Below are 57,671 nucleotides of genomic sequence, written 5' to 3'. Positions count from 1 at the left end.
CCGCGCCACCCGGACGACCTCCTGCTCGCCGTCCGGACCGGCGTCCAGCAGGGCCGACGCGGTGAGCACCATGTGGTCGACGTACAGCCCGCCCAGCATCAGCAGGTCCTCCCGGTCCCAGCCCTCCGACTCGGGCTCGGCGGACAGGACTTCGGCGACCTCCTCGGCGAAGCCGCGCAGCTGGGCGGCGATGGCCTCGCGCACCTGTCCCACACCGCCGTGCTGTTCGCGGGCGATGAACCGGAAGTGGGCCGGCTGGGCGGTGACATGACGCGCTATCAGTCCGACGCTGCGGTCGAGTCGCTCCTCGCTGTCCCCCGTGTCCGCGAGGATCGCGCCGATCATGCCGTGCAGACTGCCCAGGGTCTCCTCGACGAGGGCGACGCCCAGTGCGGCGGTGTCGTCGAAGTGGCGGTAGAAGGCGGTCGGGGTCACTCCGACGGCGCGCGTCACCTCACGCAGGCCCAGGCTGCTCAGGCTCTGATGCTCCAGCAGTTCCAGTGACGCGTCGAGCAACGCCTGACGCGTCTTCAGCTTCTGGGCCTGGCGGATGCCGATGGTGTGACTCATGCCATTCAGTAAACAACCGTTCTCCGGGCCTCGGAAGGGCCAAAGGGTTTAGACTTGCGAGTCAGTGAACAGTCGTACTCTCAAAGCTCGCAGAAAGGCCGGACATGTTGGTCCTCGTCGCCGCCCTGCTCCTGCTGGGGGTCGTCCTCGGAGCGGTCGCACACCTTCCGCTCCCCGTGGCCCTGGCCGCCGCGGCCGTGATCGGCCTCTGGCTGGCGGTCTTCGGCCTACGTGAACGCCTCGCCCGCCGCACCCGCTGACGCGAAGGAGCCCACACCATGGCACTCACCACCGCACGCACCGCGCCGCGCGACGCCCGCGCCGCCGACGCCTCCCCGGCCCCGTCCGACGGCAGCCGCCCGGCCGCGACCCGTGAGCCCGGGCGTGAGGCCGACGGGCTCGCCGTCGCCTCGTTCGTCCTCGGGCTGCTCGGTCTCCTGGTGATGAACATCCTGCTCGGGCCGGTCGCCGTCGTCATGGCGGTCATCGCGCTCGCCCGCCGCACCTCCCGCCGTGGCCGCGCCCTGCTCGGACTGGCCCTCGGCATCGCAGACCTGGTGGTCCTGGCCGTGCTGGTCACGGTCAACGGCACCGTCTCCTGGGGCCTTGCGGGCTGACCCCGCCCCCCTTCCGGCGCGGCACTCGCCGGCCGATCCCCCCGGTCCTACGCGCGGACCGACCGCCAGATCTGCTCGGGCAGGAGGCGCGCGGCCTCGTCGAGATCGACGTCGTCGATGCCCGACAACGACCGGCGGGCGACCGCGACGACCGGGCCCAGCACCAGCGACTCGATCAACGGGAGCGGAAGCGGCGCCAGTTCGCCTGAGTCCACGCCCTGCCGTATCCAGAGCGCCACTTCGGAGACCCTCGCCTCCTGGGCGTCCCGGAACTCCCTGCCCCGCGCCATGCCCTTGCGGTCGGCCAGGGGGGAATGCAGGAGCAGTGCGGGTCCCCGGTGCTCCTGGACGAAGGCCAGATAGGCCTCCACGGCGCCGGCGATGCCCGCACGCGCCGTGCCGGCGTTCCGGAGGGCCTTGGTCAACTCGCCCAGCAGCCTGTCCAGCCAGCGGTGGCTGAGCGCGCCTATCAGCCCGTCGAGGCTGCCGAAGTGGTGGTAGAGGCTGCCCAGGCTGACGCCGCTGGTGCGGACGACCGCGCTGACCGTGAGGCCCTGCTCGCCCGACTCGACGAACACGCGCAGTGCGGCGTCCAGGAGCAGATCGGAAGTGACCTCGCCGCGGTGCTGCTTGGGGCTCATCGAGTGGCCGTCCCTGTGGTTCGTGAGGCGGGTCTCTTCCGCGGTGAATTTCTGGAGTGATTTTCTAGAAGACGCTTCCGCTTCCAGTATCCACTGGTCAGACTTCCCGAGGAACGCATGTGACGTGTCACGGGGGAGAGTGTGGGCGTGCCGGACCTGAAGGGCAGCGGAGCCAGGCCGCTGGAGGCGGATGATCCCGGGCAGATCGGCGGGATTCCGCTCGCAGGCCGGCTCGGCGCCGGCGGGATGGGCCGTGTCTACCTCGGCGTCCACGAGGGGCGGTGGGTCGCGGTCAAGCAGGTGCTGCCCTCGATCGCGGGTGAGGACCAGGACTTCGTCCGCCGCTTCGGGCACGAGCTGGACAACCTCGCCCGGCTTCCCGCGGAGGCCACCGCCCCGCTGATCGCCAGCGACCGCGACGCGAGGCCGCCGTGGCTCGCCACGGCGTACGTCCCCGGGCTCACCCTGAGCGAGGCGCTCGCGCGGCACAAGAGGCCGCTGCCCGCGGAAGCCGTGTGGCTGCTGTTGCGTGAGGCCGCCAAGGGACTGGTCCCGGTGCACGGCCTCGGCATGGTGCACCGGGATCTCAAGCCGTCGAACGTCATGCTGACGGTCGAGGGCGCCACGGTCATCGACTTCGGTGTGGCCCGTGCCACGGACCAGAGCCAGCTGACCAGAAGCGGCATGGTGGTCGGTACCCCCGCCTACATGGCTCCCGAACAGGCCACGACGAAGCGTGACCTGACCGGCGCCGCCGACGTGTTCGCCCTGGGTTCGGTCATCGCCTACGCGGCCGGCGGCAGCCCGCCCTTCGGCGAGGAGTCCGGGCCCGCGGTGCTCTACCGCATCGTGCACGAGCAGCCCGACCTCGAAGCGGTGCGCACGCTCGACCCCGCGCTCGCCGATGTCGTCGCCGCCTGTCTCGACAAGGACGCCGAGGCACGTCCCACGGCGTCCGAACTGGTGCGGCGGGCCACGGAGCACGGGCCCTTCGCGGCCCCTTTGTGGCCGGACTCCATCAGGGGCGACCTCGTGGCGAAGGCCGCCTTCGCGGCCCACGTCCAGGAGATCGAGCTGCCCCCGCCCCCGTCCGTGGAGACTCTGCGGCTGGGGCGGAAGGCCGAGGCCCGCCCGACGTCCGAGCGGAGGCGGCGCACCCGCGTCCTCTTCGCCGTCGTACCGGTCGTCGTGGCCGTGGGCGGAGCGACGCTCGCCTTCCAGCTGCTGCCCTACACCTTCGGCGCGGACGACCACATGGCCGGCGGGCCGTCGGCCGGTTCCTCCGCCCCGGCCGTTCCCGGAGTCTCCTCCTCGGGTGCGAGTCCGTCCGGCTCCGCGTCACCGGGGAAGTCGCCGACGGACGGGGAGAAGGGCGACGAGGACGAGGACGCGGGGAGGGCGGACGAGCCCGCCGGCCGCGCTTCCGCTCCGGCCCCGGGAACCGGCGGCACGGCGGGCGGTCCCCAGGACGGCTCCGGTGGATCCGGTGCGGCGGGCGGCTCGGGTACGTCGGGCGGCTCCGGCTCCTCGGGCGGGTCCGGCTCCGCCGCCTCCGGCGGGTCCGGCTCCTCGGGCGGGTTCACCGCGTCCGGCGGGGCCGGCTCCGGGGGCACCGCACCCGCCGGGAACCACCGCTATCGCAACGGCGGCAACGGCAAGTGTCTCGTCGGCGCGTTCAACGGCTACCCGACCACCGGGGACTGCGACGGGTCCGGTTCCGTCTGGGGCGTCCGGGCCGTGTCCGGCGGGGCCTTCCAGCTCGTCCACGAGTCGGGTAGGACGTGCCTCACCGCGGGCGCCGGGGGGATCCTGCTGCTCTCGTGCAACGAGGACGCCTCACGCCGCTGGCGCGCGGGGGCGGGAGGCACGCTGGTGAGCGTCGGCACCGGCGGCTGCCTCGGAGTGGGGAACGGCGGCCTCGCGGCGAGCGGCTGCTCCGGAGCGGCGTCGCAGCGCTGGACGGCCCTCTGAGCGCCGCGAGGAGCCGCGGGTGTGACCGGGGCCGGTGCTCCCCCCCCCCCGGCCGTGACGGACCGGAGCCGGGGGCGCCGGGCGCCGCCCACGGCACACCCCGCGCCACGGACTCGTAGAATCGTCACCACCATGGCCTACCTCGACCACGCCGCGACCACGCCGATGCTTCCGGAGGCGATCGCGGCGATGACCGCGCAGCTCGCCGTCACCGGTAACGCGTCCTCCCTGCACGCTGCCGGGCGCCGGGCCCGCCGTACCGTCGAGGAGTCCAGAGAGACCCTTGCCGAAGCGCTCGGCGCACGCCCCAGCGAGGTGGTCCTGACCTCGGGCGGCACCGAGGCCGACAACCTCGCCGTGAAGGGCCTCTACTGGTCCCGGCGCGACGCCGACCCCCGGCGCACCCGGGTCCTGGCCAGTCCCGTGGAGCACCACGCCGTCCTCGACGCCGTGGACTGGCTGGCGGAACACGAGGGCGCCACGGTCGACTACCTCCCCGTCGACGCGTACGGGCGGGTGCACCCGGACGCCCTGCGGGAGGCGCTCCTCCGCAACCCGGACGACGTCGCGCTCATCACCGTGATGTGGGCCAACAACGAAATCGGCACCATCATGCCGATACGTGAACTCGCCGAGGTCGCCGACGAGTTCGGTGTCCCCATGCACGCCGACGCGGTGCAGGCGTTCGGCCAGCTGGAGGTCGACTTCGCCCGTTCCGGGCTCGCCGCGATGACGGTCAGCGCGCACAAGATCGGCGGCCCGTTCGGTATCGGCGCGCTGCTGCTCGGGCGCGACCAGACACCCGTACCCGTCCTGCACGGCGGCGGACAGGAGCGGCACGTGCGCTCCGGCACGCTCGACGTGCCCGCCGTGGCCGCGTTCGCCGTGGCCGGACGGCACGCCGCCGAGGGACGCGAGGCCTTCGCCCGCGAGGTCGGCGCACTCCGGGACGAGCTGGCCGCCGCCGTCCTGGAGGCCGTCCCCGACGCCCTCCTCGGAGGCGACCCGGCTCCGGGCGGCCGGCTCCCCGCCAACGCCCACTTCACCTTCCCGGGCTGCGAGGGCGACTCCCTCCTGCTGCTGCTCGACGCCCAGGGCATCGCCTGCTCCACGGGGTCCGCGTGCACCGCGGGCATCGCGCAGCCCAGCCATGTGCTGCTGGCCACCGGCACCGACCCCGACCTGGCGCGCGGCACGCTGCGCTTCTCGCTCGGCCACACCTCGACCGTCCAGGACGTGCACGACCTGGCCCGGGCGATCGGCCCCGCCGTCGACCGGGCCAGGACCGCCGGGCTCAGCTAGCCCGCGTCCCGCCGCCCGTGGACGCCGCGCGCACCAGCTTCATGTAGCGGGGCCAGTCCCAGTGCGGCCCGGGGTCGGTGTGGTCCGTGCCGGGGACCTCGACGTGGCCGATGATGTGCTCGCGGTCCATCGGGATGCCGTACCGCTTGCATATCGCCGCCGTCAGCTCCGCGGAGGCCGTGTACATCGCCTTCGTGAAGTCCTGCGGGCGGTCCACGAAGCCCTCGTGCTCGATACCCACGCTGCGTTCGTTGAACGAGCGGTTGCCCGCGTGGTACGCCACGTCCAGCTCGCGGATCATCTGGGTCACGCGGCCGTTCTGCCCGACGATGTAGTGCGTCGCCGCCTGGTGCGCCGGGTCCTGGAAGACCTTGACCGCGCTGGCGTAGCTGCCCTGCGTGACATGGACGATCACCCGGTCCACGCCGTAGTCGTCGGGGCGGTCGGCCCGCCGCCAGTTCGCCTCGGAGGCCGCGATCCACCGCGCCGGGGCGTAGTCCAGCTCACCCTCCTTGCGGGGCTTCTCGACGCCCGGCACCCGCCACCAGAGGTGCCGCACCTCGTCGGCCGCCAGAGCTGCCGTGCCCGCGGCCGCGACCGCGCCGCCGCCGATCAGCAGCGTGCGGCGACTGATGCCGTGACCAGGGCCTTTGCCCCGTGATCCGGCACTCCGATTGTTCCCCATGTGCTCCACAACGCTTATCCGAGAGCATTCGGTTCCCGGGGCCCCGTACTCTGGACGGGCTATGACTCAGACCTCCCAGCGCCCCCTCCGCGTGCTCGCCGCCATGTCGGGCGGAGTCGACTCCGCCGTCGCGGCGGCCCGAGCCGCCGAGGCAGGCCACGACGTGACCGGTGTGCACCTCGCCCTCTCCGCGAACCCGCAGTCCTTCCGTACGGGCGCGCGCGGCTGTTGCACCATCGAGGACTCCCGGGACGCCCGCCGTGCGGCGGACGTCATCGGCATCCCGTTCTACGTCTGGGACCTGGCGGAACGCTTCCGTGAGGACGTCGTGGACGACTTCGTCGCGGAGTACGAGGCCGGGCGCACGCCCAACCCCTGCCTGCGCTGCAACGAGAAGATCAAGTTCGCGGCCCTGCTCGACAAGGCGCTGGCCCTCGGCTTCGACGCGGTCTGCACCGGCCACTACGCCACGGTCGTGCTGAAGGACGACGGCACCCGCGAGATGCACCGCGCCTCGGACATGGCCAAGGACCAGAGCTACGTCCTCGGCGTCCTGGACGAGAAGCAGCTCGCCCACGCGATGTTCCCGCTGGGCGACACCCTCACCACCAAGGACGAGATCCGGGCCGAGGCCGAGCGACGCGGTCTGGCGGTCGCGAAGAAGCCCGACAGCCACGACATCTGCTTCATCGCGGACGGTGACACCCAGGGCTTCCTGGCAGGGCGCCTCGGCGGCCCGGCGGAGGGCGACATCCTCGACGAGTCCGGTGCGAAGGTGGGCACGCACGAGGGCGCGTTCGGCTTCACCATCGGCCAGCGCAAGGGCCTGCGCATCGGCCACCCGGCCCCCGACGGCAAGCCGCGCTACGTCCTGGACATCTCCCCGGTGAACAACACGGTGACGGTCGGCCCGGTGGAGGCCCTGGACGTCACGGCGCTGACCGCGATCAAGCCCCGCTGGTGCGGCACGGCCCCCTCCGGCCCCGGCACGTACACCGCGCAGCTCCGCGCCCACGGGGGCGAGACCGAGGTGACGGCGGAGCTGACCGACGGCACCCTGCACGTCACGTTCACCGAGCCGGTGCGCGGTGTGGCGCCCGGCCAGGCGGTCGTGCTGTACGACGGGACGCGGGTCGTCGGCTCGGCGACGATCGCGACGACGGTGCGGCGCGAGACGGCCGCCGCGGCCGGCTGAGGGCCGCCCGGCCGTCCGCGCGGGCCGGGTCCGACCCCTGTACGGACCTGGCCCGCGCGAAGTCATCGGGCCGCCCGGCCCGCGAACACCTCCCGGGCGAAGAACTCCGCCAGGACCGGCGCGATCGCGTGCGGCGCGACCTCACGGGTCTGACCGGTCAGGGTGCGCTGCCTGGCACGCGGGACCGCCGCCGCGAGAGCCAGGCTCGTCCTCCGCGCCTCCTCGGTGCTGAAGCCGCCCGTCATGACCAGCGTGCGCGCGGTGACGGAGGCGAGGCGTGCCGCCGGCACCGAGCCGTCACCCAGCAGGGCGTCGTCGTACGCGAGGGTGTGGGCCACCGCTTCGAGGCCCGCCCACAGCGGGGCCCGGCGCATGCGCGCGACCGTCTCCTCCGGGATCCCGGTCTGTGACAGGTACAGCTCGACCGCCCCGGCCCGGTCGCCCTCCGCGAGCAGCCGGTGCAGCAGCGCCGTGCAGCGTGACTTGTACAGCAGGCCGTCCGGCCCAGGGGTGTACGGCGGCTGGTAGACCGCGAGCAGGTCCACGGGCAGCCCCGCGGCCTGTGCCTCCAGGGCCAGCGCGCCACCCGACAGCATGCCGAACAGCGAGACGCGGCCGCCCGCCGCCGCCGCGATCGCCGCCAGGTCCTCGATCTCGCGGCGCGGCGACCACGGACCGCCATCTCCGCTCGCCCCGCGCCCCCGCCTGTCGTACGTGAGGACCGTGAAGCGAGGGGCCAGCAGGGCGGCCAGAGGCCCTTCGTCGGCCGCCGTGCTCAGGGCCCCGCCGACCAGGATGACCGGTGGTCCGTCGCCGTGGCGGCGGTACGCGATCGACGTGCCGTCACGGGAGAGAGTCTTGTCCATGTGAGGGTGGACCGCCGGGCCGCCCGGAACTCATCGCCGGTGCGAGAAAATGTTTCTGACGGTCAGTCGGGCACGACGTCCGTGGCGTAGAAGCAGAAGTGGTCCCTGATCGCCGCGACCTCCTCCTTCGGCTCCGGGTAGGCCCAGACGAGGTCCGCGGCTCCGGGCCGTGACCAGTACGATGCGTCCCCCTTGAACGGACAGTGCGTACGGGTGTCCGAGGGTGACAACAGCTCCGTACGGACATCCTCGGGCGGCAGGTAGTAGCGGTCGGGACAGCCCGTCTCGCGCAGCACCAGCGGGCGGCGGCTCTCGGCGAGCACCTGCCCGTCGTGCACCGCGCGCACGTGTGCAGTGGAGGGTTCGACGGTGATGGTGTGTCCGGTGAGGGAGGTCATACCCGGTTCAGCCCCGCGGAAGGCCGGTTTCTTCCCGTGCCGGTCACTTCCCGTACCGGTTCCTCCCCGCACCAGGGAGCGGTCGTACGGTGTCCGTATGAACATCTGCGTCTTCCTCTCCGCCGCCGACCTCGACGACCGCTACACCGTGCCCGCCCGCGAGTTCGCCGAGCTGCTGGGCAGGGGCGGGCACACCCTGGTCTGGGGCGGGTCGGAGAGCGGGCTGATGAAGGTCGTCGCCGACGGCGTCCAGGAGTCCGGCGGCCGGCTCGTGGGGGTGTCGGTGGACTTCCTGGCGGCCAAGGCGCGCACGAACGCCGACGAGATGGTGATCGCCAAGGACCTGGCCGAGCGCAAGGCGCTGCTCCTGGAGAAGTCCGACGCGATCGTGATCATGGTGGGTGGCACGGGCACGCTCGACGAGGCCACGGAGATCCTGGAACTGAAGAAGCACGGCAAGCACACCAAGCCGGTCGTGCTGCTGAACACGGCGGGGTTCTACGACGGCCTGCGCCAGCAGTTCCAGCGCATGGAGGACGAGGGCTTCCTGCCACTGCCCCTCACCGAGCTGGTCTTCTTCGCCAAGGACGCTGTCGGCGCGCTGGCCTACCTGGAGGAGTCGGCAGGCCTGCTCTGACCGGGATGCCCCCGGCCCCGGGGCGACCGGCAGGCCTGCTCCGATGCCGGGACGCCCTGGTGCGAGCATGAGGGCATGCCTACACACCTCATCACCGGTGCCGGCTCCGGCATCGGCGCCGCCGTCGCCCGCCGCCTCCTGGAGCGCGGCGACGACCTCGTGCTGCTGGCCCGCGACGCCGGACGTGCCAAGGAACTGGCCGCACTCCACCCCGGGGCCCGCACGCTCGTCGGCGACCTCGGCAACCCCGACCGGCTCTCCTGGGCTTTCGGCCACCAGCCGATGCCCGAGCACCTCGACTCGCTGCTGCACATCGCGGGGGTCGTCGAACTCGGCACGGTCGGTGACCTGACCCCCAAGGCCTGGCACCACCAGCTCAACGCCAATCTGGTCTCCCCGGCCGAGCTGACGCGTCTGATGCTGCCGCAGCTGCGCGTCGCGCAGGGCCACGTCGTCTTCGTGAACTCCGGGGCGGGGCTCGCGGCCCACGCCCAGTGGGGCGCGTACGCCGCCAGCAAGCACGGGCTCAAGGCACTCGCCGACTCCCTGCGCCACGAGGAGCACGGCAACGGCGTCAGGGTCACCTCCGTCTACCCGGGCCGCACCGCCAGCCCCATGCAGGCCAAGGTCCACCAGCAGGAGGGCAAGGAGTACGACGCCTCGCGCTGGATCGACCCGGAGTCCGTCGCCACCACGATCCTGCTGGCACTCGATCTGCCGCGCGACGCCGAGATCAACGACCTGACGGTCCGCCCCGGCCGCTGAGAGGCCGTGCCCCCGGGCCCGTAGGCTTTCCGCGTGAGCGAGAAGAGCGGGTTCAGCACGAGTGCGGCCACCGGGATCGGTTCCATGCCGGGGGGAGACGCCCGGGAGGCGGCCAGGACCGTCACCGGGTCCTTCGCGGACGGACAGGGCATGCCGTACCTGGCGGAGCTGCCGGCGCGAGGCCCCGGCGCGGACATGATCGGGCGGACCGTCGGTCTGCTCGTCGAGATGTACGGCCACGTCGAGCCCAGCGGCTGGCGGATCAGCGACCGCCCCGGCCGCGACACCCGCCGGGCCCGCTCCTGGCTGGGCGAGGACCTCGACGCCCTTGAGGAGTTCACCCAGGGCTACGAGGGGCTGCTGAAGGTCCAGGCCGTCGGCCCCTGGACGCTGGCCGCCGGGCTGGAGCTGCGGGGCGGCGAGGCCATGCTCGGCGACCCGGGGGCCTGCCGTGACCTGGCCGGCTCGCTGGCCGAGGGCCTGCGCACCCACCTGGCGGAGGTACGGCGCAGGATCCCCGGCGCGGAGGTCGTGCTCCAGCTCGACGAACCGTCCCTGACCGCCGTGTTGCGAGGGCGGGTCAGGTCGGCGAGCGGCTACCGCACCTACCGCGCCGTGGACCGCCAGGTCGTCGAGGGAACGCTGCGCGACGTGCTCGCGGTGAACGGTGAGGGACTCACTGCCGTCCACTCCTGCGCGCCGGAGGTGCCGTTCGCGCTGCTGCGCCGGGCGGGAGCGGGCGCGGTGTCCTTCGACTTCTCGCTGCTCACCGAGCGTGAGGAGGAGGCGATCGGGGAAGCCGTCGAAGGCGGCACCCAGCTCTTCCTCGGCGTGGTTCCCGGCCTCGACGGCGCCTCGGCCGCATTGTCGGACCCGGGCGGTAGCGTCAAGGAGGTCAGGACGTTGTGGAGCAGGCTGGGGCTGAATCCGGGGACTCTCGGCGAGTCCGTCGTGATCACCCCGTCCTGCGGTCTGGCGGGGGCGTCGCCCGCGTACGCGCGCGCCGCGCTCGCCCACTGCGCCCGGGCCGCGAAGTCGCTCGCGGACAACCCTGAGTGACGGGACGTCGAGGTCGGAAGTCAACGGGGCAACGGAGGAACAGACGATGGCCGGCGAACAGCAGGCGCAGCAGCTGACCGGTGTGCCGGCGGAGGTGCGCGAACGGCACGCGCTTCTCGCCGAGCAGATCGAGGAGCACCGCTTCCGGTACTACGTGAAGGACCAGCCGGTCGTCGACGACGCCGAGTTCGACCGGCAGATGCGCGCGCTGGAGGCCATCGAGCACGAACACCCCGAGCTGCGCACACCGGACTCCCCGACCCAGAAGGTAGCTGGCCCCTACACCACGGAGTTCACCTCCGTCGAACACCGTGAACGCCTGCTCTCCCTGGACAACGCCTTCGACGACGGGGAGCTCGCCGCCTGGGCCGAGCGCGTGGCCAAGGACGTGGGCGGGGGCGGATACCACTTCCTGTGCGAGCTCAAGGTGGACGGTCTCGCCGTCAACCTGACCTACGAGCACGGCAGGCTCACGCGCGCGGCGACCCGCGGTGACGGCCGGACGGGGGAGGACATCACCCCCAACGTCCGTACGATCGCCGAGATCCCCCTGCGCCTCAAGGGCGACGACATCCCCGCGCTCGTCGAGATCCGGGGCGAGGTCTTCTTCCCGATGGAGGCCTTCGAAGGGCTCAACGCCCGGCTGGTCGAGGCCGGCGACAAGCCCTTCGCCAACCCGCGCAACGCGGCGGCCGGATCACTGCGGCAGAAGGACCCGAAGGTCACCGCCACCCGCCCGCTGCACATGGTGGTCCACGGCATCGGCGCCCGCGACGGCTTCGGCATCGACCGGCTCTCCCAGGCCTACGACCTGCTCCGGGAATGGGGCCTGCCCACCGCCAGACACAACAAGGTGGTGGAGTCGCTCGACGAGGTCCGGGAGTTCATCGCCTGGTTCGGCGAGAACCGCCAGTCCGTCGAGCACGAGATCGACGGCGTCGTCGTCAAGCTCGACGAGATCCCCCTGCAGGGCAGGCTGGGCTCCACCTCGCGCGCGCCGCGCTGGGCGATCGCCTGGAAGTACGCCCCGCAGGAGGTCAACACCAAGCTGGTCAACATCCGCGTCGGCGTCGGACGCACCGGCCGGGTCACGCCGTACGCCCAGGTCGAGCCGGTCGAGGTGGCGGGCTCCGAGGTCGAGTTCGCCACCCTGCACAACCAGAACGTGGTGAAGGCCAAGGGCGTCCTCATCGGTGACACGGTGGTGCTCCGCAAGGCGGGCGACGTCATCCCGGAGATCCTCGGCCCGGTCGTCGACCTGCGGGACGGCAGCGAGCACGCGTTCGTCATGCCGTCCGAGTGCCCGGAGTGCGGGACGCCGCTGCGCCCGATGAAGGAGGCCGACATCGACCTCCGCTGCCCCAACGCACGCTCTTGCCCTGCCCAGTTGCGGGAGCGCGTGGCCTATCTGGCGGGCCGTAAGTGCCTGGACATCGACCACTTCGGCTATGTGGCCGCCGCCGCCCTGACCCGACCGCTGGAGCCCGAGGAGCCACCGCTGCTGGACGAGGGGGACCTCTTCGGCCTGACGGTGGAGCAACTGCTGCCCATCCGGGCGTACGTCCTGGACCCGGACAGCGGACTGCCCAAGCGTGACCCGAAGACGGGCGAGGAGAAGATCGCCACGGTCTTCGCCAACCAGCAGGGCGAGCCGAAGAAGAACGCCCTCGGCATGCTGGAGGGCATCGCGGCGGCCAGGCAGGCCCCGCTCGCCCGGATCCTCACCGGGCTGTCGATCCGGCACGTGGGGCCGGTGGCCGCCGTCGAACTGGCCCGGCAGTTCCGGTCCATCGAGCGGATCGACGAGGCCTCCGAGGCGGAACTCGCCGCGGCGGACGGGGTGGGGCCCATCATCGCCGCCTCGGTCAAACAGTGGTTCGCCGAGGACTGGCACCGCGAGATCCTGCGCAAGTGGCGGGAGGCCGGGGTCCGCATGGAGGACGAGGGTGCGGGCGAGGACGAGGGGCCCCGGCCCCTGGAGGGCCTCACCGTCGTGGTCACCGGCACGCTGGCCGCGCACACCCGGGACGGCGCCAAGGACGCCCTCCAGAGCCTCGGGGCGAAGGTCACCGGCTCCGTCTCGAAGAAGACCTCCTTCGTCGTGGTCGGCGACAACCCGGGGTCGAAGTACGACAAGGCGATGCAGCTGAAGGTGCCCGTGCTCGACGAGGAGGGCTTCGCCGTCCTCCTCGAACAGGGGCCGGACGCCGCCCGGGAGGCCGCGGTCCCCGCCGAGGAGTGATCGAGGCGGGATCGAGACCTGGCCGGTCGCGTGGTCATGGGCCAGGGGGGAAGTATGCCGACGAGGCGGGCGGCAGGGATCCGGGAGGCCCGGTCCCGTCCCCCGGCACCACCTGTTCGGCGCATATCAGACAGTCGGTGGTACCAGGGCCCCATTCGGGCAAGACCCGCAGAGCGCTGCCCGTGGGGGCCCTCGTCGGCCTACTGTTGAACGAGCACCTGCCGTGCCCGGCCGCGTGGTGGGATTCGGTTCGTGGTGGCATGGGGGCGGGGGCCACCGTGGGACATCGGTACCGCCGGCTGTGAGAGGGACGGAATGAAACCGACCGAGAGCGCCGCACCGGTGTCGCGGCTGCAAGGTTTCGTGGGCCTCACGTCCGGCGTGGGCGCCGCCGTCGTGGCGGTCGCCGCGCTGCAGCTCGCGATCGGGTTCTACCGGACGGTCGACGACGGCCACGCGCTCTTCCCGTCCGGCACCGCGGGCTGGTCGCTCGCCGTGCTCACCGGCATCATCGTGGGCCATCTCGTCGCCCTGGGGCGCGACCGCTGGTGGGGCGGCACCGGTTCCGGCGCGGCCCTCACCCTCGCCGTCCTGCTGCTCTACGGCTGGGTGGCCGCCGGGCTGGTCAGCCTCGTCGTCGTGGTGCTCGTCGGTACGGCCAGGCGCCACCGGTGGTCGCAGGGGCTGCTGCACGGAGCCGTGGACATACTCGGGATCGGGGCGGCGGCGCTCGTCCTGGCCGTCTTCGGCGAGGTGCCGACCGTCGAGTCGCCCTGGCTGCCGCTCCACTGGGGCATCGCCGCCGTACCGGAAGTGCTCCTCGCCGCCGGCACGTACCTGCTCGTCACCCGCGTCCTGCTCTGGTACGCCAGGGCGTCGCAGACCGGCGGGCTCCCGACGATCGCCCGCACGGCCCTGCTGCGCCAGGGACTCGTCGCGGTCGCCCTGCTCGGCATCGCCCCGCTGATCTGCGTGGTCGCATCGGCCACACCGGTGCTGCTGCCGCTCTTCGCCGTCCCGCTGATCGCCCTGGACTCCACGCTCTGGATAGCCCGCGCGCGTGCCGAGGAACAACTGCGTGACCCGCTCACCGGCCTGCCCAACCGTCAGTGGCTCCTGGAGAGGACCTGGACGGCGCTCGAGGAGGCCGGTGCCACGGGCGAGCGGTCCGCCCTCGTCCTCATCGACCTCGACCGGTTCCGCGCGGTGAACGACACCCTCGGCCATCTCGCCGGTGACCGGCTCCTGCTCCAGATCGCGGAGAGGCTGCGGCTCGCCCTCCCGCGCGGTGCGGAGGCCGCGCGGCTCGGGGGCGACGAGTTCGCCGTGCTGCTGCCGACCGCGGACTCGATCACCAGCGCCCAGCGCATCGCCCGCCATCTGGTCGCCGAGCTCTCCTCCCCCCTCGACCTCGACGGACTGACCCTCGTGCTGGAGGCCAGCGCGGGGGTCGCCGTCCACCCCGACCACGCGCTGGACGCCGAGGGCCTGCTCAGACGGGCGGACGTGGCGATGTACCAGGCCAAGCGGGACCGGACGGGCGTGGAGGTCTACGAGTCCAAGCGCGACAGCAACACCCCGGACCGGCTCGGGCTGCTGGGCGATCTGCGCCGCGCCCTGGACGCCCGCGAGGTGGAACTCCACTACCAGCCCAAGGTCCGCTTCGACGGGCAGGTGGCCGGCCTCGAAGCGCTGGTGCGCTGGGTGCATCCGGAGCGCGGACGGGTCCCCCCGGACGAGTTCATCGCGATCGCCGAGTCCTCCGGGCTGATGCCCCACCTCACCGAGTACGTGCTGGAGACCGCGCTCGCCCAGGTGGCGCGGTGGCGGGCGCAGGGCCTGTTCGTCCCCGTCGCCGTCAACGTCTCGCCGCGCGACGTCCACACCCCGGGGTTCGCGGGCAGCGTCGCCGCGCGGCTCGCCCGCCACGGCGTCCCGGCCGGCGCGCTCCAGCTGGAGATCACCGAGCACGTCCTGCTGGAGGACCCCCAGCGGGCCGCCGACACGCTGGCGGGACTCACCGGGCACGGGGTGAAGATGTCCCTCGACGACTTCGGTACCGGCTACTCCTCCCTCGTACATCTGCGCAAACTGCCGGTGAGCGAACTCAAGATCGACCGGTCGTTCGTGGCGCGGCTGGCCGTGGACAACGAGGACGCCGAGATCGTCCGCTGCACCATCGACCTGGCCCACTCGCTCGGGCTGATCGTCGTCGCCGAGGGCGTCGAGGACGACGAGACCTGGGAGCGGCTGCGCGACCTGCGCTGCGACGCGGTGCAGGGGTGGCTCGTCGCGGCGGCCATGCCGCCGCAGGAGACGACGGCCTGGCTGCGGGCGCGGGGCGAGCACGGCTGGCGCAGGCCGTCGGAGCTGGAGGCCGCGGCGGCGCAGGCGGCGCCACCCGAGCCGGCGCCCAGGTCCGCGGGGCACGCGCTCAACCCCGGCCCGGCCACGGCCTGAGCCCCCGCCGGGCCGGGACCGTGAGGGGCAGGACGGCCCTCGACGGCCGTTTTGTCCTCAATCGACGGCCGGGCTCGATCCGCCCGCCGCAGAGGTGTCCGCCGACCCCATAGGATTGGGCCAAAACCACACACCAAACCCTGAGGATCGCTGCATGCCTGGCATCACGCGCGAGGAGGTCGCCCACCTCGCCCGGCTGGCGCGTCTGGAGCTGAAGGGCGAAGAGCTCGAGCACTTCGCCGGTCAGCTCGACGACATCATCGGCGCGGTCGCCCGCGTCTCCGAGGTCGCCGACCAAGACGTACCGCCGACCTCCCACCCGCTGCCGCTGACCAACGTCATGCGGGCGGACGAGGTCCGTCCGTCGCTCACCCCCGAGCAGGCGCTCTCCGGCGCCCCTGCCCAGGAGCAGCAGCGTTTCAAGGTGCCGCAGATCCTGGGGGAGGACTAACAGCCATGACGGACATCAGCACCATCATCAAGCTCACCGCGGCGGAGATCGCCGCGAGGATCGCCTCCGGCGAGCTGACGGCCGTCGAGGTCACCGAGGCCCACCTGGCCCGGATCGACGCCATCGACGAGAAGGTCCACGCCTTCCTGCACATCGACCGCGAGGGCGCGCTCGCGCAGGCCCGCGCCGTCGACGCCAAGCGTGAGGCGGGCGAGAAGCTCGGCCCGCTGGCCGGCGTCCCGCTCGCGCTCAAGGACATCTTCACCACGCAGGACATGCCGACCACCGTCGGTTCGAAGATCCTCGAGGGCTGGGTACCGCCGTACGACGCGACCCTCACCAAGAAGCTGAAGGCCGCCGACGTCGTCATCCTCGGCAAGACCAACATGGACGAGTTCGCCATGGGGTCCTCCACCGAGAACAGCGCGTACGGCCCGACCGGGAACCCCTGGGACCTCACCCGCATCCCGGGCGGCTCCGGCGGCGGTTCCTCGGCCGCGCTGGCCTCCTTCGAGGCGCCGCTCGCCATCGGCACGGACACCGGCGGCTCCATCCGCCAGCCCGCCGCCGTCACCGGCACCGTCGGCGTCAAGCCCACCTACGGCGGCGTCTCCCGCTACGGCATGGTCGCCTTCTCGTCCTCCCTCGACCAGGGCGGGCCCTGTGCCCGCACGGTCCTGGACGCGGCCCTGCTGCACGAGGTCATCGCCGGCCACGACCCGCTCGACTCGACGTCCATCGACGCACCGGTCCCGCCGGTCGTCGAGGCCGCGCGCAACGGCTCCGTGCAGGGCATGCGCGTCGGTGTGGTCAAGCAGTTCTCTGGCGAGGGCTACCAGGCCGGTGTCGTCCAGCGCTTCGAGGAGTCCGTCGAACTGCTGAAGTCCCTCGGCGCCACGGTCGTCGAGCTGGACTGTCCGTCCTTCGACCTCGCTCTCTCGGCGTACTACCTGATCGCGCCGTCCGAGTGCTCCTCGAACCTGGCACGCTTCGACGCCATGCGCTACGGACTCCGGGTCGGCGACGACGGCACGCGCTCCGCCGAGGACGTCACCGCCCTCACCCGCGAGGCCGGCTTCGGCGACGAGGTCAAGCGCCGCATCATCCTCGGTACGTACGCGCTCAGCTCCGGCTACTACGACGCGTACTACGGCTCGGCGCAGAAGGTCCGCACCCTCATCACGCAGGACTTCGAGAAGGCGTTCGAGCAGGTGGACGTGATCGTCTCGCCGACGACGCCCACCACCGCCTTCCCGATCGGCGAGCGCGCCGACGACCCGATGGCGATGTACCTCGCGGACCTGTGCACCATTCCGACCAACCTCGCCGGCAACTCCGCCATGTCGCTCCCCTGCGGCCTGGCCCCGGAGGACGGGCTGCCGGTCGGGCTGCAGATCATCGCCCCCGCCATGAAGGACGACCGGCTGTACAAGGTCGGAGCCGCCGTCGAGGCCGCCTTCGTGGAAAGGTGGGGGCACCCGCTGCTCGAGGAGGCTCCGTCACTGTGAGTGCCATGGCAAAGAAGGCCAAGAACTTCAAGAAGTCCAAGACCGGCGCATACGTGTCCATGGGCACCACCGCCTTCGGTGCGCTCAGTGTCTACAAGCAGGTGAAGATGGCCCGCCAGGACAACGACACCCTGCGGCTGATCGACGCCGCCGTATCCGCCGCCGCGATCGTGACCGGACTCGCGATCCTCTACCGCGAGCTCAAGCGTCTCGGCGACGACGACGTCCTGCTGGGCTGAGAGGGAAAGTTTCAGTGACTGTCATCGACCTGGAGTCGTACGAGGACGCCCTCGCGACGTACGACCCCGTCATGGGCCTCGAGGTCCATGTGGAGCTCGGCACCCGGACCAAGATGTTCTGCGGGTGCTCCACCGAGCTCAAGCAGGACGCGAACTCGCAGACCTGCCCGGTCTGCCTCGGACTGCCGGGCGCGCTTCCGGTCGTCAACGAGATCGGCGTCGAGTCCGCCATCAAGATCGGGCTCGCGCTGAACTGCGAGATCGCCGAGTGGTGCCGCTTCGCCCGGAAGAACTACTTCTATCCGGACATGCCGAAGAACTTCCAGACCTCCCAGTACGACGAGCCGATCGCCTTCGACGGCTATCTGGACGTCCAGCTGGAGGACGGCGAGATCTTCCGCGTGCAGATCGAGCGCGCGCACATGGAGGAGGACACCGGCAAGTCGACGCACGTCGGCGGTGCCACGGGCCGCATCCACGGCGCCTCCCACTCGCTGCTCGACTACAACCGCGCCGGTATCCCGCTCATCGAGATCGTCACCAAGCCGATCGAGGGGGCCGGAGCACGCGCCCCCGAGGTCGCCAAGGCGTACGTCGCCGAGCTCCGCGAGCTCATCAAGGCGCTCGGCGTCTCGGAGGCCCGTATGGAGATGGGCCAGATGCGCTGCGACGTGAACCTGTCGCTGCGCCCCAACGGCACCGAGACGTTCGGTACGCGTTCCGAGACGAAGAACGTGAACTCGCTGCGTTCCGTCGAGCGCGCCGCCCGCTTCGAGATCCAGCGCCACGCCGCGGTGCTGAACTCGGGCGGCACGATCGTGCAGGAGACCCGGCACTTCCACGAGGAGGACGGCTCCACCACGGCCGGCCGCATCAAGGACAACGCCGAGGACTACCGCTACTTCCCCGAGCCGGACCTGGTGCCGGTCGCCCCGTCCCGCGACTGGGTCGAGGAGCTCCGCAAGGGGCTTCCCGAGCTGCCCCGGCTGCGTCGCAAGCGGCTGAAGGAGGAGTGGGGTGTCAACGAGCACGACATGCAGTCCATCCTCAACGCGGGCGCGGTCGACCTGATCGTCGCCACGACCGACGCGGGCGCACCCTCCGACCAGGCCCGCAAGTGGTGGATGGGCGAGCTGGCCCGCAACGCCAACGAGACGGGCCGCAGCCTGGACGAGCTGCCGGTCACCCCGGCGCAGGTCGCCCGGGTGGCGGAACTCGTGGCCGCGGGCGATCTCAACGACAAGCTGGCCCGCCAGGTCCTCGAGGGCGTCCTCGCCGGCGAGGGGGACCCGGACACCGTCGTCGAGAAGCGCGGTCTGAAGGTCGTCTCCGACGAGGGTGCCCTGGGCACCGCCGTCGACGAGGCGATCGCGGCCAACGCGGCGATCGCGGACAAGATCCGCGGCGGCAAGGTCGCGGCGGCCGGAGCGCTCGTGGGAGCGGTCATGAAGGCCACCCGCGGCCAGGCGGACGCCGCCCGTGTGCGTGAGCTGATCCTGGAGAAGCTCGGCGTCGAGGGCTGACACCCGGCGCGCCCGAGGGGTGGTGCTCCCGTCACGGGAGCACCACCCTTCTTTTCTCTGCCGCCTGCCGCCTGCCGCCCCTCGGCCACCGTCACCGCCCGCCCCGCGACGTGGCTCGTGGGCGGGGCCTCTCGGACGTTCACCGCCGGGCCGTACGGCCGTCTTCCCGTCGCCACCCGGCGTGACTAGCTTCCCAGGCGTAGACACGGAACCGGGAGGCTCACTTGACGACGGACATGTCACGGCGGCGGCTCTTCGCCCTCGGGGGCGGCGCACTCGGCGCCGCGGCGGCGGGATCGTTCCTGCCACCGTCGCTCCAGGCGGCGATCGCCGCGGGACCCGCGGCCGGCCGGCCCGGTCGCGCGGGCCTGGACGCCATCGAGCACGTGGTGATCCTGATGCAGGAGAACCGTTCCTTCGATCACTACTTCGGGACCCTGCGCGGAGTGCGCGGCTTCGGCGACCGGAACGCGATCGAACTCCCCTCGGGCAGGACGGTCTTCGAACAGCCGGGACCGGCGGGTTCCACCGTGCTTCCGTTCCCGGTGCGCGAGGCGGCGGAAGCGCAGAAGAAGGACCTCCAGTACATCGGCGCCCTCGACCACTCGTGGAGCGGCGGCGCCAAGGCCTGGTCCGAAGGCTGGATGGACGGCTGGGTCACCGCGAAGACCGCAGCGACCATGGCGTACTACGACCGCGCCGACATCCCGCTGCACCACGAACTCGCCGACACCTTCACGGTCTGCGACGCCTACCACTCCTCGATCCACAGCTCCACCAGCCCGAACCGCAACCACCTGTGGAGCGGCAGAACGGGCGACGAGGCCGACGGCAGGCGGGCCGTGGGCAACGACGCGTACGACGAGGGCACCCACCCGGGATACGACTGGGGCACGTACGCCGAGAGGCTGGAGAAGGCCGGGCGGAGCTGGAAGACCTACACCGAGTGGGAGAACTTCACCGACAACCAGATCGAGTTCTTCGCCACCTTCAAGGCCGTCGCCCGCAAGGCGCTGGTCAGGACCGGCGGGCACACGTACATGGAGTCCTTCTACGCCACCGTGCGGGACGCGGACGGGGAGGAGGAGCGGGAGCGGCTGCTCGGCCTGCTCGACGAGGGCGTCGCCGCACTGACCCCTGCGGAGCGCAGCCTGTTCGAGCGGGGGCTGCGCCGGGTCCCGACGGGCACGCTGGCCGACGAGTTCGCCCGGGACGTGGCGGCCGGAACCCTGCCCGAGGTCTCCTACCTGGTTCCCTCCGCGGTGGACTCCGAGCACCCGAGCGTCTCCTCGCCGGTGCACAGCGCGACGATCGTCTACAAGATCCTGGACGCCCTCGGCAAGCACCCCGACGTATGGCGTCGCACCGTCGTCCTCATCAACTACGACGAGAACGACGGCTTCTTCGACCACGTGCCGCCGCCGGTCGCCCCTCCCGAGGTGACCGAGGAGCACTGGGAGGGCCGGCCCACCGGACTGGGGGTACGGGTGCCCCTGCTGGTCGTCTCCCCCTGGTCGGTCGGCGGATACGTCTGCTCCGAGGTCTTCGACCACACCTCCGTGATCCGTCTCCTGGAGCGCTGGACGGGGGTGGAGGAACCCAACATCGGCGCCTGGCGGCGCCAGGTCACCGGTGACCTCACCTCCGCCTTCGACTTCACCCGCGCCCGGCGGCAGCCGGCGACGGAACCGCCGGCCGCGATACCGCCGTTCGGCGGCCGCTGGCAGCCCAGGCCGCCGGCCGTCCAGCACATGCCCGTCCAGGAGCCGGGCACCCGCCCGGCACGGCCCCTGCCGTACCAGCCCGACGCCCGGGCGACGCTCGTGGACGGGGGACTGCGGGTGGACCTCGGCAACACCGGCCGGTCCTCGGCCCACTTCGTCCTCTACCCCTACGCCCAGGAGTTCCCCGCCCCGCAGCACCGGGACGTCACGGGCGCGGCACGGTGGACGGTGCCCCTGAGGGGTCACGGGTACCGGTTCACGGTCACCGGCCCGAACGGCTTCCGGCGGGAGTTCGAAGGAGCGGCCGACGGCGGCGCAGAGGTCTCCTCCCGCATCGACGCCCACGAGCGGGACCTGCACCTCACGCTGCGCAACACCGGCAGGCGCACGGTGACCTTCACCGTGCGGCCCCTCGGATACGTCGACGAGGACGACCTGCGGGACTGGAGCCGGACGGTCAAGGTCAAGCCGGGACGCAGCCGCACGGTCGTGCACTCGGCGGCCGACGCCCACGGCTGGTACGACCTCGTGGTGACGGCGGACGAGGCGGGATCCTTCCGTCGCCGGCTGATGGGCCACATCGAGAACGGCAGGGCGAGCGTCTCCGGCTGAGGGGCGGGGGACGCAGGGCGACGGGGGAGGGCGCCGGTAGCGGGACGGGCGGTGGCGGGGCGGATCATGCGGGGGAGACGGAAGTCGAGCCGTGTGACGATGCCCACGAAAGCGGCAAAAGGTCAGGATCGGCTGACAGAGTGAGGTCCCCAGGTCAGGTGACTTCGTGGGATGTCCCCGCATATCCCCCTCCGGTCCACGAACCCCAGGAGCTCGTCCGTTGGCCGCCATCGCACGCTGGTGCCTCAGGCACCGCCTCGCCGCAGTCCTCCTCTGGCTGGTCGCCCTCGGAGGCGTGGCCACGGCCGCGGGGTTCGCGGGGCCGGCGTACTCCAACGACTACGAGGTGCCGGGCACCGAGTCGGGCCGCGCCGGTGAGCTCCTGCAGGCGGGGTTCGAGGACCTCGGCGGTGACACCGCCACCGTCGTCTGGCACACCCCGGACTCCAGCGTCCGCGACGGGGGCGTCGAGCGGACGATGACCAGGACGCTGCACGCGATCGGCGCGCTGCCCGGGGTCGGCGACGTCGCCGGCCCTTACGGAGCGGCGTCCCCGGGGCAGATCAGCGCCGACGGACGCACCGCCTACGCCACGGTGACCTTCGACCACCGGGCGGGTGACATCCCGGCCGGGCAGGCACGGGCGGTCGCCGACACCGCGCAGAAGGCCGCGGGGGAGGGGCTCCAGGTCGAGCTCGGCGGCACCGCCGTCGCGACCGGAGCGCCCGCCCTCCATCTGAGCGAGGCCGTGGGGGTGGCCGTCGCCGCGGTCGTCCTCTTCCTCGCCTTCGGTTCGCTCGCGGCCAGCCTGCTGCCCATCGCCACCGCTCTCGTCTCCGTCGGCACGGCCTACGCGGGCACCGTGCTGCTCGGCCACGTCATGACCGTCGCCGACTTCGCGCCGATGCTCGGCATGCTCATCGGTCTGGGCGTCGGGATCGACTACGCCCTCTTCATCGTCACCCGGCACCGCAGAGGGCTGCGGCGCGGACTGTCCGTGCACGACGCGGCGCGGAACGCCGTCGCGACGACGGGCCGCGCCGTCGTGTTCGCCGGAGCCACCGTCTGCGTCGCGCTGCTCGGCATGCTGGTCCTGCGGCTCGGCTTCCTCAACGGCGTGGCGATCGCCGCGTCCCTCACGGTGGTGCTGACCGTCGGGGCCTCCGTGACGCTGCTGCCCGCGCTGCTCTCGCTCATCGGCATGCGCGCCCTGAGCCGGCGTGAGCGCGCGCGGCTGGCCGAGGAGGGCCCGCTGAGCGAGCGGGCCACCGGTTTCGCCGCCCGGTGGTCGGCCTTCGTCGAGCGGCGGCCCCGGCTGCTGGGAGCCGTGGCCACCGTGGTCATGGCGGTACTCGCGGTGCCCACCCTTTTCCTGCACCTGGGCACCTCCGACCAGGGCAACAACCCCGCCTCGGCCACCACCCGGCAGGCCTACGACCTGCTGGCCGAGGGGTTCGGCCCCGGCGTCAACGGGCCGCTGACCATTGCCGCGCACCTCGACGGAGCCGACGACCGGCTCGCCCTCGACGGCCTGCCCGCCGTGCTGCGCGGCACCGACGGAGTCGCCTCGGTGAGCCCGATCACGTTCAACGGCAGCGGCGACACCGCGTTCGTCACCGTCGTACCCGAGACATCGCCGCAGTCCCAGCGGACCAGCGAACTCGTCGACCGGCTGCGGGACGAGGTCCTGCCGCCCGTCGGGGACACGACCTCGCTCCGGATGCACGTGGGAGGGGTGACGGCCGGCTACGACGACTTCGCGGAGATCATCGTCGGCAAGCTCCCGCTCTTCGTCGGGGTGGTCGTCGGGCTCGGCTGTCTGCTCCTGCTCCTGGCGTTCCGGTCCCTCGCCGTGCCCCTCAAGGCCGCCGTGATGAACGTGGCCGCTGTGGCCGCCTCCTTCGGTGTCGTCGTCGCGGTCTTCCAGTGGGGGTGGGGGAGCGAACTGCTCGGACTCGGCAGCGCCGGCCCCATCGAGCCCTTCCTCCCCGTGATCATGGTCTCGGTGCTCTTCGGGCTGTCGATGGACTACCAGGTCTTCCTGGTCGGCCGCATGTACGAGGAGTGGCTCGAGACCGGGGACAACCGCCGGTCGGTGCGGGTCGGGCTGGCCGAGACCGGCAGGGTGATCAACTCCGCCGCGGTGATCATGATCTCGGTCTTCCTGGCCTTCGTCCTCAGCGGCGACCGCGTCATCGCGATGTTCGGCATCGCGCTGGCCGCCGCCGTCGCGCTCGACGCCTTCGTCCTGCGCACCCTCCTGGTGCCCGCCCTGATGCACATGCTCGGGAGCGCGAACTGGTGGCTGCCCGCCCGGCTCGACCGGCTGCTTCCACGCATCAGCATCGAGCCGCCGGACCTTCCCGTACCGCATGCGAAAATCCCGGAAGGGCGCACCGGCGAGGCCGGCCGGCCCGTCGCGCAACGCGCGCGCTGAGCCGCACGCAGAACGAGGGGAGCCGCTGTGTTCACGGTGTCACTGGGGGACGACGGGGCGGAGCTCCGTCCGCTCGAACCCTGGCAGGCGGAGGAGTTCCTGGCCCACATGGACCGGGCACGGGCCCTGGTCGACCCCTGGATCCCGTTCGCCGCGGCCGCCACGGACCTCGCCTCCGCACGCGCGCTGCTCCAGCGGTACGCCGACAAGCAGGCGGCCGACACCGGACGTCTCTACGGCATCTGGCTGGACGGCACCCTGGTCGGCGGTGTCCTCTTCCGCGTGTTCGAGGCGGGGAACGGCAACTGCGAGATCGGCTGCTGGCTGGAGGCCGCGGCGGAGGGCCGCGGCCTGGTCACCCGGGCGTCCCGGACACTGATCGACTGGGCCGTCGACGTCCGGGGCATGCACCGGGTCGAATGGATCGCCTCCTCCGCCAACAGACGCAGCGTCGCGGTGGCCGAGCGGCTCGGTATGACCCGCGAAGGGGTGCTCCGCGAGGCGTACCCGTACCGCGGGAAGCGTCACGACGAGGAGATCTGGGCCGTTCTCGCACCCGACTGGCGTAAGGGACGGGGCTGAGGGAGCCAGTGTTAAGGAGGTTCTCATGGAGGACCCCTAGCGTGCGGCGCATGAACACCTCCCCTTCCACTTCGACCACCGACGACACCGAGGAGAAGAAGGCGGCGAACGGTACCGCCACCGCTCCGGAGGCGACCACCGCCCCGAGCGTGACGAAGCAGGCGGGCTCACCGGAGGACGCCCCTCCGGCCGGCGTCGCACCGGGCGTGACCGCGGCCGACGTGACGGCCATGGACGTGGACGCGACGGACGCGGCCGCGGAGGACGGCCTGGAGGTCGATCTGACGCCCGACCCCTATGCCGACGCCGGGACCGCCGCGGCCACCGGAGTCGGTACCGGCGCGGCGGCCGTGGTGGCCGCCGGACTCGGCATCGTCTCGCTCTCGGGCGCGTGGACCGGCCGTGTGGCCGCCGAACGCGAGACCCTGATGGGCCAGATCAAGACCTCCGGCGGTGGCAGTGCCGCCCAGCAGATCTCAGAGATCTACGGCGACGCCTGGCACAGCACCGCACTGGTCAACGGGATCTTCGCGCTGCTCGCGCTGCTCGTCGGGGTCTTCGTCCTGGTCCGGCCCGCCTTCGGTCCGCCCTCCCCGCTCCCGCAGTCCGGCTGGGTCCGCTCGGTCGCGGTGGCCGGCGTCTCGCTGGGTGTGCTCGGCCTGCTGATCTCCGTAGGCATGTTCTTCGACCTCTTCGTCGCCCTGCCGTCCGCCGCCGGGGGCTGAGACACCCGGCTCGGCCGGCTAAGGCATCCGGCGCAGGGGACTAAGGCACGCGGCCCGCGGAGATGGGGCACTCGCCCGATGCGGCGGCACCCCCGGGCGGACGAGAGTGGGGACACGGCAGGAAGCCGTGTCCCCACTCTCGTTCCGCACCAGGGAGAAGACCATGTACGCGTACGAACTGCACCAGCTCAACGTCGCCGAGCTCCTCCGCACGGGCGAGCAGCAGCGCACCGCACGCCGGGCGGCGCTCGCCCTCCGTGCCGCCCGCCGCGCACAACGCCACGACGCCGAAGGGCGGGTGGGGAAGAACCGGAGCTGGTTCGTCCGTGCCGCGTGACGACGGACGGCGGGCGTAAATCGGTAGCCAGGCCGTCGCACGTGTATGCGATGCTCGGCGACGTGCAGACCAACACCGTCAGCCCCGTCTTCGTCGGCAGGGCCGGCGAGCTCGCCGCGCTCACCGACGCACTCGCCCGCGCCGCCGCCGGAGAGCCGCAGGCCCTGCTCGTCGGCGGCGAAGCGGGTGTCGGCAAGACGCGTCTGGTCGAGGAGTTCCTCGCGGCGGCCTGTCGCCGCGAGGCGGTCGTGGCCGTCGGCGGATGCGTGGAGATCGGGGCGGACGGCCTGCCGTACGCCCCGTTCGCGACGGCGTTGCGAGCCCTGCGCCGCGCGCTGCCCGACGAACTGACCGAGGCGCTGGCCGGGCAGGAGGGCGAACTCGCCCGGCTGCTGCCCGAACTGGGCGAGGCCGACCGCACCCCGAACGACGAGCACGGCACCGCCCGGCTCTTCGAACTCGCCGCCCGCATGCTGGAACGCATCTCGGTGGTCCGCACGGTCGTCCTCGTCCTGGAGGACCTGCACTGGGCGGACGCCTCCACACGCCATCTGCTCACCTATCTCTTCCGCACCCTGCGCAACGGCCGCCTCGTCGTCGTCGCCACGTACCGCGCCGACGACGTCCACCGCCGCCACCCCCTGCGCCCCCTCATCGCCGAACTCGACCGGCTCCGCACGGTGCGCCGCATCGAACTCGACCGCTTCAGCCGCGCGGAGGTCGGCCGGCAGCTCACCGGCATCCTCGCGATGGTCCCCGACGCGGAACTGGTCGACGACATCTTCGACCGCTCCGACGGCAACGCCTTCTTCGTCGAGGAACTCGCCCGCAGCGTCGAGTGCTGCGGTGACAGCTCAGGGCTCTCCGACTCCCTGCGCGACCTGCTCCTGGTACGGGTCGAGGCCCTGCCCGAGAACGCGCAGCGGATCGCCCGGATCATCGCCGAGGGCGGCTCCACGGTCGAGCATCCGCTCCTCGCCGCCGTCGCCGGCCTCACCGAGGACGACCTCGACGAGGCGCTGCGCGCGGCGGTCGGCGCCAACCTCCTGCTGCCCACGCCCGACACCGACGGCTACCGCTTCCGGCACTCCCTGGTCCGCGAGGCCGTCAGCGACGACCTGCTGCCCGGCGAACGCACGCGCCTCAACCGCCGTTACGCGGAAGCGCTGGAAGGCGACCCGTCGCTCGTCCGCACCGACGAGCGCGCCGCGCGCCTCGCCAGCTACTGGTACGCCGCACACGACGCGGGCAAGGCGCTGCCCGCCGTGCTCCGGGCAGCGGTGGAAGCCAGGAGCCGCTTCGCGTACAGCGAGCAACTCCGGCTGCTGGAGCGGGCCATGGAGCTCTGGGACGACGTACCCGACGCCGTGCGCGCGACCTTGCGGCCCCTGGACCACGCCGAGGCCTACCCGGGCTGCGGCTGCGAGCCGTCGGAGGACCCGCTCCGCTACCTCGACCTGATGGCGGAGGCCACGGTCGCGGCGCGCTTCGGTGGAGACCGCGAACGGGCCCTGACCCTCGCGAAGAAGGCCCTGCGTCTCCTGGACGACGACGGGGACCCGCTGCGCGCCGCGTGGTTCTGGGTGCAGCGCTCCCTGATGATGCAGAGCCTCTCCCGCGGTGACGGCTGGCAGGAACTCGCCACCGCCGAAGACCTGGTGCGAGGGCTGCAGCCGTCCGCCGTGCACGCCGACGTCCTGGCGAACGTCGCGAGCTGGGGCGCGCTGCACCGGCCCGGAGCCGAGACCCTGGTGGCCGCCGACCGGGCGGTGGAGTACGCCCGGCTCGTCGGTGAGGAGTCCATCGAGCTGCACGCCCGGCTCACCCGCGGCTGGCTCACGATCGACGCGGGCGACGTCGAGGCGGGCCTCGCCGAGATGTACGGCGTCCGGGACCGCGCCGAGGAGCTGCACCTGGTGGGCGTCATGAGCCGTGCCGCCATCAACCTGCCGTCCTCACTCGAATCCACCGGCCGGTCCCTGGAGGCGGTGGCGGCCGCCGGCCACGGCATCGAGATCTGCCACCGCCACGGACTCCCCGAGTCCGAGGCCTGGGTACGGGCCAACCTGGCCCAGTCGCTCTACTCCCTGGGGCACTGGGACGAGAGCCTGGCGGCGGCCGACGCGGCCGCCCCGCTGGCCCGCTCCCGCAAGTCGAACGGTCTCGTGGCGGCCCGTCGCGCCGATCTGGCCCTGGCCCGTGGTGACTTCGAGGAGGCCGAGGAGCAACTCGCCCTGAACCGGCGTCATCTCGGGCTTCACGACCCGCAGCCGCAACACCTGATCTGCCCCGTCCGGCACGCCATGACCCTCGCCGCCCACCAGGGCAGGCTCCCCGAGGCGCGGGCCGCCTTCGAGGCGCAGTCCGACACCGGCCTGCCGCCGGGCACCCAGCGGTACGCCCTGCCGCTGCTGCGGGCAGCGGCCGCGATCGAGGCCGACGCACGCGGGCTGCCCGCCACCGATCCCGGACGGCCGGCGATCCTCGAACGGATCCGGGGCCATCTGAGGCGGCTGCCGGCACTGGTACCCGTCTGGGCCGCCTACGGCGTGCTGATCGAGGCGGAACTCGCCCGAGCGGAAGGGGCGGAGACCCCCGACCACTGGCGCAGGGCCGCCGAGGCCTTCGCCACGCTCCAGCGCCCCTACGAGCTGGCTCAGGTCCGCTTCCGGTGGGCGGAGGCGACCCTCGCCGCCACCGGCGACCGGACGCCGGCGGCAGAGCTTCTGCGCGAAGCCCACGCGGTCGCGCTGCGACTCGGCGCGGTGCCGCTCGTCGAGAACATCGAGCTGCTGGCCGGCCGGGGCCGCATCGCGCTCGCCGGACAGGACGGCACCCTCGGGGACGAGCCCGCCCGGCCCGCCGAGCCCGTCCCCGCGGTGGACGCGATCGAGTCCTTCGGGCTGACCTCGCGGGAGCAGGAGGTGCACCGGCTGGTCGCGGCGGGATACACCAACCGCCGTATCGCGGAGGAGCTGTACATCTCGCCCAAGACCGCCAGCGTGCACGTGTCCAACATCCTGGCCAAGCTGAACGTCTCCAGCCGCGGGGAGGCCGCCGCCCTGGCACACCGGTTCCGGCTGTACACGGTGGGGTGAGACCGGCACCGGCCCGCCGGCCCCCACCACCGCGCCGCACCGGACCGACAGGTGTCCGGCCTGCCCCGCTACCTCACCTTCAGGAGCAGGATCCGGTCGTCGCCCGGCTTCGCCGTGCCACGGCCGTCCGTGTTGCTCGTGACCAGCCAGAGCTTGTCGCCGCCCGCGGCGAGCACCGTGCGCAGCCGGCCGTACTTCCCCTCCAGGAAGGCCTGGGGACGGGCCAGCGGTTCGTCGGCCTTGCCCGACAGAGGGATCCGCCATAGCCGCTCACCCCGCAGCCCCGCCATCCAGATCGACCCCTCGGCGTACGCGATGCCGCTCGGCGAGGCCTCCGAGGTCTTCCACTGGGCCACCGGATCGACGAACCCGGACGCCCCTTCCTTGCCTTCGACATCTGGCCAGCCGTAGTTCTTGCCCGGCTCGATCAGGTTCAGCTCGTCCCAGGTGTTCTGGCCGAACTCGGATGCCCAGAGCCGCTTGCCGCTGTCCCACGCCAGCCCCTGCACATTGCGGTGACCGTAGGAGTACACCAGCGAGTCACCCTCGGGATTGCCGTGCACGGGCTCGCCGTCGGGCGTCATCCGCAGGATCTTGCCCGCGGGGGAGGCCTTGTCCTGGGCGAGACCCGTGTCCCCCGTCTCTCCCGTGCCCGCGTACAGCATCCGGTCGGGCCCGAACGCGATCCGTCCGCCGTTGTGGATGGAGCCCTTGGGGATGCCCCGCAGAATGGTGTCCGGGGCCCCCAGCTGCTGACCGGGGGGCTTCTTCTCGTCGTACTGGAGGCGGGCGATGCGGTTGTCCGACTCGGTGGTGAAGTAGGCGTAGACGAGATGGTCCGCGCCGAACGTCGGGGCGACAGCGAGACCGAGCAGGCCGCCCTCGCCGGCCGGTGCGACCCCCGGTACCGAGCCCAGAAGCGTCTTCCCGCCGCTCTCCGCGTCGATGCGGGTGATCGTCGCCTCGTCACGCGAGCCGACCAGCAGGTCGCCCCCGGGCAGCGCGGCGACGCCCCACGGCGACGCGAGTCCGTCCGTGAGCGTCTTCACGACCGCGACCGAGCCCTCGGCCGGAGGGAGGTCCGCCGACGGGCTCGCCGAGGCCGGGGCGGACGCGGGGCTCGACCGTGGGGAGGGTGCCTCCTCACCGGCCGCCGGGCCGTCGCCGGACGAGCAGGCGGACAGCAGGAGGGAGGCCGAGGCGAGCAGGGCCACCACCCCGTTGCGCAGCACGGGAGTTTGCACAGCACCGATCCTTTCGACGGTCGCACGACTACTGTTCTTACACCGCCGCCCCGTCATGGGTTCCCGGTCTCCGCCAATTCTCACGCCACGGGGTCAGTCCCACGACCCGCGGGCCCGCGGCAGCCCGGCTATCTCGTCCAGGTCCCCCTCGGTGAGGACCAGCCCCGCAGCTCCCGCGTTCTCCACGGCCCACCGCTCCTGCTTCGCACCGGGCACGGGCACCACGTAGGGGCCCTGCCCCAGGACCCAGGCCAGAGCGACCTGCGCGGGCGTGGCGCCGTGCCGCTCCGCGATCCTGCGCAGCCCCGCCACCACGGGCTGGTTGGCCGCCATCATCTCCGCGGTGAAGCGGGGGTGCCTGGCCCGCGCGTCATCCGGTTCGAAGCCCTGGCCGGGCGTGAGCGTGCCCGTGAGGTAACCGCTGCCCAGCGGCATCGCCGCCAGCACGCCCACCCCGCGGGCCGAGCACCACGGCAGCAGGTCCTCCAGCGCCTGGGGCGACCACACGGACAGTTCCGCCTGGACCGCGCTGACGGGAAAGACCTGCTGGACCCGCTCCAGCTGCCGGATGGTCCCGTCGTGCATCCGCGCCCCCGGCCCGCGGCCCGCCCTCGCCCCCACCGCGGACAGCCCCAGCGCCCGCACCTTCCCGGCGGTCACCAGATCCGCCATCGCTCCCCAGGTCTCCTCGACCGGTACCTCGGGATCCGCCCGGTGGAGCTGGTAGAGATCGATCACATCGGTCTGGAGCCGGCGCAGCGAGGCGTCGCAGGCCCGGCGCACGTAGCCGGGACGGCCGTTGGCCACGACGTGCTGGTCGCCCACGAGCAGACCGCACTTCGTGGCGAGGAAGGCCTCGGACCGGCGTCCCCTGAGCGCCCGGCCGATGAGCAGCTCGTTGGTGAAGGGCCCGTACATGTCGGCGGTGTCGAGCAGTTGGACGCCCGCGTCCAGTGCGGCGTGCACGGTCCGCACGGAGCGGTCACCCCGCTGCTGCGACGTGCTGTAGGCCCAGCTCATCGGCATACAGCCCAGCCCGACCGCGCCCACGGCGAGCGCCGTCGCACCGATAGTCCTGCGCTCCAACTCCCCGAACCCTCCCTCGGTCCCGTGATCACGGGGCCCACCAGCACCCCAAAGTAACCTCTGCGGTCGCGCGGCCTTCGCATAGCCTCGTGACCATGACTTCTGCAACCGCCACCGACGTATGGCTGCCCTTCGCCGCCGAGGAGATCGACGGTCTCCCCGAGGGTCTCAACTACCGGTTCTGGGACGGTGGCCGGGACTACCCGGCGGATCCCGCCGACTGCGCGTTCTACGTCGTCCCTTACATGAAGGGCCCGGAGGTCGCGGTCCGCCCCCTCGGCGGGATGAACGCGGTCCAGGTCGTCCAGACCCTCTCGGCGGGCATAGACCACGTCGAGCCGGGGCTCGGTCTACTGCCCGCGGGAGTCCGGCTGTGCAACGCCAAGGGCGTGCACGAGGCATCGACGGCCGAGCTCGCGCTCGCGCTCGTCCTCGCCTCGCTCCGCGGGTTCCCGGGCTTCACGCACGGCCAGGACAAGGAGGAGTGGAGGTCCGGCTTCTACCCGGCGCTCGCCGACAAGTCCGTGCTCGTGGTGGGGTACGGCTCGATCGGCGCGGCCATCGAGGACCGGCTCGAACCCTTCGAGTGCGCGCGGGTGATGCGCGTCGCGCGCTCCGCACGGACGACCGCACGCGGTCCCGTACACGCGATCGAGGAGCTTCCGGCGCTGCTCCCCGACGCCGACGTCGTCATCCTGTCCACACCGCTGAACCCCTCCACACAAGGGCTGGTGGGCCCCCGCTTCCTCGCCGCGATGCGGGACGGCGCACTGCTCGTGAACGTCGCGCGCGGCGCCGTCGTCGACACCGACGCCCTGCTGTCCGAACTCGAGTCCGGGCGGCTGCGTGCCGCACTCGACGTGACCGACCCCGAACCCCTGCCCGCCGGCCATCCTCTCTGGCATGCTCCCCACACACTCATCACCCCCCATGTGGGCGGCAGCACCTCGGCGTTCCTGCCCCGGGCCAAGCGGCTGCTGGCCGGACAGCTCACCCGGTTCGCGAAGGGGGAGCCGGTCGGCAACCTCGTCCTCACGACCGGCTGAACACGCTCCGCAGCGGTCCGACCGCTCCGCGTCCCGCCAACACCCCAGGTCGTCACGGAGAGTAGAGAGACTATGTCCCTGAGTGACGACTCTGGTGTATCGTCCGCAAGAGGGCAGCGCCGTGGAAGGGGCGGCGCCGGGGAGGAAGCGGATCGCGAGGGGGCGATGGGCGATGTTCGGCCGGTGGAGAGACGAACCGACATGGCGGGACGGGCGGGAGAGGCCGACGGCCGCGAGGGCGCCGGGCCCGGCCCGAGGGGCTCTCCGGTGAGCGCCCTCGGGGCCCTGCTCTCCCGGCACCCCGCGGCCGGACGGAACGCAGGGCTGCGCGCCCAGATCGTCCTGGCCGCCGTATGCGCCGGATACGCCGTGGGTGCCGCCGTCGGCTGGGGATCGCCCGGAGTCGCGCTGTTCATGGGGGACTTCGGCCTCAGCGTCGCCGCCCTGGTCGCCGCGGTCTCCTGCTTCCTCTACGCCCGCGTCGGCGGCGGACGCCTCCGGCCCGCCTGGCTCCTCTTCTCGCTCTCCTCGGCCATGGCCGCCGGAGGCAACGCGGTCTGGGGGTGGTACGAGGTGGTGCTGGGTCGTGAGGTGCCCTCCCCCTCCCTCGCGGACCTCTTCTTCCTCTGCTTCGCTCCGCCCGCCATCGTCGGGCTGCTGGTCCTGGCCAAACGGCCCGTGACGCGGGCGGGCTGGGTCTGTCTGGTGCTGGACGCCTGGCTGATCGGCGGCTCCCTGCTGACGCTCTCCTGGAGCCTCGCCCTCGCCCACACCGCCCGGATCGCGAACGCCGGAGGCGAGAGCGTGGCCAGGGCCGCCCTCTCGCTGGCCTACCCGCTGCTCGACATCGTCCTCGTCTCCATGGTCCTCGCGCTGCACTTCCGGCGGGTCAGCATCAACAGGTCTGCGGTGAACACCGCGATCGCCGGCCTCGCCCTGACCGTGCTGTGCGACGCCCTGTTCACCGCCCCGCTGCTGCGCTCGTCGTACCACTCGGGCCAGTTGCTGGACGCCGGCTGGTTCGCCGGGTCCCTGCTGCTCGCCTACGCGCCCTGGGGCGCCCGTCGCGGCCAGGACAACGCTGTCGAGGCCCCCGGCCCCGAGCCGCGCGCCGTGAGCCGCCCGATCGCCGGGTCCCTCGCCGCCCTCACGCCCTACCTGGCCGCGGCGGTCTGCACCCTCGGCATCCTGTACAACGTCGTGGAGGGCCGGAGGGTCGACCGGGTGGTGGTGCTCACCGGCTGCGCGGTGGTGCTCGCCCTGGTCCTCCGGCAGGCGATCATGCTTCTCGACAACATCGCGCTCAACCAGGAACTGGCCGAGAAGGAGAGCCACTTCCGCTCCCTGGTCCAGGGCTCCAGCGACGTCATCATGATCGCCGAGCCGAGCGGGGTGCTCCGCTACGTGAGCCCCGCGGCCGCCGGGGTCTACGGGCGCGACGCCGAGGACCTCGTCGGCACCGCGCTGTCGTCGCTGATCCACCCCGACGACCTCGGGGGAGTCGTCCACGAGCTGCGGCGCTTCCTCGCCGCGCCGGCCCGCGAGGAGCCCACCACCCGGATCGAGTGCCGCTTCGGATCGGGCACGGGCGACTGGCTCCACGTCGAGTCCACCGTCAACCGCCACCAGGGCGGCCTGCTGCTCAACAGCCGCGACGTGACCGAGCGGGTCCGGCTGCAGGCGCAGCTCCAGCACAACGCCGAACACGACCCGCTCACCGACCTGCCCAACCGCGCCCTCTTCACCACCCGGGTCGGACAGGCCCTCGGGGGGCGCAGGGCCGGGGACCCCGGGACCGCTGTCCTCTTCATCGACCTCGACGGTTTCAAGGCGGTCAACGACTCCGTGGGCCACCAGGCGGGCGACGAACTCCTCGTCCAGGCGGCACGCCGCCTCCAGGAGTCCGTGCGCGCCTCGGACACCGCGGCACGCCTCGGCGGCGACGAGTTCGCCGCGCTGATCGTCGGCGACGGCACGCGCGACCAGGCGGCCAGGGAGTACCAGGTCCACGAGATCGCCGACCGGCTGCGCCTCAGGCTGTCCCAGCCGTACCGGATCGGCACCGGTGAGGTCCGGGTGGCCGCGTCCATCGGGGTCGCCTTCGCGGAGCCCTCCATCACGCCCAAGGACCTCATGCGCAACGCCGACCTCGCCATGTACCGGGCGAAGGCGAACGGCAAGGGCCGCGTCGAGCTGTACGCCCCCCAGATGCAGGCCGACGTCGTGCGCCGGTCCGAGCTCGCCGCGCGGCTGCGCACGGCGCTGCGCGACGGCGAATTCGCCCTGCTGCACCAGCCCGTCGTCCACCTGGCCAGCGGTACGGTCGCCGCCGTCGCCGCGCAGGCCCGCTGGCGCTCGGCGCAGGGCATCCTCTTCACCCCCGCCGAATTCCTCCGGGTCTCCGAGGACAGCGAACGCGCGGCCGCGCTCGGCACCTGGCTGCTGGAGGAGGCCGTCGAACAGGCCGCCGACCGGTACCGGGCCGGGCATCCGGTCTCCGTCTCCGTACGCGTGTCGGCCGCCAGGCTCCTGGACCGCGCCCTGCCACCGGGCTCCGTCGAGGCGCTCCTGACGCGGCACGGGCTGCCCTCCGGCGCCCTGATGATCGAAGTGGGCGACAACGACCCCCGGATCTCCTTCGACGAGCTGGAGCAGCGCCTGGTCGCGCTCCGCCGCCTCGGGGTCCGGATCGCACTCGACGGATTCGGCAGCGGATACGCCGCGGTCAACGCCCTGCGCCGGCTCCCCATCGACGTCCTCAAGCTGGACCGGTGCCTGGTGGAGGGCGTCGTCGAGTCGGCGAGGCTGCACAAGATCACCAGCGGGCTGCTGCGCATCGCGGGTGATCTCGGCATGCAGTCCGTGGCGGACGGGGTGGACGTACCCGAACAGGTGCGCGCCCTGCGCGCCATGGGGTGCACCCACGGCCAGGGGATGGCCTTCGCCGGCCCCCTGGACGAGTACCGGCTGCGGCGCACCCTGATCAGGGGAAAGTACCCCGTCCCGGGCCTCGTCGCGGCCGCTCAGCCGGTGCTCGTGGGTGGCGTGATCCCGCTCCAGGGCCGCTCACATGATGAGACGCCCGTCCCACCCACTTGACACCGTGTGCGTGCCGGAGAGAGGGTCAATGCCATGCGCACCCGAATTCTCGTACTTGGAAAGCGCGTCGGCTGAAGCAGGGTCACTCATGGACACCCCGCAGACCGCACCGGCGCGCTCCCCTCGCTTGCCTTACGGCACGAGGGGTTTTTTGTTGCACCGGGACCTTGCAGAACATCACGAAAACACCGCATAAACCCTCAGCTTCGAGAAGAGAATGCCGATGACCGAGCAGGCCACCGGGGCCCAGCACCCGCAGCCGCGGGCCCGTAACGGCGGACCGTCCTCCGCCACCGTTGAGCACCTCACGGGCGCGCAGTCCCTCATCCGTTCTCTCGAGGAAGTCGGCGCCGACACCGTATTCGGGCTCCCCGGCGGCTGCATCCTTCCGGCGTACGACCCGCTGATGGACTCCACCCGGGTCCGGCACATCCTGGTCCGCCACGAGCAGGGCGCCGGTCACGCGGCCACCGGTTACGCGCAGGCCACCGGCAAGGTCGGTGTCTGCATGGTCACCTCGGGGCCCGGTGCGACCAACCTGGTCACCCCGATCGCGGACGCGGCCATGGACTCCGTGCCGCTGGTCGCGATCACCGGGCAGGTGGCCTCCGCGGCCATCGGCACGGACGCCTTCCAGGAAGCCGACATCTGCGGCATCACGATGCCGATCACGAAGCACAACTTCCTGGTCACCCGCGCCGAGGACATCGCGCACACGGTCGCCGAGGCCTTCCACATCGCCTCCACCGGCCGCCCGGGTCCGGTCCTCGTCGACATCGCCAAGGACGCTCTGCAGTCGACGACCACCTTCAGCTGGCCGCCGACGATGGACCTGCCCGGCTACCGCCCGGTCACCAAGCCGCACGCCAAGCAGATCCGCGAGGCGGCCAAGCTCATCGCGCAGTCCAGGCGCCCCGTGCTCTACGTCGGCGGCGGTGTCATGAAGGCCGGCGCCACCGCCGAGCTGAAGGTCCTGGCAGAGCTCACCGGAGCGCCCGTCACCACCACCCTGATGGCGCTCGGCTCCTTCCCCGACAGCCACCCGCTGCACGTGGGAATGCCCGGCATGCACGGTTCGGTCACCGCCGTCACCGCGCTGCAGAAGGCCGACCTGATCGTCGCGCTCGGAGCCAGGTTCGACGACCGCGTCACCGGCAAGCTGGACAGCTTCGCCCCGTACGCCAAGATCGTCCACGCGGACATCGACCCGGCCGAGATCGGCAAGAACCGCGCCGCCGACGTCCCGATCGTCGGTGACGCCCGTGAGGTCATCGCCGACCTCGTGCAGGCGGTCCAGGCCGAGCACACCGAGGGCACCATCGGCGAGGCCGCCCGGACCGGGTACGCGTCCTGGTGGAAGGACCTCAACCGCTGGCGCGAGACCTATCCGCTCGGTTACGACCTGCCGGAGGACGGCAGCCTCTCGCCGCAGCAGGTCATCCAGCGCATCGGCGAACTCGCCCCCGAGGGAACGATCTTCGCGGCGGGTGTCGGCCAGCACCAGATGTGGGCCTCGCACTTCATCCAGTACGAGCAGCCCGCCACCTGGCTCAACTCCGGCGGCGCCGGGACCATGGGCTACGCGGTCCCGGCCGCCATGGGCGCGAAGGCGGGCATGCCGGAGCGCGCGGTCTGGGCGATCGACGGCGACGGCTGCTTCCAGATGACCAACCAGGAACTCACCACCTGCGCGCTCAACAACATCCCGATCAAGGTCGCCGTCATCAACAACGGCGCCCTCGGGATGGTCCGCCAGTGGCAGACCCTGTTCTACAACCAGCGTTACTCCAACACCGTGCTGCACGCGGGCCCGGACGCGGACGGCAACGCGGCCAAGGGCACGCGCGTCCCGGACTTCGTCAAGCTGTCCGAGGCCATGGGCTGCCACGCGATCCGCTGCGAGGACCCGGCCGACCTGGACAAGGTCATCGCCGAGGCCAACGCGATCAACGACCGCCCGGTCGTCATCGACTTCATCGTCCACGAGGACGCCATGGTGTGGCCGATGGTCGCCGCCGGCACCTCCAACGACGAGGTCATGGCAGCGCGCGGCGTCCGCCCCGACTTCGGCGACAACGAAGACGACTGAGAGACAGAGAGAGACAGACTCCATGTCCACCAAGCACACGCTCTCCGTCCTGGTCGAGAACAAGCCCGGTGTCCTCGCCCGGATCACGGCCCTGTTCTCCCGGCGCGGCTTCAACATCGACTCGCTCGCGGTCGGTACCACCGAACATCCCGACATCTCACGCATCACCATTGTCGTGAACGTCGAGGGCCTGCCCCTGGAGCAGGTGACCAAGCAGCTCAACAAGCTGGTCAACGTCCTGAAGATCGTCGAACTCGAGCCCACCGCAGCGATCCAGCGGGAGCTCGTCCTGGTGAAGGTCCGCGCGGACAACGAGACCCGCTCCCAGATCGTCGAGATCGTCCAGCTGTTCCGCGCCAAGACCGTGGACGTCTCTCCGGAGGCGGTCACGATCGAGGCGACCGGGGGAGCCGACAAGCTGGAGGCGATGCTCAAGATGCTCGAGCAGTTCGGCATCAAGGAGCTCGTCCAGTCCGGCACCATCGCCATAGGGCGCGGCGCGCGCTCGATCACCGACCGTTCACTGCGCGCCCTCGACCGTACGGCGTAAAACCTCACGGGCCACCTCGCCGCTCGCATGGCGAGACCCGGCAACGCATCCGACGCACCCCGCCGTACGGTGGGACGCAACACCTGCACACCAAGGAGAAGACCCAGTGGCCGAGCTGTTCTACGACGACGATGCCGACCTGTCCATCATCCAGGGCCGCAAGGTCGCGGTCCTCGGTTACGGCAGCCAGGGCCACGCCCACGCGCTGTCGCTGCGTGACTCGGGTGTCGACGTCCGTGTCGGTCTGCACGAGGGCTCGAAGTCCAAGGCCAAGGCCGAGGAGCAGGGCCTTCGCGTGGTGACCCCGTCCGAGGCCGCGGCCGAGGCCGACGTCATCATGATCCTCGTCCCGGACCCGATCCAGGCCCAGGTCTACGAGGAGTCCGTCAAGGACAACCTCAAGGACGGCGACGCGCTGTTCTTCGGCCACGGCCTGAACATCCGCTTCGACTTCATCAAGCCGCCGGCCAACGTCGACGTCTGCATGGTCGCCCCGAAGGGCCCGGGTCACCTGGTCCGCCGCCAGTACGAGGAGGGCCGCGGCGTCCCGTGCATCGTGGCCGTCGAGCAGGACCCCTCGGGCAAGGGCCTGGAGCTCGCCCTCAGCTACGCGAAGGGCATCGGCGGCACGCGCGCCGGCGTCATCAAGACGACCTTCACCGAGGAGACCGAGACCGACCTGTTCGGTGAGCAGGCCGTCCTCTGCGGTGGCACCGCCGCCCTGGTCAAGGCCGGTTTCGAGACCCTGACCGAGGCCGGATACCAGCCGGAGATCGCGTACTTCGAGTGCCTCCACGAGCTGAAGCTCATCGTGGACCTCATGTACGAGGGCGGCCTGGAGAAGATGCGCTGGTCCATCTCGGAGACCGCCGAGTGGGGCGATTACGTCACCGGCCCGCGCATCATCACGGACGCCACCAAGGCCGAGATGAAGAAGGTCCTCGCCGAGATCCAGGACGGCACCTTCGCCAAGAACTGGATGGCCGAGTACCACAACGGTCTGCCCAAGTACAACGAGTACAAGAAGGCCGACAGCGAGTCCCTGCTGGAGACCACCGGCAAGGAGCTCCGCAAGCTCATGAGCTGGGTCGACGACGAGAACGCCTGAGTTCCCGCCGGGGGAGGGTCCGTTGCGGGCCCGCCCCCGGCGCACGGCCGGCCTCACATCCCGTGTCACTGCGGCGTGAGGCGGGTGGAGGAAGGCGGCCCTGTCTGTAGGACAGGCCGTCCACCCCGTGAGGGTGATCATTCCACCGAGGCGCAGTGCGCGCCCCGGCCGCATGACTAGACTGCTCAACACATACACGCGTCAGGGCCCACAGTGTCGTGCGTCTTCCACGCGGCTAGCCCCTCCACCGCCTGCGGCCGTCGGGACGGCCGTCCGCACTGGACTTGTGAGGACACACGTGAGCTCGAAACCTGTCGTACTCATCGCCGAAGAGCTGTCGCCCGCCACGGTTGACGCCCTGGGTCCGGACTTCGAGATCCGGCACTGCAACGGCGCGGACCGCGCCGCGCTCCTCCCCGCGATCGCCGACGTCGACGCGATCCTGGTGCGTTCCGCCACCAAGGTCGACGCCGAGGCCCTCGCCGCGGCGAAGCAGCTCAAGGTCGTCGCCCGCGCCGGCGTCGGTCTGGACAACGTCGACGTCTCCGCGGCCACCAAGGCCGGTGTGATGGTCGTCAACGCGCCGACGTCCAACATCGTCACGGCGGCCGAGCTGGCCTGCGGTCTGCTCGTCGCCACCGCCCGCAACATCCCGCAGGCCAACACCGCCCTGAAGAACGGCGAGTGGAAGCGCTCGAAGTACACGGGTGTCGAGCTCAGCGAGAAGACCCTCGGCGTCGTCGGCCTCGGCCGCATCGGTGTGCTGGTCGCGCAGCGCATGTCGGCGTTCGGCATGAAGATCGTCGCGTACGACCCCTACGTACAGCCCGCGCGCGCCGCCCAGATGGGCGTCAAGCTCCTCACGCTGGACGAGCTGCTCGAGGTCTCCGACTTCATCACCGTGCACCTGCCCAAGACCCCCGAGACGCTCGGCCTGATCGGCGACGAGGCGCTGCACAAGGTGAAGCCCTCGGTGCGCATCGTCAACGCCGCGCGTGGCGGCATCGTCGACGAGGAGGCGCTCGCCTCCGCCCTCAAGGAGGGCCGGGTCGCCGGCGCGGGCCTGGACGTGTACACCAAGGAGCCCTGCACGGACTCCCCGCTGTTCCAGTTCGACCAGGTCGTCTGCACCCCGCACCTCGGCGCCTCGACCGACGAGGCGCAGGAGAAGGCGGGCATCGCGGTCGCGAAGTCCGTCCGTCTCGCCCTCGCCGGTGAGCTCGTGCCCGACGCGGTCAACGTCCAGGGCGGCGTCATCGCCGAGGACGTGCGTCCCGGGCTGCCGCTCGCCGAGAAGCTCGGCCGGATCTTCACCGCGCTCGCGGGCGAGGTCGCGGCCCGTCTCGACGTCGAGGTCTACGGCGAGATCACGCAGCACGACGTGAAGGTGCTCGAACTCTCCGCTCTGAAGGGCGTCTTCGAGGACGTCGTCGACGAGACGGTGTCCTACGTCAACGCCCCGCTCTTCGCGCAGGAGCGCGGTGTCGAGGTCCGCCTCACGACCAGCTCCGAGTCGCCGGACCACCGCAACGTGGTGACCGTCCGCGGCACGCTGTCGAGCGGCGAGGAGGTCGCGGTCTCCGGCACGCTGGCCGGCCCCAAGCACCTCCAGAAGATCGTCGCGATCGGCGAGCACGACGTCGACCTGGCGCTCGCCGACCACATGGTCGTCCTGCGGTACGAGGACCGTCCCGGTGTCGTCGGCGCCGTCGGCAAGATCCTCGGCGAGGCCGGTCTGAACATCGCGGGCATGCAGGTCTCGCGGCAGGACGCGGGCGGCGAGGCGCTGGTCGTCCTCACCGTCGACGACACCATCCCGCAGTCGGTGCTCACCGAGATCGCCGAGGAGATCGGTGCCGCCTCGGCCCGTTCGGTGAACCTCACCGACTGATCCACCGCGTCACACGGCCGCGCCCGGCCGACGGACCCCGTTCCGTCGGCCGGGCGCGGCCGTTCCGCTTCTCCCGGGGCCCGGGGGAGCGGCTCAGAGCCGCGCGGCCTTGAGCGCCATGTGCAGCAGCAGCCGGTCCTCGCCGTCGTTGAGGTCGAGGCCGGTCAGCTGCTGAACCCGGGCGAGGCGGTAGTAGAGCGTCTGGCGGTGGATGCCCAGTTCGGAGGCCGTACGGCTCGCCTGGCCCGCACGGTCGAGGAACACCTCCGCGGTACGGGCGAGTTCCGCGTGGGCCGGGGCCAGCAGGGTGCGGACGGCCTGGTCGGGTGCGGTGCCCTGGGTGCGGGGCAGGGCGGCGAGGAGCCGGTAGGGGCCGATGGCCGACCAGTCGGTGACCGGGCCGAAGCGGGATTCCGCGGAGGCCGCGCGGGCGGCGGACAGTGCCTCCTGCCAGGCGTCGGCCAGCTCCGCCAGACCCCGGCGGGCCGCGGCGAGGCCGGCGGTCGCGGTCGGCCCGGCCACCGAACGCAGCCGTTCCGCCGCCGTCGTCGCCGGGTCGAGCGCCTCGGGGGAGCGCAGCCGGACCAGGGCGGCCAGGGTCCGGGCACCGGGGCCGGCCACCGTGGCGAGGGCCGCCGCCGAGGGGACCGTGCGCGCGGACGGGGCCTCGCCCTCCCACGGGGTGACGCACACCAGCACGTGCAGGCCGTCCGCGTCGGCGCCGAGAGCCTCGCGCAGCGCGGACACCGTCATGTCGCGCTGCCAGCCGCTCACCGCGACGAGTACCGCGCCGAACTCCCGGGAGAGGTCCGTGCCGGCCCGCTCCTCGTCGGCGAGCAGGGCGCCGATCCGGGCCGCGACGTCCATCGCCGCCGCCAGCTGTCCGTCGGTCGGCCCCGGGTCGGCGTCCAGCAGCCACACGTAGCCCAGGACGACACCCCGATGGCGTACCGGGAGGCAGACGCGGTCCCGGAAGACCCCGGCCTCCGGGGCGGCGGGGATGCGGACCGGGCCCGTCGCCCGGGTGATGCCGAAGCCCTCGAACCAGGCGCGGACCGCGGGGGTGGAGCGCCGGGTGAGGATCGAGCGCGTACGGACGGGGTCCATCGCCGTGTCGTCGTCGCTGTCGTGGGCCCCGAAGGCGACCAGGCCGAAATCTCGGTTCTCCAGGGTCGCGGGGGCGTTGAGCAGCGCGGAGATCTCGTCGACCAGCTCCTGGTAATCGCCCTTCACCCGGCCATTCTCGCACCCCTTCAGACATATGTCTGAGATCCAGTGCACGGATGCGTGACAGCTGTCGATGGCACGCGCGGGCGGGGGTACCTAGATTTCACAGTGGTTCTCCGTGCCGTCCCGGTCCGTTCACATCCGTACCGGTACGGCCTCGTTCGTACTCCGTGGAGGTGCCCCGTGCTGGGTCCCGTGATTCTCGCCGCGTCACGCAGCGACACAATGCGTCGTTTCATCTCGGCAGCGCCGGGCACCAAGCAGGTCGTCGACCGGTTCATCGCCGGTGAGAGCGTCGACCAGGTCGTCCCGGTCGTCCGGGACGCCGCGGACAAGGGCCTCGAGGTCACCCTGGACGTCGTCGGCGAGGACATCACCACCCCCGAGCAGGCCGCCGCCGCGCGCGACGCCTACCTCGAGCTGATCGGCCGTCTCAAGGAGCTGGGGCTCGGCGCCCGGGCCGAGATGTCAGTCAAGCTGTCGATGTTCGGCCAGGCCCTCGAGAACGGCCACGACCTGGCCCTCGCCAACGTCCGCCCCGTCGTCGAGGCCGCCGCCGCGATCGGCACCACGGTCACGCTGGACGCCGAGGACCACACCACCCTCGACTCCATGTTCGCCATCCACGAGGAGCTGCGGAAGGACTTCCCGCAGACCGGCTGCGTGATCCAGTCCTACCTGTTCCGCACCGAGGCCGACGCCCGCCGTCTCGCCGCCGCGGGCAGCCGGGTCCGCCTGGTGAAGGGCGCCTACAAGGAGCCCGCCTCCGTCGCGTACCAGAGCAAGCCGGAGATCGACAAGGCGTACGTCCGCATCCTGAAGACGCTGATGCAGGGCGAGGGCTACCCGATGATCGGCTCGCACGATCCCCGTCTCATCGCCATCGGCCAGGAGCTCGCACGCCAGGCCGGGCGCAAACTGGACGAGTACGAGTTCCAGATGCTGTACGGCATCCGCAGCGAGGAGCACGTCCGGCTCGCGGCCGAGGGCCACCGGATGCGCGTCTACACGGCGTACGGCACCGACTGGTACGGCTACTTCATGCGCCGGCTCGCGGAGAAGCCGGCCAACCTCCTGTTCTTCGGCCGCTCCGTCCTCACCAGGGGCTGAACCGGACGCCGAACCCGGGGACGGACCCCCACGGTCCGGAACCGCAGCGCCGCACCAGGCTGAACCAGGGCTGACCCGCCCGGCCGACCACCCACCTCAACCAAGGAGACAAGGCACTCATGGACGCTGTCACCCAGGTCCCCGCGCCGGTCAACGAGCCGGTCCACTCCTACGCCCCCGGCACCGCGGAGCGCGCCCGTCTGGAGGCGAAGCTCAAGGAGCTCGCCGAGAACCCGATCGACCTGCCGATGACCATCGGCGGCGAGAAGCGCATGGGCGGCGGCGAGCGGGTCGACGTCGTGCAGCCGCACAACCACAAGGCCGTCATCGGCACCTTCGCCGGTGCCACCGAGCAGGACGCCCAGGACGCCGTGGACGCGGCCCTCGCCGCCGCTCCGGCCTGGCGGGCCATGTCCTTCGACGACCGCGCGGCCATCATCCTGCGCGCCGCCGAGCTGCTCTCCGGCCCCTGGCGCGAGACGCTGGCCGCCTCCACGATGCTCGGCCAGGGCAAGACCGCGCAGCAGGCGGAGATCGACTGCCCCTGCGAGCTCGTCGACTTCTGGCGCTTCAACGTGCACTACGCCCGGCAGATCCTCGCCGAGCAGCCCCCGGCGAACTCCCCGGGCGTCTGGAACCGCATGGACCACCGCCCGCTCGAGGGCTTCGTCTACGCGATCACGCCGTTCAACTTCTCCGCGATCGCGGCCAACCTGCCCACCGCGCCCGCCCTCATGGGCAACGTCGTGGTGTGGAAGCCGTCCCCGACGCAGACCCACGCCGCCGTGCTGCTCATGCAGCTCCTGGAGGAGGCCGGGCTGCCCAAGGGCGTCATCAACCTGGTCACCGGTGACGGCATCGCCGTCTCCGAGGTCGCGCTGAACCACCGCGACCTGGCCGGTGTCCACTTCACCGGCTCGACCCCCACCTTCCAGCACCTGTGGAAGACGGTCGGCAACAACATCGCCAACTACCGCACCTACCCGCGGCTCGTCGGCGAGACCGGCGGCAAGGACTTCGTCGTCGCGCACCCGAGCGCCGACCGTGCGGTCCTGAAGACCGCGCTGACCCGCGGCTCCTTCGAGTACCAGGGCCAGAAGTGCTCCGCGTCCTCGCGCGCCTACGTCCCGGCCTCCATCTGGAACTCCGGTTTCAAGGAGGAGTTCGCGGCCGAGGTCGACGGCATCACCATGGGCGACGTCACCGACCTGTCGCACTTCATGGGCGCCGTCATCGACGCGCGTTCCTTCGCGAAGAACAAGGCCGCGATCGACCGCGCCGCCGCCGACCCGACCTGCACGATCGTCGCCGGCGGTACGTACGACGACTCCGTCGGCTACTTCGTCCGCCCGACCGTCATCGTGTGCGACGACCCGGCCAACGAGGTCTTCACCACCGAGTACTTCGGCCCGATCCTCGCCGTCCACGTCTACGAGGACGAGAAGTACGACGCCATGCTGGAGCAGATGGAGTCGGTCTCCGACTACGCGCTCACCGGCGCCGTCATCTCCAACGACCGTGCGGCGGCCGCGTACACGATGGACAAGCTGCGCTACGCCGCGGGCAACTTCTACATCAACGACAAGTCGACCGGTGCCGTCGTCGGCCAGCAGCCCTTCGGCGGCGGCCGTGGCTCCGGTACCAACGACAAGGCGGGCGCCCCGCAGAACCTGCAGCGCTGGACGCTGACCCGCGCCATCAAGGAGACGCTGGTCCCGCCGACCGAGTACACCTACCCGCACCAGGGCTGACGCCCCCGGGGCGCCCCCACCGGGCGCCCCGCACGCACTCCGCCTCCCGACCGGCTCCCCCCGCCGGCCGGGGGGCGGTTTCCATGGTCCGGCCCGCGGTCTCAGGCCTTGACGGTGAACCCCGCCCGCAGGAGGGCGCCGTCGTCCGAGGACGGGCCGACGAGCAGTTCGAAGGCGCCGGGCTCGACGACCCGCCGGCCCGCCGCGTCCACGAGGGTGCACTCGGAGACGGGCAGGTCCAGCAGCACCTCGCGCTCCTCGCCCGGGGCGAGCGTCACCTGGCGGTAGCCCTTGAGCTCCTTCTCGGCCCAGGTCACGGACGTCACGGTGTCGCTGATGTACACCTGCACGGTCTCCAGGGCCGGCCGGTCGCCCGTGTTGTGCACGGTGACGCGTGCCCGGAGCGTGTCGCTCTCCCCGACGTCCGCCGTGAGCACCTCGAGACCGGAGTACGCGACGGTCGTGTAGCTCAGGCCCTCGCCGAACACGAAGGCCGGACGCTGGGTGAGGTCGGCGTACCGGGAGCCGTGCTGACCGCGGATCTGGTTGTAGTACGTCGGCTGCTGACCCGCGTGCCTGGCGAAGGACACGGGCAGCCGGCCCGACGGCTCGACGAGGCCCAGCAGGACCTCGGCCACCGCCCGGCCGCCCTGCATGCCGGGGTTGAAGGCGTGGACGACCGCGGCCGCGCCGAGTGCGGACGGCGGGAGGACCAGGGGCTTCGAGCTGATCACCACGACGACCAGCGGCTTGCCGGTCGCGGCGAGGGCGTCGAGCAGCGCGACCTGGTCGCCGACGAGCTCCAGCGTGGCGGTGGACTTCCCCTCACCGACCAGCTCGATACGGTCGCCGACCACGGCGACGACGTGGTCGGCGGCCTCGGCCGCGGCGACGGCCTCGGCGATCAGGGCCTCGGAGGGCTCCGCGGGGACGACGACGTCCGGGCGGGGCTGCCCGTCCGGGAAGAACTCCCCCTCCGGGTCGGGACCCACGGAGAGGATCTCGGCCCCACGGGCGTAGGTGACGTCCCACCCGGCCGGGACATGCGCGCGGAAGCCGTCGAGCACGGTACGGATCATGGCGCGGGGTTGCCCGTCCGGCAGCCAGTCGGCCTGGCCGGAGGAACCGGCCCAGTCGCCCAGCTGGGTCTGCGCGTCGTCGGCGTTGGGCCCGATGACGGCGACCGTGCGCGGTGCCGCCCCCGCCCCGGCGACGGCGCGCCCGTCCTCGCCCGCCACGAACCCGCCGGCCAGCGGGAGGGTGCCGTCGTTGGTGAGCAGGACCAGCGAGCGGCGGGCGGCCTCCAGATTCAGCACGGCGTGGCCGGCGCTGCCGATGACCTCGGCCTGCCGGGCGGCGTCGGGGTGGCGGGGGTTCTCGAACAGGCCGAGCTCGAACTTGAGGGTGAGGACGCGCCGTACCGCCGCGTCGATCTCCGTCTCGTCCAGCGTGCCCTCGGCGACGGCGTTCTGCGCGCCCTCGAAGAACTGGGGGGTCGTCATCACCATGTCGTTGCCCGCCCGGACCGCCGCCGCGGCGGCCTGGGTGTCGTCGGCGTAGATCCGCTGCTCCCACACCATGCGCCCGACGTTGTCCCAGTCGGTGACCAGCGTGCCGGTGTAGCCCCACTCGCCGCGCAGCACCTCGTTGAGCAGCCAGTCGTTGACGGTGATCGGCACCCCGTCCATCGACTGGTAGCCGAGCATGAACGTGCGGCAGCCCTCGCGGGCGACCCGCTCGAACGGGGGCAGGAACCAGGAGCGCAGCTTGCGACGGGAGATGTCGGCCTCGCTGGCGTCCCGGCCGCCCTGCGTCTCGGAGTAGCCCGCGAAGTGCTTGGCGCACGCCAGGACGGCCGTCGGGTCGTCCAGGCCGTCGCCCTGGTAGCCGCGGACCATGGCCGAGGCCAGTTCGCCGATCAGGAAGGGGTCTTCGCCGAACGTCTCGCTGACCCGGCCCCAGCGCAGGTCCCGGGTGATGCAGAGCACCGGCGAGAACGTCCAGTGGACCCCCGTCGCGGCGACCTCGACGGCGGTGGCCCGGGCGACGCGCCGTACGAGCTCCGGGTCCCAGGTCGCGGCCAGGCCGAGCTGCGTGGGGTAGATCGTGGCCCCCTCCCAGAAGGAGTGGCCGTGGATGCAGTCCTCCGCGACCAGCAGCGGGATGCGCAGCCGGGTCCGCTCCGTCAGGGCCGCCGCTTCGACGACCCGCTCGGGGGAGGCGTGCAGGATCGAACCCGCGTGCAGGTCCTCGATGGCGTGGCGTACCCCGTCCTTGGCGTTGAGCTGGAGCATCTGACCGGTCTTCTCGGCCAGGGTCATGCGACCGAGGAGGTCGTCGACCCGCTCGGCGACGGGGAGCGTGGGGTCGAGATAGGGCAGGGAGGGGGACACGGGGGGTCCTTTCGCGACACGGTTCGCCTTCACCATAGAGTCAATACCGACCAGCTGGTAAGTATCTTCGGGAATCCGGGAACCTCCGGGGCGAATCCCGCGAGGGGCCTCCCCCGTGGGGCCGAACGGGAACCAGACGCACCGACGTGCCGGCCGGACCGACGGCGGCGGACCGGGAGAGTGGCGAGTGACGGCCGAAGCGCCTCGTGGCTACGCGAAGGGCCGCGCGAAGCGGCGGGAGATCCTCGACCAGGCCATGGCCCTGTTCGGCGAGGCGGGCTACCGGGGCGCCTCGCTGCGGGTGATCGCGACCCGGTGCGGCATCTCGCACACCGGCCTGCTGCACCACTTCCCGACCAAGGAGGCCCTGCTGCTGGCGGTGCTCGAACGCCGTGACGACGTGGACGACGAATGGCTCGGACTCGGTGGCACGACGGGGGTCGGACGTCTGCGGCGGTTCGTCGAACTGGCCGCGCTGAACTCCGGGCGGCGCGGGATCGTCGAGCTGTTCTCGGTGGTCTCCGCCGAGGCGACGGCCGCCGACCACCCGGCCCACAAGTACTTCGTGCGCCGCTACGAGAACTCGGTGGCGGGCGCCCGGACCGCCTACGAGCAGGCCCGCCTGGAAGGCGCGCTGCGGGCCGGGATCGCTCCCGACGCCGCGGGCAGGCAGCTGATCGCCCTCATGGACGGGCTCCAGGTGCAGTGGCTGCTCGGTGACGGCGCCACCGACATGGCGGCCGTCCTGCGCGCGCACATCGAGGCCCAGCTCACGGTGGATCTCTGAGGTCAGGGACCGGGCCCGAGGCCCGCCGGACGCGACGGAACCTCCGTACGGGCGGCGGGTCTCCCGCCGCGCCGTCTCAGATAGTAGGAAGTCCGAGTATCTGTAGAGACAGATGGGCCGAGCTGTCCTAGCTTTGTAGGAGCCGAACGAATCGCTGATCCAGCGACCGGTGTGAGCGCGCGTGCCCGACGCAGGCAACCCCTGCGGCATCCGCTCCCCGCCCTTTCGAGCGCTTCGAATCCTGATCCTGACATCCACCGCGCGATGTCCTGATCCCGAAATCCACGCGATCTCAAGGAGTTGACCCCCCATGGCCGAGACCACTGTCCGCCGCGTCCGCCGTACCCCCCGCTCCGCGGAGTCGGAGCGCACGAACGCCGCCGCAGCCCTCCAGCGGGCTCTCGACCGCAGGGACAACGGCGGTTCGACGGGCCACTGACGGCGCGGTCCCGCCTCATGGCGAGCGTCCCGTACGGCAATCCACCCTGTCCGTATCGTGGACGTCGAATGTCATGGGGTGGGACGGAAGGTTAGGGTTCCCGTCATGTCTCGCAGCATCGATCTCGCAGTGATCCCCGGCGACGGTATCGGCCAGGAGGTCGTCACCCAGGGCCTCAAGGTTCTCAACGCTGTTCTCCCGCAGGATGTGAAGCTGGAGACCAAGGAGTACGACCTCGGCGCCCGGCGATGGCACCGCACCGGTGAGACCCTCCCCGACGCGGAGCTCGAAGCCCTCAAGGGGCACGACGCCATCCTGCTCGGCGCCATCGGCGACCCGTCCGTGCCGTCGGGCGTGCTGGAGCGGGGACTCCTGCTGAAGCTGCGCTTCGCCTTCGACCACTTCATCAACCTGAGGCCGTCGAAGCTCTTCCCGAACACCGCGACACCGCTGGCCGGGCGTCCCGAGATCGACTTCGTCGTCGTCCGCGAAGGCACCGAGGGCCCGTACACGGGCAACGGCGGTTCCCTGCGCACGGGCACCGAGCACGAGATCGCCACCGAGGTCAGCGTCAACACCGCCCACGGTGTCGAGCGTGTCGTGCGTGACGCCTTCGCGCGTGCCGCCGCCCGCCCGCGCAAGAAGCTGACGCTGGTCCACAAGAACAACGTCCTCGTGTACGCGGGCCACCTGTGGAAGAACACCTTCGACAAGGTCGCGGCCGAGTTCCCCGAGGTCACCACCGACTACCTGCACGTCGACGCCGCGACGATCTTCTTCGTCACGCAGCCGGAGCGCTTCGACGTCATCGTCACCGACAACCTCTTCGGTGACATCCTCACCGACCTCGCCGCTGCCGTGACCGGCGGCATCGGCCTGGCCGCGTCCGGCAACATCAACCCGACGGGTGCCTTCCCGTCCATGTTCGAGCCGGTGCACGGCACCGCGCCCGACATCGCGGGCCAGGGCAAGGCCGACCCGACCGCCACGATCCTCTCCGTCGCCCTCCTGCTGCGCCACCTCGGCTACGAGACCGAGGCCGCGCGCATCGAGGAGGCCGTCTCCGCCGACCTCGCGGAGCGTGACGGCAAGCAGACGCGCACCACCGACGAGATCGGCGACGCGCTCGCGGTACGCGTAGCGAGCTGACCCGACGTCTCCACTTCGAAGCCGCCGGGTCGCAACCGCACCCGGCGGCTTCTCCATGCGGTCCCCGGGTGCCACCATCGACCTCAGGACCGCGTTCCCGCGTCGCGACAGCGTCACCGTGAACGTCGCCGCAATCACGTCATTTCGTGCAGGGCCGCCCCCGGGAGATAATCGAACGCGGGACCGCGGCTCGCGGCAGAGCTCGGACGTCCTACAACTCGCCCGGTGAAGACCGGGCGGGAGCGGGCGTGAGCGCGGTCCATCACACACAAGACCGGTGAAGGACACGCACTCATGACGACGCCCACGATCGAGCTCAAGCCCTCCTCCAACCCGCTGTCCGACGCGGAGCGCGAGGCGATCCTGACCAGCCCCGGCTTCGGCCGCCACTTCACCGACCACATGGTGACGATCCGCTGGACCGAGGGCCGCGGCTGGCACGACGCCCAGCTCGTGCCGTACGGGCCGCTGTCCATGGACCCCGCGAACATGACCCTGCACTACGCGCAGGAGATCTTCGAGGGACTCAAGGCGTACCGGCAGCCCGACGGCACGGTGGCCACCTTCCGCCCCGAGGCCAACGCCGCCCGCTTCCAGCGGTCCGCCGCCCGGCTCGCGATGCCGGAGCTGCCCGTCGAGACGTTCATCGAGGCGTGCGACGTCCTGGTCCAGCAGGACCAGGCCTGGGTCCCGGCGCACGGCGGCGAGGAGTCCCTCTATCTGCGTCCGTTCATGATCGCCGCGGAGGTGGGTCTCGGTGTCCGCCCGGCCAACGAGTACCTCTTCCTCGTCATCGCCTCCCCGGCCGGCGCCTACTTCCCCGGTGGAGTGAAGCCGGTCTCCATCTGGCTCTCCCAGGACCGGGTCCGCGCCGTCCCCGGCGGCATGGGCGACGCCAAGACGGGCGGCAACTACGCCGCCTCCCTCCTCGCCCAGGCCGAGGCAGCCGCGCAGGGCTGCGACCAGGTCGCCTACCTCGACGCCGTCGAGCACAAGTGGGTCGAGGAGCTGGGCGGCATGAACCTCTACTTCGTGTACGGGCAGGAGGACGGCAGCAAGCGCATCGTCACGCCCTCCCTCACCGGCTCGCTGCTCGCCGGCGTCACCCGTGACTCCCTCCTCACCGTCGCGCGCGACCTCGGTTACACCTCCGAGGAGGGGCGCGTCTCCATCGACCAGTGGCGCGCCGACACCGAGAACGGCACCCTCACCGAGGTCTTCGCCTGCGGCACCGCCGCCGTCATCACGCCCGTCGGCACCGTGAAGTCCGCGGACGGCGAGTGGACCCAGGGCGACGGCACCCCCGGCGAGGTCACGCTGAAGCTGCGTGAGCGTCTGCTCGACATCCAGCGCGGCATCGCCGAGGACACCCACGGCTGGATGCACGAGCTCGGCTAGTCCCCGGCCGGTCCGCGCCGCAGACCGGTCACGCCACGAAGGCCGCGCCCCGCCGGGGGCGCGGCCTTCGTCGTCCCCGGCCCCGGACCGATTTCTGAGCGCCGCTCACAAGCTGGTCGGAGTGCCGCTCCAACCAGGAGATGCGGTCAACCGCCTCTGCTTCCTCCAGGACCGCCACGACCTTCCGCATGCCGCCCGAAGCAGCCCCGTACGAGCGCACCTGGCCCGGGGCAGCGGTGACCCCCGTCGACGCCCGTACGATCTTTGCCGGTGGTGGAGGCATCCACCGCATCACGCAGCAGCAGCCCAGGATCTGAGACCGTGCCCCGTACCCCTCGCCGTCGCAACATCGCCCCGCCCCGGGAGGACGTGCTCGCCGCCGTCATGGGCACCGTCGCCGAGCGCGGGCTCGACGGGCTCACCATGGCGGGGCTCGGCCGCGAGGTCGGGATGAGCAGCGGGCACCTCCTGTACTACTTCCGGACCAAGGACGAGCTGCTGCTGCAGACCCTCGAATGGAGCGAGGCGCGGCTCGGCACCGAACGCCGGGCCCTGCTCGCCGGGCCCGGCACCGCACGCGAACGGCTCGACGCCTGCATCGCGCTCTACGTCACCGACGGCCACCGCGACCCGCACTGGACGCTCCGGCTGGAGGTCTGGAACCGCTCGCAGGACGCCGACGACGACGCCCGCGCCCGGCAGGCCGCCATCGAGGACGCCTGGCAGGGTGACCTCACGGAGCTGCTGACCGACGGCATCGCCGCCGGGGAGTTCCGGACCGTCGGCGCCGGCCGGACCGCGACCCGGCTGCGGGCCCTGATGGACGGCTTCAGCGTGCACGTCACCGTCGGCATCCCCGGCACCGGGCGGCAGCAGGTCCTGGACCAGCTGCGCACGTACGTGGACGAGACGCTCACGCCGCCCGGAGCCGGTACGCCGGCGGCGGACGTCGCGCCCGGATTCTGAGACGGGCCGGTGCGGGTGGCGCCGTTGTGCCAGACTGCGTGCGTGTCCTCGTCCGCCATGATTATCGGCAGCAGGCGCGCCGGTCCGCAGTGACCGTCCCGTACCACCACGTACGGAACGGACATCGTGCCCCAGACCCGCGCGCAGACCTCTCGCACCCGCGAGGGGTTTTTTCGTTTTCCGTCCCCCACCACGGCCGGAGCGAGGCACGCGAGAGGATGGGGGCAAGTGGAGCCGATTCGTCCGGATCCGCTCACCCGACAGGAGTCAGATCAGCATGACCACCAAGGCCACAGCCCCCGACGACACCTTCCATGTCTTCGACACCACCCTGCGCGACGGTGCGCAGCGTGAAGGCATCAACCTGACGGTCGCGGACAAGCTGACCATTGCCCGGCATCTGGACGACTTCGGCGTGGGCTTCATCGAGGGCGGCTGGCCCGGCGCCAACCCCCGTGACACCGAGTTCTTCGCCCGCGCCCGGCAGGAGATCGACTTCGAGCACGCCCAGCTCGTCGCGTTCGGCGCGACCCGCAGGGCCGGCGGCAAGGCCTCCGAGGACCCGCAGGTCCAGGCGCTCCTGGACTCCGGCGCCCCGGTGATCACACTGGTCGCCAAGTCCCACGACCGGCACGTCGAACTGGCCCTGCGCACCACCCTGGACGAGAACCTGGAGATGGTCCGCGACACCGTCACCCACCTCCGGGAGCAGGGCCGCCGGGTCTTCGTCGACTGCGAGCACTTCTTCGACGGTTACCGCACCGACGCCGAGTACGCCAAGTCGGTCGTGCGCACCGCCCACGAGGCCGGCGCCGACGTGGTCATCCTCTGCGACACCAACGGCGGGATGCTCCCCGCCCAGGTCCAGGCCGTCGTCTCCACCGTCCTCGCCGACACCGGCGCCCGCATCGGCATCCACGCCCAGGACGACACGGGCTGCGCCGTCGCCAACACCCTGGCCGCCGTGGACGCCGGCGCCACCCATGTGCAGTGCACGGCCAACGGCTACGGAGAGCGGGTCGGCAACGCGAACCTCTTCCCCGTCGTCGCCGCGCTGGAACTCAAGTACGGCAAGACCGTCCTGCACGAGGGCGCGCTCGCCGAGATGACCCGTATCTCCCACGCCATCGCCGAGGTCGTCAACCTGACGCCCTCCACCCACCAGCCGTACGTCGGTGTCTCCGCCTTCGCCCACAAGGCCGGACTGCACGCCTCCGCGATCAAGGTCGACCCCGACCTCTACCAGCACATCGACCCGGAACGCGTCGGCAACACCATGCGGATGCTGGTGTCCGACATGGCGGGCCGCGCCTCCATCGAGCTCAAGGGCAAGGAGCTCGGCATCGACCTGGGGGACGACCGCGCACTCGTCGGCCGGGTTGTCGAGCGGGTCAAGGAGCGCGAACTCAAGGGTTACACCTACGAGGCGGCCGACGCCTCCTTCGAACTGCTGCTGCGCGCCGAGGTCGAGGGCAGGCCCCGCCGCTACTTCCGCGTCGAGTCCTGGCGGGCCATCGTCGAGGACCGTCCCGACGGCACCCACGCCAACGAGGCGACCGTGAAGCTCTGGGCCAAGGGCGAGCGGATCGTCGCCACCGCCGAGGGCAACGGCCCCGTCAACGCCCTGGACCGGGCGCTGCGCGTCGGTCTGGAGCGGATCTACCCGCAGCTCGCCAAGCTGGAGCTGGTCGACTACAAGGTCCGCATCCTGGAAGGCCGCACCGGCACCGAGTCCACCACCCGGGTGCTGATCACCACGGGCGACGGATCGGGTGACTGGGCGACGGTCGGTGTGGCCGAGAACGTCATCGCCGCGTCCTGGCAGGCACTGGAGGACGCGTACACCTACGGCCTGCTGCGGGCCGGCGTCGAGCCCACCGACTAGGGGAAGCACCTCCCGCCGGGGGTGCGAGGCGCACGGCGCGAGGCGGGGCGCCCGGCCGCCGGGCCGGGGCCGCGCCGGCGGTGGCCGCCCCGCCGGGCAGCCACCGCCCGATCACGCCGCGAGGATCCGCCTGTTACCGCAGCCGCCACTTCTGGTTGGCCGCGCCGGTGCACGTCCATATCTGGACACGGGCCCCGTCGGCGGTGGACCGGTCGGCCACGTCCAGGCACTTGTCCGCGGCCGTGTTGACGAGGTCCCCCGTCGAGGAGTCGTACGTCCAGCGTTGCGCGCCCGACCCGTTGCAGGTGTACAGCTGGACCTTCGCTCCGTCCGCCGTCGAGCCCGACGTCACGTCCAGGCAGGCGCCGAGCACCTTGACCGAGCCGTCGCCGGACACCGTCCACTTCTGGTTGGCCGCGCCGGTGCAGTCCCAGATCTGCACCGGCGTGCCGTCCGAGCCGCTGTGGCCCGTGGCGTCGAGGCACTTGCCGCCGTTCCCGGTGAGGGCGCCGGTGCTGCCGGAGGAGCCCGACTGGGTGCCCGACCAGGTGAACGTCGCCGAGGTGCGGCCCGGCAGGGAGTAGGTGAACTTCTGCCCGCCCCAGTTGACGGTGACCTGCTGGGCGGAGGCCGACCCGTTGTAGGCGATGAGGGCCTTCGAGCCGTCGGGGTTGCGCCATGCCACGTTGGGCACGGCGGAGCTGCCCGTCGACGCGATGCGGGCGGCGCCGGGTCGGACGTACTTCGTCAGGTGGCCCATCGTGTAGTACTCGATCGTGTAGTCGACCTGGCCGTGCCTGCTGTCCCCGTTGTGCACGGTGACCAGCCCGTCGCAGGTGCCGCAACCGCCGTTGTGGGGGCCGCGGTTCTGGTCGACGGCGAGCGACCACTTGGTCACCGACTTCGCCCAGTTGCGGGTGTAGTCGATGATGTTCAGCATGTCCTCGCGCTGCTGGTCGGCGATCCAGGTGCCGCCCGAGTGCTCGGTCTGGAAGGCGTCCAGCTGCGGGTACCGGTCGTGGACGGCCGTCTGCTTCGCGACGTCACCGCCGTAGCCGTGCCAGGCGACCCCGCCGAAGTTCGGGTGGTCGCGCACGGCCGGGTCGTCGACGGTGGGGGCGGCGTAGGCGTCGTAGCTGTCCCAGTTCCAGTCGTGCGTCAGCACCTTGGTGGCCAGGCCCGCCGACCGGAGCTTCGGCAGCAGCTCGCTCTTGGTGAAGTAGGCGAGACCCGAGCCGTTCCAGCTCATCGACGGGTAGCCGGAGCAGCAGGTGGGTTCGTTCTGGGCGGTGACGTAGTCGACCGGGACGCCCTGGTCCCGCCACGCCTGGAGGTACTTCACGAAGTAGTTCGCGTAGGCGCCGTAGTTCTCGGCCTTCAGCCAGCCGCCGTTCAGCTGCCCGTTGTCCTTCATCCAGGCCGGTGCCGTCCACGGGGAGGCCACCGTCGTCAGCGCGGGGTTGAGCTGCTCGGCCTGCTTCGTGAGCGGCAGGACGTCCTGGAGATCATGTGCGATCGAGAAGTTCGCGAGATTCGGGTCCGTCTGCCCGGCGGGCATGTCGTCGTAGGTGTAACCGAATCGCGCGAGGTCCGATCCGCCCATCGGATTGCGTACGAAGGACAATCCGATGCCCTCCGTCGGTGAGAAGAGCTTCTTCATCGTCGCGTCGCGGGTGGCCTGGCTCAGGGCCCCGCTGCCCTTCATCAGCCAGGCCGCCGTGTCCGTGAACGAGGCGCCGCCTCCGGTGAAGGTCTGGTAGCGGGTGTTCTCGTCGACGGTGATGTTCGTGCCCGAGCCGCCGTTCCCGGCACCGAAGGCGACCGGCGTCTGGGCCTGGAGGCCGCGGGTGACGTGACGGCCGCCGGAGTCGTCCGTGGTGGTCAGCACGATGTTCACGGTCTCACCGGCGGCCTGCGCGGTGCCCGGGGAGAGCCCGGCCAGTCCCGCGGTCGCGAGCGCCGTGGCGACGAGGACGCTCGCCGTTCTGCTTGTCCGGATCATGGCTGCTGCCTTTCTCGGCAGGGGCGTGGGGGACGTGCCGTCGAACGACCCGTGAGTGAACTGCCCTTGCGTGCTCACGTCAAGGGGTTGCGTTGTTCAAGAAGTGAACGAAAGGGCTTGTGGACCGGCTTCGCTCATGGGTACGGACCAATCTCGGTGTGAAGTATTGACGGCCCTGTTCCGGCGCGGTTAACTCCAGCCGCAACGCCGGTACCGGTTCCGGTACCGGTTGCGGAACCGGTACCGAAGGCCGTTCCCGTCACCCTGTCCTGCCTTGTCCCTGGAGGCCCGTTGCGTGTCACCATCGCCGATGTCGCCCGTGAGGCCGGCGTCAGCAAGACGACCGTGTCGCGGGTCATCAACCTCAAGGGCGAAGTGGACGGTTCGACGGCCGCCCGCGTTCGTGAAGTGATCGCGAACCTCGGCTACGTGCCCAGCTCGGGTGCCGTCGGGCTGGCCCGCGGGAGCAGCCGCACGGTCGGGATGCTGGTGCCCTCGCTGACCTGGCCGTGGATGGGGGAGGTGCTCCAGGGGGTCGTCGACACCGTCGAGGCCGCCGACCACGGTCTGTTGCTCTTCACCTGCAACCGGGGCGCGGAGTCCGTCGAGCGCTTCACCACCCAGGTGTCCGCGCGCGCCTTCGACGGGCTCGTCGTCGTCGAACCGGAGAACACGCTCGACCACCTCACCGAACTGCACCGGTCCGGTCTGCCGATCGTCCTGATCGACGACCGGGGGCATCACCCGGAATTCCCCTCCGTCGTGACCACCAACCACGAGGGGGGCGCGTCCGCCGCCCGCCATCTGCGGGACGCCGGCCGCACCAGACCCCTGGTCGTCACCGGCCCCCGGCACTTCGGCTGCGTACGTGACCGGCTCGCGGGCTTCCGTTCGGTCCTGCCCACCGAACTGGTCGTCGACGGGGACTTCACCGAACGCAGGGGGCGCCTCGTCGTGGAACAACTCCTCGCACAGGGAGTGGAGTTCGACTCCGTGTTCGCCCACAACGACATCAGCGCGGCGGGGGTGCTGCGCGCCCTGAGAGCCGCCGGCCGCCGCGTACCCGACGACGTCGCGGTGGTCGGCTTCGACGACATCCCGATGGCGGAACACACCGAGCCGCCGCTCACCACCGTGCACCAGCCCACCCGCCAGATGGGCGAGGCGGCCGCCCGCCTGCTGCTCTCCCGTCTCGGCGGCACCGCCGCACCGGAGCGGCCGGTCGTGCTGCCCACCGAACTGGTCGTGCGCCACTCGGCGCCGTAACGGACCCGGCCCCGCCGGTCACCCGTCCGCATCCCCGAACCCGCCGCCACCGGCACCCGCACCACCCGCACCCGGCGCGTCGAGCGCTGCCCGCCACCGGATCTCCCAGACCCGCAGTCCTCCTGGAGTCGCCATGTCCGTACGTCGCCGTCACACCCTGAGAGCGCTCTCAGTCGCCACCGCCGTGGTCGCGCTCGCCGCAGGCTGCTCGTCCGCCAACTCGGGCGCCAACAAGGGCGGAGGTGCGGGCGCCTCGGGCGTCCTGACCCTCGGCAAGCCGGACGGGCCGCAGACGAACAACAGCAACCCGTTCCTCGCGACCTCGGCGGGCGCCACCCTGGGCTACCGCTTCATGATCTACGAGCCGCTGGCGATGACGAACCAGATCCGCCCCACCGACAAGGCGGACCCGTGGCTGGCCACCGCCTGGGACTGGGAGTCGAACTTCACCAAGCTCACCTTCACGCTCGACAAGCGGGCCAAGTGGGCCGACGGCAAGCCGCTGACCGCGGCGGACGTCGCGTTCACCTTCGAGCTGCTG

The 57,671-nt window shown here is 71.7% G+C and carries 46 protein-coding genes and 1 pseudogene (2 of these 47 cut by a window edge); 37 read left to right on the top strand and 10 right to left on the bottom strand.

Annotated elements, in window-relative coordinates; translation table 11 throughout:
* Nucleotides 1-570 carry the 5' portion of a TetR family transcriptional regulator gene (locus tag IA22_RS0111760; protein WP_014153950.1) on the bottom strand. It extends 54 nt beyond the left edge of the window, so 570 of the gene's 624 nt are visible here — the first part of the coding sequence; it begins with the start codon at nt 568-570; the stop codon falls past the left edge of the window.
* A 104-nt stretch (nt 571-674) separates the two neighbouring features.
* Between IA22_RS0111760 and IA22_RS37105 the strand changes: the two genes are divergently transcribed.
* Entirely contained in the window at nt 675-830 is a 156-nt protein-coding gene (locus IA22_RS37105; protein ID WP_014153949.1) for a hypothetical protein, read from the top strand.
* 18 nt (nt 831-848) lie between these two features.
* Nucleotides 849-1,187, top strand: coding sequence for a hypothetical protein (locus IA22_RS0111750; protein ID WP_014153948.1), 339 nt, complete (start codon nt 849-851; stop codon nt 1,185-1,187).
* 47 nt (nt 1,188-1,234) lie between these two features.
* Here IA22_RS0111750 and IA22_RS0111745 read toward each other — a convergent pair whose 3' ends face one another.
* The gene (locus IA22_RS0111745) at nt 1,235-1,828 is read right to left on the bottom strand and encodes a TetR/AcrR family transcriptional regulator (protein WP_030123581.1); all 594 of its coding nucleotides are present in this window, start codon (nt 1,826-1,828) and stop codon (nt 1,235-1,237) included.
* A gap of 147 nt (nt 1,829-1,975) precedes the next feature.
* On the opposite strand from IA22_RS0111745, the gene IA22_RS0111740 reads away from it, so the two are divergent.
* Both IA22_RS0111740 and IA22_RS0111735 read left to right on the top strand, forming a co-directional pair.
* On the top strand, nt 1,976-3,799 hold the full coding sequence (locus tag IA22_RS0111740) for a serine/threonine-protein kinase (protein WP_030123580.1): 1,824 nt from the start codon (nt 1,976-1,978) through the stop codon (nt 3,797-3,799).
* Nucleotides 3,800-3,931: 132 nt separating this feature from the next.
* A complete protein-coding gene (locus IA22_RS0111735) occupies nt 3,932-5,101 on the top strand; it encodes a cysteine desulfurase family protein (RefSeq protein ID WP_015578819.1) in 1,170 nt (389 codons plus the stop codon).
* Here the strand turns inward: IA22_RS0111735 and IA22_RS0111730 are convergent.
* Nucleotides 5,094-5,786, bottom strand: coding sequence for an N-acetylmuramoyl-L-alanine amidase (locus IA22_RS0111730; RefSeq protein ID WP_030123579.1), 693 nt, complete (start codon nt 5,784-5,786; stop codon nt 5,094-5,096). The two genes, IA22_RS0111735 and IA22_RS0111730, sit on opposite strands and share 8 nt — an antisense overlap.
* 61 nt (nt 5,787-5,847) lie before the next feature.
* Here IA22_RS0111730 and mnmA point away from each other — a divergent pair, with 61 nt between their 5' ends.
* On the top strand, nt 5,848-6,981 hold the full coding sequence (gene mnmA / locus IA22_RS0111725) for a tRNA 2-thiouridine(34) synthase MnmA (protein WP_014153943.1): 1,134 nt from the start codon (nt 5,848-5,850) through the stop codon (nt 6,979-6,981).
* Nucleotides 6,982-7,043: 62 nt separating this feature from the next.
* Here the strand turns inward: mnmA and IA22_RS0111720 are convergent, their stop codons facing one another.
* Both IA22_RS0111720 and IA22_RS0111715 read right to left on the bottom strand, forming a co-directional pair.
* The gene (locus tag IA22_RS0111720) at nt 7,044-7,847 is read right to left on the bottom strand and encodes an alpha/beta fold hydrolase (RefSeq protein ID WP_030123578.1); all 804 of its coding nucleotides are present in this window, start codon (nt 7,845-7,847) and stop codon (nt 7,044-7,046) included.
* 62 nt (nt 7,848-7,909) lie between these two features.
* Nucleotides 7,910-8,245, bottom strand: a complete 336-nt coding sequence (locus tag IA22_RS0111715) for a DUF427 domain-containing protein (protein WP_030123577.1) — start codon at nt 8,243-8,245, stop codon at nt 7,910-7,912.
* Nucleotides 8,246-8,342: 97 nt separating this feature from the next.
* Between IA22_RS0111715 and IA22_RS0111710 the strand changes: the two genes are divergently transcribed.
* From IA22_RS0111710 to IA22_RS0111640, 15 genes are all read left to right on the top strand, one after another.
* A complete protein-coding gene (locus tag IA22_RS0111710; RefSeq protein WP_015578824.1) occupies nt 8,343-8,882 on the top strand; it encodes an LOG family protein in 540 nt (179 codons plus the stop codon).
* Between the two features lie 75 nt (nt 8,883-8,957).
* Entirely contained in the window at nt 8,958-9,647 is a 690-nt protein-coding gene (locus tag IA22_RS0111705; protein WP_014153939.1) for an SDR family oxidoreductase, read from the top strand.
* Nucleotides 9,648-9,680: 33 nt separating this feature from the next.
* Entirely contained in the window at nt 9,681-10,706 is a 1,026-nt protein-coding gene (locus IA22_RS0111700; protein WP_030123576.1) for a methionine synthase, read from the top strand.
* Nucleotides 10,707-10,752: 46 nt separating this feature from the next.
* Entirely contained in the window at nt 10,753-12,948 is a 2,196-nt protein-coding gene (gene ligA, locus IA22_RS0111695; protein WP_030123575.1) for an NAD-dependent DNA ligase LigA, read from the top strand.
* A 315-nt stretch (nt 12,949-13,263) separates the two neighbouring features.
* Nucleotides 13,264-15,408, top strand: a complete 2,145-nt coding sequence (locus IA22_RS0111690; RefSeq protein ID WP_030123574.1) for a putative bifunctional diguanylate cyclase/phosphodiesterase — start codon at nt 13,264-13,266, stop codon at nt 15,406-15,408.
* A 154-nt stretch (nt 15,409-15,562) separates the two neighbouring features.
* The gene (gene gatC / locus IA22_RS0111685; RefSeq protein ID WP_014153935.1) at nt 15,563-15,859 is read left to right on the top strand and encodes an Asp-tRNA(Asn)/Glu-tRNA(Gln) amidotransferase subunit GatC; all 297 of its coding nucleotides are present in this window, start codon (nt 15,563-15,565) and stop codon (nt 15,857-15,859) included.
* Between the two features lie 5 nt (nt 15,860-15,864).
* Nucleotides 15,865-17,367, top strand: coding sequence for an Asp-tRNA(Asn)/Glu-tRNA(Gln) amidotransferase subunit GatA (gatA, locus tag IA22_RS0111680; RefSeq protein WP_015578828.1), 1,503 nt, complete (start codon nt 15,865-15,867; stop codon nt 17,365-17,367).
* 5 nt (nt 17,368-17,372) lie between these two features.
* Complete coding sequence (locus IA22_RS0111675) at nt 17,373-17,606, top strand: hypothetical protein (RefSeq protein WP_030123573.1); 234 nt, start codon at nt 17,373-17,375, stop codon at nt 17,604-17,606.
* 14 nt (nt 17,607-17,620) lie between these two features.
* Nucleotides 17,621-19,129, top strand: a complete 1,509-nt coding sequence (gatB, locus tag IA22_RS0111670; protein WP_014153932.1) for an Asp-tRNA(Asn)/Glu-tRNA(Gln) amidotransferase subunit GatB — start codon at nt 17,621-17,623, stop codon at nt 19,127-19,129.
* A 224-nt stretch (nt 19,130-19,353) separates the two neighbouring features.
* Nucleotides 19,354-21,465 carry a phosphocholine-specific phospholipase C gene (locus IA22_RS0111665; protein WP_030123572.1) on the top strand — a complete coding sequence of 704 codons (2,112 nt, stop codon included), beginning with the start codon at nt 19,354-19,356 and terminating at the stop codon, nt 21,463-21,465.
* Between the two features lie 220 nt (nt 21,466-21,685).
* Nucleotides 21,686-23,902: an MMPL family transporter gene (locus IA22_RS0111660; RefSeq protein WP_014153930.1), complete on the top strand. Its 2,217-nt coding sequence runs from the start codon at nt 21,686-21,688 to the stop codon at nt 23,900-23,902.
* A 27-nt stretch (nt 23,903-23,929) separates the two neighbouring features.
* Nucleotides 23,930-24,484 (top strand): GNAT family N-acetyltransferase, encoded by a 555-nt coding sequence (locus IA22_RS0111655; RefSeq protein ID WP_014153929.1) that lies wholly within the window; start codon nt 23,930-23,932, stop codon nt 24,482-24,484.
* Between the two features lie 50 nt (nt 24,485-24,534).
* Nucleotides 24,535-25,209 carry a hypothetical protein gene (locus tag IA22_RS0111650; protein ID WP_202435557.1) on the top strand — a complete coding sequence of 225 codons (675 nt, stop codon included), beginning with the start codon at nt 24,535-24,537 and terminating at the stop codon, nt 25,207-25,209.
* Between the two features lie 127 nt (nt 25,210-25,336).
* A complete protein-coding gene (locus IA22_RS34060; RefSeq protein ID WP_037814932.1) occupies nt 25,337-25,546 on the top strand; it encodes a hypothetical protein in 210 nt (69 codons plus the stop codon).
* Nucleotides 25,547-25,596: 50 nt separating this feature from the next.
* Nucleotides 25,597-28,644: a helix-turn-helix transcriptional regulator gene (locus tag IA22_RS0111640; protein WP_030123570.1), complete on the top strand. Its 3,048-nt coding sequence runs from the start codon at nt 25,597-25,599 to the stop codon at nt 28,642-28,644.
* Between the two features lie 68 nt (nt 28,645-28,712).
* On the opposite strand, the gene IA22_RS0111635 is transcribed toward IA22_RS0111640, so the two are convergent.
* Together IA22_RS0111635 and IA22_RS0111630 are read right to left on the bottom strand one after the other, a co-directional pair.
* Entirely contained in the window at nt 28,713-29,888 is a 1,176-nt protein-coding gene (locus tag IA22_RS0111635) for a PQQ-dependent sugar dehydrogenase (protein WP_030123569.1), read from the bottom strand.
* A gap of 93 nt (nt 29,889-29,981) precedes the next feature.
* On the bottom strand, nt 29,982-30,974 hold the full coding sequence (locus IA22_RS0111630) for an aldo/keto reductase (protein WP_014153924.1): 993 nt from the start codon (nt 30,972-30,974) through the stop codon (nt 29,982-29,984).
* 95 nt (nt 30,975-31,069) lie between these two features.
* On the opposite strand from IA22_RS0111630, the gene IA22_RS0111625 reads away from it, so the two are divergent.
* From IA22_RS0111625 to serA, 6 genes are all read left to right on the top strand, one after another.
* On the top strand, nt 31,070-32,020 hold the full coding sequence (locus IA22_RS0111625) for a 2-hydroxyacid dehydrogenase (protein ID WP_030123567.1): 951 nt from the start codon (nt 31,070-31,072) through the stop codon (nt 32,018-32,020).
* Nucleotides 32,021-32,287: 267 nt separating this feature from the next.
* Nucleotides 32,288-35,119 (top strand): EAL domain-containing protein, encoded by a 2,832-nt coding sequence (locus tag IA22_RS0111620; RefSeq protein WP_030123566.1) that lies wholly within the window; start codon nt 32,288-32,290, stop codon nt 35,117-35,119.
* Between the two features lie 217 nt (nt 35,120-35,336).
* Nucleotides 35,337-37,208 carry an acetolactate synthase large subunit gene (locus IA22_RS0111615; RefSeq protein WP_014153921.1) on the top strand — a complete coding sequence of 624 codons (1,872 nt, stop codon included), beginning with the start codon at nt 35,337-35,339 and terminating at the stop codon, nt 37,206-37,208.
* Between the two features lie 22 nt (nt 37,209-37,230).
* Entirely contained in the window at nt 37,231-37,758 is a 528-nt protein-coding gene (gene ilvN / locus IA22_RS0111610) for an acetolactate synthase small subunit (RefSeq protein ID WP_014153920.1), read from the top strand.
* A gap of 106 nt (nt 37,759-37,864) precedes the next feature.
* The gene (gene ilvC, locus IA22_RS0111605) at nt 37,865-38,866 is read left to right on the top strand and encodes a ketol-acid reductoisomerase (RefSeq protein WP_015578841.1); all 1,002 of its coding nucleotides are present in this window, start codon (nt 37,865-37,867) and stop codon (nt 38,864-38,866) included.
* Nucleotides 38,867-39,164: 298 nt separating this feature from the next.
* Nucleotides 39,165-40,757 carry a phosphoglycerate dehydrogenase gene (serA, locus tag IA22_RS0111600; RefSeq protein WP_014153918.1) on the top strand — a complete coding sequence of 531 codons (1,593 nt, stop codon included), beginning with the start codon at nt 39,165-39,167 and terminating at the stop codon, nt 40,755-40,757.
* A gap of 93 nt (nt 40,758-40,850) precedes the next feature.
* On the opposite strand, the gene IA22_RS0111595 is transcribed toward serA, so the two are convergent.
* Nucleotides 40,851-41,990 carry a PucR family transcriptional regulator gene (locus IA22_RS0111595; protein WP_030123565.1) on the bottom strand — a complete coding sequence of 380 codons (1,140 nt, stop codon included), beginning with the start codon at nt 41,988-41,990 and terminating at the stop codon, nt 40,851-40,853.
* Between the two features lie 177 nt (nt 41,991-42,167).
* On the opposite strand from IA22_RS0111595, the gene IA22_RS0111590 reads away from it, so the two are divergent.
* Both IA22_RS0111590 and pruA read left to right on the top strand, forming a co-directional pair.
* Nucleotides 42,168-43,094, top strand: coding sequence for a proline dehydrogenase family protein (locus IA22_RS0111590; protein WP_014153916.1), 927 nt, complete (start codon nt 42,168-42,170; stop codon nt 43,092-43,094).
* Between the two features lie 119 nt (nt 43,095-43,213).
* On the top strand, nt 43,214-44,845 hold the full coding sequence (gene pruA / locus IA22_RS0111585) for an L-glutamate gamma-semialdehyde dehydrogenase (protein ID WP_014153915.1): 1,632 nt from the start codon (nt 43,214-43,216) through the stop codon (nt 44,843-44,845).
* A 101-nt stretch (nt 44,846-44,946) separates the two neighbouring features.
* On the opposite strand, the gene IA22_RS0111580 is transcribed toward pruA, so the two are convergent.
* Entirely contained in the window at nt 44,947-47,238 is a 2,292-nt protein-coding gene (locus IA22_RS0111580; protein WP_030123564.1) for an exo-beta-d-1,3/1,6-glucosidase, read from the bottom strand.
* A gap of 187 nt (nt 47,239-47,425) precedes the next feature.
* Between IA22_RS0111580 and IA22_RS0111575 the strand changes: the two genes are divergently transcribed.
* The 7 genes and pseudogenes from IA22_RS0111575 (at nt 47,426) to cimA (ending at nt 53,862) form a co-directional block, all read left to right on the top strand.
* Nucleotides 47,426-48,025, top strand: coding sequence for a TetR/AcrR family transcriptional regulator (locus IA22_RS0111575; protein ID WP_015578844.1), 600 nt, complete (start codon nt 47,426-47,428; stop codon nt 48,023-48,025).
* Nucleotides 48,026-48,335: 310 nt separating this feature from the next.
* A complete protein-coding gene (locus IA22_RS38005) occupies nt 48,336-48,464 on the top strand; it encodes a hypothetical protein (protein ID WP_014153912.1) in 129 nt (42 codons plus the stop codon).
* Between the two features lie 105 nt (nt 48,465-48,569).
* Nucleotides 48,570-49,613, top strand: a complete 1,044-nt coding sequence (locus IA22_RS0111565; RefSeq protein ID WP_030123563.1) for a 3-isopropylmalate dehydrogenase — start codon at nt 48,570-48,572, stop codon at nt 49,611-49,613.
* Between the two features lie 294 nt (nt 49,614-49,907).
* Nucleotides 49,908-51,011, top strand: a complete 1,104-nt coding sequence (locus IA22_RS0111560) for a branched-chain amino acid aminotransferase (RefSeq protein ID WP_014153910.1) — start codon at nt 49,908-49,910, stop codon at nt 51,009-51,011.
* Nucleotides 51,012-51,241: 230 nt separating this feature from the next.
* Nucleotides 51,242-51,328 (top strand): annotated as a pseudogene (locus IA22_RS35175) (agmatine deiminase family protein); the annotation flags it as partial.
* Between the two features lie 4 nt (nt 51,329-51,332).
* Entirely contained in the window at nt 51,333-51,977 is a 645-nt protein-coding gene (locus tag IA22_RS0111550; protein ID WP_030123562.1) for a TetR/AcrR family transcriptional regulator, read from the top strand.
* Nucleotides 51,978-52,254: 277 nt separating this feature from the next.
* Nucleotides 52,255-53,862, top strand: coding sequence for a citramalate synthase (gene cimA, locus IA22_RS0111545; RefSeq protein WP_014153908.1), 1,608 nt, complete (start codon nt 52,255-52,257; stop codon nt 53,860-53,862).
* A gap of 133 nt (nt 53,863-53,995) precedes the next feature.
* Here the strand turns inward: cimA and IA22_RS0111540 are convergent, their stop codons facing one another.
* Nucleotides 53,996-55,864, bottom strand: coding sequence for a ricin-type beta-trefoil lectin domain protein (locus IA22_RS0111540; RefSeq protein WP_030123561.1), 1,869 nt, complete (start codon nt 55,862-55,864; stop codon nt 53,996-53,998).
* A 291-nt stretch (nt 55,865-56,155) separates the two neighbouring features.
* On the opposite strand from IA22_RS0111540, the gene IA22_RS0111535 reads away from it, so the two are divergent.
* Both IA22_RS0111535 and IA22_RS0111530 read left to right on the top strand, forming a co-directional pair.
* Nucleotides 56,156-57,130: a LacI family DNA-binding transcriptional regulator gene (locus tag IA22_RS0111535; protein WP_014153906.1), complete on the top strand. Its 975-nt coding sequence runs from the start codon at nt 56,156-56,158 to the stop codon at nt 57,128-57,130.
* A 133-nt stretch (nt 57,131-57,263) separates the two neighbouring features.
* Nucleotides 57,264-57,671: the 5' portion of an ABC transporter substrate-binding protein gene (locus IA22_RS0111530; protein ID WP_014153905.1), read on the top strand. It continues 1,272 nt past the right edge of the window; only the first 408 of its 1,680 coding nucleotides appear in the window; its start codon is at nt 57,264-57,266; the stop codon falls past the right edge of the window.

Source organism: Kitasatospora papulosa (genome assembly GCF_000717245.1).
Classification (GTDB): domain Bacteria; phylum Actinomycetota; class Actinomycetes; order Streptomycetales; family Streptomycetaceae; genus Streptomyces; species Streptomyces papulosus.
This window is presented reverse-complemented; position numbering and strand designations above follow the sequence as displayed.

Bases quoted from the DNA above. Each gene is read 5' to 3' on its own strand.
- IA22_RS0111735 (WP_015578819.1), top strand. From the start codon at position 3,932: ATGGCCTACCTCGACCACGCCGCGACCACGCCGATGCTTCCGGAGGCG.
- IA22_RS0111715 (WP_030123577.1), bottom strand. From the start codon at position 8,245: ATGACCTCCCTCACCGGACACACCATCACCGTCGAACCCTCCACTGCA.
- IA22_RS0111615 (WP_014153921.1), top strand. From the start codon at position 35,337: ATGCCGATGACCGAGCAGGCCACCGGGGCCCAGCACCCGCAGCCGCGG.
- IA22_RS0111640 (WP_030123570.1), top strand. From the start codon at position 25,597: ATGCTCGGCGACGTGCAGACCAACACCGTCAGCCCCGTCTTCGTCGGC.
- mnmA (WP_014153943.1), top strand. From the start codon at position 5,848: ATGACTCAGACCTCCCAGCGCCCCCTCCGCGTGCTCGCCGCCATGTCG.
- IA22_RS37105 (WP_014153949.1), top strand. From the start codon at position 675: ATGTTGGTCCTCGTCGCCGCCCTGCTCCTGCTGGGGGTCGTCCTCGGA.
- IA22_RS0111650 (WP_202435557.1), top strand. From the start codon at position 24,535: ATGAACACCTCCCCTTCCACTTCGACCACCGACGACACCGAGGAGAAG.
- cimA (WP_014153908.1), top strand. From the start codon at position 52,255: ATGACCACCAAGGCCACAGCCCCCGACGACACCTTCCATGTCTTCGAC.
- IA22_RS0111720 (WP_030123578.1), bottom strand. From the start codon at position 7,847: ATGGACAAGACTCTCTCCCGTGACGGCACGTCGATCGCGTACCGCCGC.
- IA22_RS0111690 (WP_030123574.1), top strand. From the start codon at position 13,264: ATGAAACCGACCGAGAGCGCCGCACCGGTGTCGCGGCTGCAAGGTTTC.
- ilvN (WP_014153920.1), top strand. From the start codon at position 37,231: ATGTCCACCAAGCACACGCTCTCCGTCCTGGTCGAGAACAAGCCCGGT.
- IA22_RS0111675 (WP_030123573.1), top strand. From the start codon at position 17,373: ATGGCAAAGAAGGCCAAGAACTTCAAGAAGTCCAAGACCGGCGCATAC.
- pruA (WP_014153915.1), top strand. From the start codon at position 43,214: ATGGACGCTGTCACCCAGGTCCCCGCGCCGGTCAACGAGCCGGTCCAC.
- gatA (WP_015578828.1), top strand. From the start codon at position 15,865: ATGACGGACATCAGCACCATCATCAAGCTCACCGCGGCGGAGATCGCC.
- IA22_RS0111560 (WP_014153910.1), top strand. From the start codon at position 49,908: ATGACGACGCCCACGATCGAGCTCAAGCCCTCCTCCAACCCGCTGTCC.
- IA22_RS0111540 (WP_030123561.1), bottom strand. From the start codon at position 55,864: ATGATCCGGACAAGCAGAACGGCGAGCGTCCTCGTCGCCACGGCGCTC.
- ligA (WP_030123575.1), top strand. From the start codon at position 10,753: ATGGCCGGCGAACAGCAGGCGCAGCAGCTGACCGGTGTGCCGGCGGAG.
- IA22_RS0111705 (WP_014153939.1), top strand. From the start codon at position 8,958: ATGCCTACACACCTCATCACCGGTGCCGGCTCCGGCATCGGCGCCGCC.
- IA22_RS0111745 (WP_030123581.1), bottom strand. From the start codon at position 1,828: ATGAGCCCCAAGCAGCACCGCGGCGAGGTCACTTCCGATCTGCTCCTG.
- gatC (WP_014153935.1), top strand. From the start codon at position 15,563: ATGCCTGGCATCACGCGCGAGGAGGTCGCCCACCTCGCCCGGCTGGCG.
- IA22_RS0111625 (WP_030123567.1), top strand. From the start codon at position 31,070: ATGACTTCTGCAACCGCCACCGACGTATGGCTGCCCTTCGCCGCCGAG.
- IA22_RS0111710 (WP_015578824.1), top strand. From the start codon at position 8,343: ATGAACATCTGCGTCTTCCTCTCCGCCGCCGACCTCGACGACCGCTAC.
- IA22_RS38005 (WP_014153912.1), top strand. From the start codon at position 48,336: ATGGCCGAGACCACTGTCCGCCGCGTCCGCCGTACCCCCCGCTCCGCG.
- IA22_RS0111730 (WP_030123579.1), bottom strand. From the start codon at position 5,786: ATGGGGAACAATCGGAGTGCCGGATCACGGGGCAAAGGCCCTGGTCAC.
- IA22_RS0111565 (WP_030123563.1), top strand. From the start codon at position 48,570: ATGTCTCGCAGCATCGATCTCGCAGTGATCCCCGGCGACGGTATCGGC.
- IA22_RS0111750 (WP_014153948.1), top strand. From the start codon at position 849: ATGGCACTCACCACCGCACGCACCGCGCCGCGCGACGCCCGCGCCGCC.